We start from the raw sequence: 56,668 nt of genomic DNA on the forward strand, positions 1-56,668 counted from the left end.
GATGGACTCCCTGCTCTCCATCGTGCAGATGCCGGCCGGCGTCCCGGTGGCCACCGTGTCGATCGGCAACGCCCGCAACGCCGGGCTGCTCGCCGTCCGCATCCTGGCCGCGAGCGACCCGGCGCTGCTCAAGCGGATGGCCGCCTACCAGGCGAGCCTGGAGGACCTGGTCGCCGAGAAGGACGCCGCCCTCCGCACCTCCCTGGGCTGACGCCGCCCGTCCCGGTCGCCCGCAGGCCCCCAGGCGTGGCGTGCCAGGCTGCCGACACAGCGTCACGGCGCGCCATGGTCACTCTCCGCCAGATTCTCGTCGCCGCGCCTTCGGCTCATTGCATCCTTTGCTCTGCTGCCCAGGAGGCAACACCCAGCCGACCAGCAGAAACGGGACAGGGGTGGCAGCGATCGTGCCTGGCGGCCCTCACCCAGCGTGTCCGTTGCCGTGGGTTAAGCAGAGCAAAGGGTGCGAGGAGGTTGCCCGAGCCGGGCGGTGAGGCAACGTTCCGTGACGGTTCTGCCGCTTTCACCTCATGCCGCGCAGTGCGGTCTGGAGGCGTTCCTGGGCGCGGCGACGCCGCTCGTTGCTCGCCCCGAGCACCAGCAGCACCAGCCCGACCGGGATCAGCACCAGCCACGGCCCGAGGCTGAACAGGGCGTGCACCGCCGCGATCGCGGTCACCGTCGCGCCGACGATCACCGGCGCCTGCTGCCGGCTGGTCGATCCGAAGATCAGCACCGCCACCGCGCCGAGCAGCAGCAGCACCTGCCGCAGCATGCTCGAGTCGGTGGCCAGCACGATGGCCAGCGTCGGCACGAACGCGGTGACCAGTGCCGGCCCGTACGCCACCCAGCTCGTCAGGTCCGGCCGATGTCGCAGTTCGATCACCCCGACCAGCAGGGCAAGCGCCGCGAAGGGCAGGGTGTACGCCTCGGGCAGCGCCACGTCGGCGACCCGCATGAGGATCCACCAGGCGGTGATCTCGCAGGCCACCACCGCCCAGAAGAGGATCTGCCGTTCCATCGGCCGGCGCCCGGGCCGGCTCGCGGCGACCCCGAGCACGGCGCCCCAGGCGGCCAGCAGGGCGGCGATGTGCCGCGGTGAGTCGAAGGCGAGTGCCAGGGCGATGAGCGCGGCGGCGTACCCGCTCCACTCCACGGTGGCCGCCTCGCGTTGTGCCTCCGGTCGACGCAGGCGCGGCAGGGTGGCCGCGAAGACCTGCAACGCCGCCCCGACCGCCAGCACCCCGAACGCCGACCAGACCGCGGCGAGCCCGGCCACCAGGCCGGCGGTGAGCACGAAGAGCTGCGCCATCAGGGAGGCGAAGAGCCAGCCGAGGATGCGGGCCCGCTGGGTGGTGCCGTGGAGCGCGGCAACCGTACCGACGGCCACCGCCCCGCCCAGGGTGATCAGGGTCAGCCGCCGGTCGGCGAGGCCCCCGGCCAGGCCGGCGCTGCCGGCGGCAAGCCCGATGACGAAGACCAGCACCCGGGTGACCCGCAGCGACCGGGCCCGCTCGGCCAGCGGCGGCGGTGGGGTCAGCGCCAGGCCCAGCATCGAGATGGTGAAGACCGACAGGGCGGCCAGGGTGTTCTCCGGCCACGCCCGGCCCAACGCGATCGGGGTGATCAGCAGCGTCACGGCCAGCCCGGGCAGCACCACCGGCACCGCCCGGGACCGCCGTCGGCCGCTGAACCCGGTGGCCGCCAGCGCGGCCGTCGCGGTCAGCAGCAGCGCGGTCAACACGTGTGTCGGGTCCGTCACCTCGGGCGGCGGGGTCAGCAGCTCCGGCGGCGGCCCCTGCCAGACGTGGTTGAGCATCCGGTGCGGCTCGATCAGCGCGACGTAGAGCAGCGGCGCGAGCGAGGCCAGCGCCAGCAGGGTCGGCAGCGCCGCCGCGGCCAGCGCCCCCGCCGCCGGGTTGAGTCGCCAGCGGCGCTCGCCGCCGTCGTCCGGCAGCCGGCGCAGCGCCCCGTCCAGCAGCACCGCCCAGCGGCGTACCGGCTGCGCCGAGCCGACCGGCGGGACGGTGGCCGCCCGGACCAGTTCGGCGAGGACCCCGAGCAGGGCCGCCGCGGCGGCGAACACCCCGGAGGGCAACCGGGCCACGATGGCGCCGAACGCGCTGATCGTCGCGCCGCCGACGATCGCCGCGCTGGCGTACGGCAGGTACTGCGGGACCTGCCTGCGGACGGCGGCCACCCCGGCCAGCCCGAAGCTGGACGCCGCCAGGGCGGCGGTCAGCACCACCTGGGCCGGGTTGCCGAACTCGGCGGCCAGGGCGGCGACCGCGCCGGGCAGCGCCAGCAGTCCGGCGCCCGCCGCGGCGCCGCCGATCTGCACCAGGTGCGGCGGCATCCCCTCGGTTTCGACGTCCTCCACCAGGGACGGGGCGAGCGTCCGGGCGAGGGCCGCGACGGTGAGGCCGATCAGCGCGATGCCGCCCAGCGCCAGCGCGGTGGTCCACGGTCGGACCAGGCCCGCCCCGGCGGCGTGCAGGGCGACCACGCCCGCCGCCGTGGCCCGGGACAGCCCGGCCCGCGGGTCGGCCGAGGCCGCCGAGGCCATCCCCAGGACGGTGGCGACGGTCAGCCCCACCAGCACCGGCGACCACCACGGCAGGTCGAAGGCGGCCGGCGTGCCGATGGTGGCGAGCACCACGGCCGCCCCGGCGACGTCGTACTTCCAGGGCGGCGGCAGCAGAATCCCGGCGGCGACCGCGAGCAGCGCCAGGGCGACCGGGGCCTGCCAGGTCGAGCCTCCGGTCGGGGCGGCCGGCCAGCCGGTCAGGTCGCCGGCCCAGATCGGACCCGGGGTGGCCAGCGCGCCGACCCCGCCGCGCAGGGCCGACCAGCCGGCCAGCACACCGATCAGCGTGGCGCCCGCCGCGATGCCCAGCACCGGCCCGCGCCGCCACTCCTCCGGCATGGCGCGGACGGCGACGGCGACCACCAGCACCAGCCCGGCGGCCACCGCGAGCTGCCCACCGGGCGAGATCACCGCGGTGATTCGGGCGAGCGTGGCGATCAGCGCGGCGGTGACCGCAGCGGCGGCCAGGTCGGCGCCGTCCAGGGCGAGGTCGGAGCGGCGGCCCGCGTCGACCTGGCCGGCGAAGACCACCAGCAGGGTGGCGATCAGCAGCAGCCCGGCCACCCAGGCGTCGGCGGCGGTACGGCCGGGAGCGAAGAAGGCGGCGCCGACGACCGCGAGTGCGCCCAGCCCGGTTCCCACGGCGTGCGGCGGGCTGATGTGTCGCTGCGAGACCTGCACCATCGCGGCGTAGCCGAGGGTGACGCAGACGGCCAGGAAGCTGGCCGCCAGGATCGGCACGGTCAGCTCCCGTAGCACCGCCGGTGTGGGCGTCGGGCCGGCCGGCTCGGTGGCGGCCACGAAGGCAGCCACCGCCCCGGGCAGGGCGAACGCGGCGCCGCCGGCCGCCCAGCCGGAGAGCGTGTCGGCGGCGGCCAGGGCGAGCCGTACCCGGGGGGCCAGCGCCACCAGCACCCCGGCCAGCATGAGGATGGCCAGTGCGGCGGCGGTCAGCGCCGGTCGGCTCAGCGCGGCCGCGGCGCCGATGATCCCCACCACGGTGGCGGTGCCGGCGTGCACCCGCGCGGCCCGGGCGGTGGTCGCGGAGAGCCCCAGCACACCGACGCCGACGGCGGCCAGCACCATCGGCCAGGGCGCCACCGCCCAGCCGAGGCCGAGCGACGCCGGCACGGCGAGCGCGGTCAGCCCGGCGCCGACCACCGCGAACTCCCGGCGGATCTCGGGGGGTAGGGCCAGCACGGCGGCGATGGTGAGCAGCAGGGCGGCCCCCGCGAGCTGCCAGTCGGCCGGGCCGACGGCCGCCGCCAGCTCGGCGGGGAACCGGTCCAGGTCGGCCGACCAGGCGGGCAGCGCCGCCGTGGCGGGGGCCAGGCCGGCCCGCAGCGCGCCGCCGGCGACCACCAGGCCGCTGACCGTGAGCGCCGCGGCCGAGGCGAGCTGCGGCCCGCGCCGGACCGCCTCCGGTACGGCCCGGACGGCCAGCCCGGTGAGCGTGATGACCGCGGCGATGAGCAGCAGGGCCCGCCCGGGGAAGGCGACCGAGGCGATCCGGCCCAGCGCGCCGATCACGGCCAGGGTGAGGATGCCGGCGCCCAGGTCCGGCAGCGGCGGGCGGCGCAGCACCAGCGTCCCCGTCAGGGCCACCGCCGCGGCCAGCAGCAGTGCCGCCCCGGCCCCGGTGGCCGCCGGTACGGTGGTGGCGCGCAGCAGGGCGGTGACCGCGTACGCCAGGGCCAGCGCGACCGCCGCGCCGTGCAGCAGCCAGGTCAGCTGTGGCAGCCACGGCACCGGGCGGACGGCGGCGGCGGCCGGGGTGGCCGTCGTGCCGCCGAGCACCTCGCCGGCCTCCTCGGGCGCCCCCTCGGGCCGGCCGTCGGCGGCGGTGCGCGGTCGGGGCGCGGTCGGCTCCTCGGGCGGGAGGTCCCGGCGGACCGGTCGTTCCATGACCACGCCGGAGCGGGCCAGCCAGAGGTCGAGCACGGCGACCACGGTGAGCGCGAGCGCCCAGCCGCCGGGGCCGGTGACCCGGTCGTACGCGAACAGCGGCAGCACCGGCTGGGCGGCGAGGACCGCCGCGAAGCGGGGTGCGCGCAGGCCGGTGCCGGTGGCGTACCCGAGGGCGACCCCGGCGGTGACCGCGAAGATCACGCCGGAGAAGACCGCGCCGGAGGCGCCACCGCCGCCGATCCGGTCCACCGCCCAGAGCGCGTACCCGGCGAGCGGCACCAGCAGCAGGCCGACCGTGGCGACGGTCTCGGCGGTGGACGTGAGCCCGCGTCGGGCCAGCACCGGCGGCGCGAGCAGCAGCAGCACGGTGGCGACGAGCAGGATGCCGAGCCGGGCCAGCGCGTCCATCGAGCTGGTGGCGACGGCGGCGAAGACCACCGCGGCCACGGCCAGCAGCAGCGCGCCCAGCCCGAGCGGGATGTTCTGCACCTCCCGGGACGACGCCTCCGGCGGGTGCTCCGGGTCGTCGACGTCCAGCCAGGTGGCGGCGGCCCGGGGCCGGGACGGCGGGGGATCCTCCGGCCCGGGCGGGGCGGCGCCCTGCCGGGGCACCCGGGGTGGCGCGCCGGTGGTGGCGGTCGGCGGTCTGCGGTCGGCCTTGCGACGCAGCACCCGGCGCGGGCGGGTGGCCTGCCGGGTCCGCTCCTCACCGGCGTGGGCGAGGATGTCCCGCTGGAAGAGGGCGGCCTGCATCTTGGCGGCGATCTGCCGCTGCTCGGCGAGGATCGCCGCCTCCCGGGCCTTCATCTCCGCGATGGAGCGTTCGATCTCCGCCAGGTGCTCGCGCCACTGCGGCTGCTCGGCGCCGCAGTGCGGGCAGCGGGCCGCCGGCTGGATCTTTCGCCCGCACGAGGAGCACTGAAAGCTCTCCACGACACCCCTCCGCCCGGCCGGCCCGCACTGTGGACTCCCACTGTCGCAGCATGCCTTGAGCCGGCGCGGATTTCGACACCTGGCGCTCCGTCCGGGGCAACAAAAAGCGCGCCGGCCGGGGAGGTGTGCTCCCGGCCGGCGCGTCAGGTCCCGATGTCAGGGGCGGCCCATGCCCCGGTACTCCCAGCCGGCCTGGATCCACAGTGCGGAGTCCAGGCAGTTGCGCCCGTCGACCACCTTGCGGCCGGCGGCCAGCTCGCCGAGGGCGACCGGGTCGGCGTTGCGGAAGTCGGCCCACTCGGTGAGCACGCAGACCAGGTCGGCACCGGTCACCGCGTCGTTCATGCTGGCCTCGTAGGTCAGCTCCGGCGCGACCCGGCGGGCGTTCTCGGTGCCCTGCGGGTCGTAGACGTGCACGTCTGCGCCGGCCTTGGCGAGCAGCGCGGCGACGGCGAGCGCCGGGGCGTCGCGTACGTCGTCGGTGTTGGGCTTGAAGGTCGCGCCGAGCACGGCGATCCGGGTGCCGGAGAAGTCCGGGCCGGCCGGGCCGGACCGGCGGCCGAGCAGGTCGGCGGCGAGCTGGAGGACCCGGGTACGCCGGCGCAGGTTGATCAGGTCGACCTCGTGCAGGAAGCGCAGCGCCTCGCCGGCGCCGAGCTCCTGGGCGCGGGCCTGGAAGGCGCGGATGTCCTTGGGCAGGCAGGCGCCGCCGAAGCCGAGCCCGGCCTGGAGGAACCGGTTGCCGATCCGGGGGTCGTACCCGATCGCCCGGGCCAGCTGGGTGACGTCGCCGCCGGCGGCCTCGCAGACCTCGGCCATCGCGTTGATGAAGGAGATCTTGGTGGCGAGGAAGGCGTTCGCGGCTACCTTGACCAGCTCGGCGGTGGCGAAGTCGGTGACGACCAGGGGCACCTCGCGGTCCTCGGTGGCGGCCAGGTCGAAGACGCCCTTGTGCGCGGCGTAGAGCATGGCGTTGGCCCACTCGCTCTTCACGCCGACCACGATCCGGTTGGGACGCAGCACGTCGTCGACGGCGAAGCCCTCCTGGAGGAACTCGGGGCTCCACGCCACCTCGACGCCCAGGTCGGTGGGGGTGTGCTTGCCGACCAGCTGCTCCACCCACTCGGCGGTGCCCACCGGCACGGTGGACTTGCCGACGATCAGCGCCTTGCGGGTCAGGTGCTGGGCCAGCTTGGTCACCGACGCCTCGACGTACGACAGGTCGGCGCCCATCCCGTCGGCGCGCTGCGGGGTGCCCACGCAGATGAAGTGCACGTCGCCGAAGTCGGCGGTCTCCTGGATGTCCGTGCTGAACCGCAGCCGGCCGGCCGCCAGGTTGCGCCGGAGCAGCTCGTCCAGGCCGGGCTCGTGGATCGGCACCTCACCGGCGTTCAGCTTGGCGATCTTGTCGGCGTCGACGTCGAAGCCGAGGACCTCGTAGCCCAGCTCGGCGTAGCAGATGGCGTACGTGGCGCCGAGGTAGCCGGTGCCGAGGAAGGTGACCCGGGGCCGCGGCGCACCCGAGGGCGGCGTCACCGGGGCGATGGCCGGCACCGGCTGGATGTTCGGGTACGGGATCGTCACGCCTGTCTTCTCCGCTCGCGCTGGCGGCGCTTCGCTGCGTCGCATTCGGCTGCGGCGCCGTGGCCGGGCACCGATGGGAACCTGTCTCTCCTGAGGGTAGTTGTGCCCTGTCGGCGCCTCTCGGGCGCGAGCCTACCCGCCGGTAATGTGCGGCGAACCAGGGTGGCTATCCTTCAGTCTGCGGCGATCGGCTGTCTCCGGACGCCACGGACTGCCGCATGATAGCGGCGAAAGGGGAGGGCTGACATGGCCGCAGAGCAGACGTTCGACGTCTACCGGCTGCCCGAGGAGCACGACGCGATCCGTGAGGCGGTCCGCGAGGTCTGTGACGCGAAGGTGGCCCCCAACGCCGCCGAGGCGGACGAGACCGGCGAGTTCCCCAAGGCGTCGTACGACGCCCTGCGGGCCGCGGACTTCCACGCCCCGCACATTCCCGTCGAGTACGGCGGTGCGGGCGCGGACGCCCTGGCCACGGCGATCGTGATCGAGGAGGTGGCGCGGGCCTGCGCCTCGTCCTCCCTGATCCCGGCGGTCAACAAGCTCGGCACGATGCCGCTGATCCTGGCCGGCTCCGAGGAGCTGAAGCAGAAGTACCTGACCAGGGTCGCCTCGGGCGACGCGATGTTCTCGTACTGCCTCTCCGAGCCGGAGGCGGGCAGCGACGCGGCCTCGATGACCACCAAGGCGGTGCGCGACGGCGACCACTGGGTGCTCAACGGCGTGAAGCGGTGGATCACCAACGCGGGCGTCTCGGAGTACTACACCGTCTTCGCTGTGACCGATCCCACAGCCCGGTCCCGCGGCATCTCCGCGTTCGTGGTGGAGAAGGCCGACGCCGGGGTGAGCTTCGGCGCGCCGGAGAAGAAGCTGGGCATCAAGGGCTCGCCGACCCGCGAGGTCTACCTGGACAACGTGCGGATCCCGGCGGACCGGATGATCGGCGCGGAGGGCACCGGCTTCGCCACCGCGATGCAGACCCTGGACCACACCCGGGTCACCATCGCCGTGCAGGCCGTGGGCATCGCGCAGGGCGCGCTGGACTACGCCAAGGGGTACGTCCAGGAGCGCAAGCAGTTCGGTAAGCCGGTCGCCGACTTCCAGGGCATCCAGTTCATGCTCGCCGACATGGGCATGAAGCTGGAGGCGGCCCGGCAGTTGACGTACGCCGCCGCCGGCAAGTCCGAGCGCGGCGACGCCGACCTGACCTACTTCGGCGCGGCGGCCAAGTGCTTCGCCTCGGACGCCGCCATGGAGATCACCACCGACGCGGTGCAGCTGCTCGGCGGCTACGGCTACACCCGGGACTACCCGGTCGAGCGGATGATGCGGGACGCCAAGATCACCCAGATCTACGAGGGCACCAACCAGGTGCAGCGCATCGTGATGGCCCGGCAGCTGCTCAAGGGCTGAGGCGGGCGCGGACGCGAACTCGGGCGGGCGGGCCGGATCACCGGCCCGCCCGCGGTCGTTCAGCGGGGGTCGGTGGTGCCGCCGGACTGGGCGCCGTAACGCGGCGGCGCGGACCACGGCGACTCGCTCCCGCTGCGCCGGGGCAGCGGGTCGGTGGTGGGCTCCGGGTAGCCGAGGCTGAGCGGGTTGGTGTCCTGCTCGCTCCGGCCACCGGCCGGCGGCCAGTCGGCGAGGGTGAAGGTGTTCTCCGGCGGCGTGTCCGCGGCCGGGGTCAGCTCCGCCCCGGTCGTCGACTCCGGCCAGCGCCGCCAGCGCTGGACGCTGAACACCGCCATCAGTAGCAGCAGGCCGATGAGGAAGAGCGTGCCGTTCTGCACGGGCTGGCGCAGTGGCAGCGGGTCACCGAGCACCTTCCAACCGTCCGGGATCCGGTCGAGCACGGTGAACGGGGCGAGGAACATCCCGACGTAGGGGGTGATCAGCAGCAGCCCGGCGGCGAGGGGGCCGAGCGGCGAGACGCGCAGGGTGCCGAGCAGTCCGAGCAGGATGCCGGCCACGCTGAGGTACACGGCCGGCTCGATCAGGTTGGGCGTGCTGTACGTGCCGATCTCCACCCAGCGGTTCACGGTCCGGCCCGACCCGTCCTGCCCGAGGGTGATCAGCGCCCAGGTGATGGGCGCCACCACCAGCCCGGCGAGGAAGCTCCAGAGATGTCGCATCCGCGCACCGTACCGTTTCCGTCATGACCGAGCACCCCTCCACCCTGCCTGGCAAGCCGACCTCGTACTCGCGCGTCACGCTGAGTCGCATCATGACCGCGGTCGATGTCAATCTGTACGGAACCGTGCACGGTGGGGTACTGATGAAGTTCGTCGACGACGTGGCCGGCGCGGCCGCGGCCCGGCACAGCGGCGGCACGGCGGTCACCGCGTCGATCGACGAGATCGTCTTCTCCGAGCCGGTCCGGGTGGGCGATCTGGTGCACGCGCACGCCCAGGTGAACTGGACGGGCAAGACCTCGATGGAGGTCGGGGTGCGGGTGGTGGCGGAGCGCTGGGACTCGGCCGAGGACGAGCCGGTCCGGGTGGCCACCGCGTACCTGGTCTTCGTCGGGGTGGACGTGGGTGGCGCGCCCCGGGCGGTCCGGCCGGTGCTGCCGGAGACCGCGGAGGACGAGCGCCGGTTCAAGGAGGCGGAGATCCGCCGCGCGCACCGGCTGGCCAAGCGCCGGGCGATCCAGGCCCACCGGGCGGGCTGACCCACACAGCCGGCCGGCCGGGCGTGTGGGCCGGCCACGCCCCCTCACCGGCACCCGGTGCGGAGAATGACGCTTCGAGGTAGGGCAAGATGGCGCCACGGCCCATTCACAGTGTCGTGCGGGGCCTCAGGGAGGGTGGAGCAGTGGGTGACGTGCTGTGGACGCCGCCGGCGGACGTGCGTGAGCGGTCCCGGATCGGGGGCTACCTGCGCTGGTTGCGGGAGAACCGTGGGCTGGAGTTCGCCGACTACGACGCGCTGTGGCGCTGGTCGGTCACCGACCTGGACGCCTTCTGGCGCTCGATCTGGGACCACTTCGAGGTGGTCGCGCACACCCCGCCGACGGCGACCCTGACCGACGCGACGATGCCGGGCGCGCGCTGGTTCCCCGGCGCGACGCTCAACTACGCCGAGAACGTGCTGCGGATGCCCGGCCGGGCCGACGACGACCCGGTGGTGATCGCGCACGGCCAGACCCGCGCGCCGGTCACCCTGACCGCCGCCCAGCTGCGCGAGCAGGTCCGTCGGGTGGCGGCGGGGCTGCGCCGGCTCGGCGTGGTCGCCGGGGACCGGGTGGCGGCGTACGCGCCGAACATCCCGGAGACGTACGTGCTGCTGCTGGCCACCAGCAGCCTGGGCGCGATCTTCTCGTCCTGCGCGCCGGAGTTCGGCACCCGCAGCGTCACCGACCGCTGGCAGCAGATCGAGCCGAAGGTCCTGGTCGCCGTGGACGGCTACCGGTACGGCGACAAGCCGGTGGACCGGCGCGCCGAGGTGGCCGCGATCCGGGCCGCCCTGCCGTCGCTGGAGCACACCGTCGGCATCGCGTACCTCGACCCGGCGGCCGCCTTGCCGGAGGGTGCGCTGGGCTGGGACGAGCTGGCCGCGCCGACCGACGAGCCGCTGGTCTTCACCCCGGTCCCGTTCGACCACCCGCTCTACGTGCTCTACTCCTCCGGCACCACCGGGCTGCCGAAGCCGATCGTGCACGGTCACGGCGGCATCCTGCTGGAGCACCTGAAGATGCTGGCCCTGCACCACGACCTGGGCCCGTCCGACCGGTTCTTCTGGTTCACCACCACCGGCTGGATGATGTGGAACTTCCTGGTCTCCGGCCCGGCGGTGGGGGCGGCGATAGTGCTCTTCGACGGCAACCCGGCCCACCCGGACCTGGGCGCGCTGTGGCGGCTGGCCGAGGAGACCGGCACCACGTACCTCGGCACCTCCGCCCCGTTCCTGCTGGCCTGCCGCAAGGCCGGTCTGGTGCCGAAGGAGATCGCCGACCTCTCCGCGCTGCGCGGGGTCGGCTCGACCGGCGCCCCACTGCCCGCGGAGGGCTTCACCTGGGTGTACGAGACGGTCGGCGACCGCCTCCAGCTCCAGTCCCTCTCCGGCGGCACGGACGTCTGCACCGGTTTCGTCGGCGGGGTGCCGCTGCTGCCGGTGCACGCCGGGGAGATCACCTGCCGGGCGCTCGGCGCGAAGGTGGAGGCCCGCTCGGCCGACGGCACGCCGGTCATCGGCGAGCTGGGCGAGCTGGTGATCACGGCGCCGATGCCGAGCATGCCGGTGGGCTTCTGGAACGACCCGGACGGCCGCCGCTACTCCGAGGCGTACTTCGAGGTCTATCCCGGGGTGTGGCGGCACGGCGACTGGATCACCATCAACGAGCGGGGCGGCTGCGTGATCACCGGCCGTTCCGACGCCACCCTGAACCGGGGCGGCGTCCGCCTCGGCACCGCCGAGTTCTACTCCGTGGTGGAGGGGCTGGACGAGGTCGTCGACTCGGTGGTGGTGCACCTGGAGGACGACGAGGGCGGCGCCGGCGAACTGCTGCTCTTCGTGGTCCTCGCCGAGGGCCTGGAGCTCGACGACGCGTTGCGGAAGAAGATCTGCCGCGAGCTGCGTACCGCCCTGTCGCCGAGGCACGTCCCCGACGAGATCCACCAGGTCAGGGCCGTCCCGCGCACCCTCTCAGCCAAGAAGCTGGAGGTGCCGGTCAAGAAGATCCTCACCGGCACCCCGGTGGACAGCGCCGCGGCCAAGGGCGCCCTGGCCAACCCCGAGTCGCTGACGGCCTTCGCCGCCTTCGCCCAACGCCGCGCCGAGAGCGACACCCCCAGCCCCGCCTGAGCTCAGGTGAGGGTGCGGGTGACCTTCTCCGAGGTGGCCCGGGACCCGACCCGGGCCCGGTCGAGGTTGCCGCAGAGGACGACCGTCGCGCGGGCGGTCAGCGGGGCGAGCAGCCAGTCGACCGGGTCCGGGTGGGTGGCGGTGTCGATGAGTACGCGGTCGCCGGGGGCGACGCCCAGGTCCGCGGCCCGAGCTCGGGCGCGGGCCAGCAGGTCGGCGTCGGCCGGACCGGCCTGGGGGTACGGGGTGAAGTGGTCGCCGTGGGTGCGCACCTCGGACACGAAGTCGGCGAAGCCCTCCGGCACCTGCCGCATCGGCAGGGCGAACGGGTCGAGCGCCAGCACGTAGCGGTCGCCGGCCGACCAGTCGCCGGCCTCGGCGACCCGGCCGGCTGCGGCGAAGAGCACGTCCACGTCGCCCGGCGTGTCGGTCACCGTCAGCTTGGCCGACCAGCAGCCGAGCAGCACCGCGGCGGTCTGCCAGTGCGGCGGCAGCAGCACCCCGGCCGGGTCGCCGGGGGAGAGGGCCAGCTCGTCGACGAGCAGGTTGGCGGTCTTGGCCACCCAGTTGGCCAGGGTGGCGCCGGAGAGCTCGGTGCGCTCCCCGGTCGCGTCGTCGTACCAGGTCAGCAGCGGTCGGGTCGGATCGGACGCGATCGCGTCGGCGAACACCCGGGCAATGTTGTCGGCCATCGACGCGAACGATACGCCGCCAGCACCCGTACCCGACGATGACAAGTCGGCGTACCGTCGGGTCGCAGTCAGCGTCCCACCCGGGCTCCGGCGTAGGCTTGCCCCGCAGTGTCGTTGCCCACAGACCCGCCAGTTCAAGGAGTCGCCCCGTGACCGCCGGTCGCCCGCCCCGCGTGCTCATCGACGCCACGAGTGTCCCCGCCGACCGCGGTGGTGTCGGTCGATACGTCGACGGCCTGCTCGGCGCCCTGGGCGCCGTCTCCGGGCAGGGGGTGGACCTGGTCGTGGTCAGCCTCCGCACCGACCTGGAGCGCTACACCCGGATGCTGCCGGGGGCGGAGGTCATCCCGGCTCCGGCCGCGGTGGCGCACCGCCCGGCGCGGCTCGCCTGGGAGCAGACCGGCCTGCCGCTGCTGGCCCAGCAGGTCGGCGCCGAGGTGCTGCACTCGCCCTTCTACACCTGCCCGCTGCGGGCCGGCTGCCCGGTCACGGTGACCGTGCACGACGCGACCTTCTTCACCGAGCCGGAGCACTACGACAAGTCCCGCCGGACGTTCTTCCGCAGCGCCATCAAGACCTCGCTGCGTCGGGCCGACCGGGTGATCGTGCCGAGCAAGGCCACCCGGGACGAGCTGATCCGCCTGCTCGACGCCGACCCGACCCGGATCGACGTGGCCTACCACGGGGTGGACCAGTCGGCCTTCCACGCGCCCAGCGAGGAGGAGAAGGCCCGGGTCCGGGCCCGCCTCGGCCTGGGCGGCAGCAGCTACATCGCCTTCCTCGGGGCCAAGGAGCCCCGCAAGAACGTGCCCAACCTGATCCGTGGCTGGGCGCGGGCGGTCGGCGACCGGGAGGACCCGCCGGCCCTGGTGGTCGCGGGCGGCCAGGGGCACGACGACGACATCGACCGCGCGGTCGCCGAGGTCCCCTCGCACCTGCGCCTGCTCCGCCCGGGCTACCTGCGCTACGCCGACCTGCCCGGCTTCCTCGGTGGCGCGCTGGTGGCCGCCTACCCGTCGTACGGCGAGGGCTTCGGCCTGCCGATCCTGGAGGCGATGGCCTGCGCCGCCCCGGTGCTGACCACCCCGCGGCTCTCCCTGCCGGAGGTGGGCGGCGACGCGGTCGCCTACACCAGCGAGGACCCGGAGCAGATCGCCACCGACCTGGCCGCTCTCCTCGACGACGAGCAGCGCCGGTTGGCGCTGGCCAAGGCGGGTTTCGATCGGGCCAAGGAGTTCACCTGGGAGTCCAGCGCCGAGGTGCACATCGCGGCGTGGAGCCGGGCCCGTTCCTGAGCGTGCGCTGCCGGTACGGGCGACCCGACGGTTGGCCCGTGGCGGTTCGGGCATGATGTGCGGGTGATTTACGCCGTCATCCCGGCGGGTGGCAGCGGCACGAGGTTGTGGCCGCTGTCCCGCGCGGGGCACCCCAAGTTCCTCCACCCGCTCACCGGAAGCAGCGCCTCGCTGCTCCAGGCGACCGTGGACCGGCTGGCGCCACTGGCCACGCCGGGCTGCACGCTGGTCGTCACCGGGGCCGCGCACGCGGCGGCGGTGGCCCGGCAGCTGACCGTGCTGCCGGAGGAGAACATCCTGGTGGAGCCCTCGCCCCGGGATTCCTGCGCGGCGATCGCGCTGGCCGCCGCGGTGATCGCGGTGCGCGACCCCGAGGCGGTGATGGGATCCTTCGCGGCCGACCACCTGATCCGGGACACCGCGGCCTGGGTGGAGACGGTCCGCGCGGCGGTCCGCGGGGCCGAGCAGGGGCTGCTGATGACGGTCGGGATCACCCCGACCCACGCGGAGACCGGGTACGGCTACCTGGAGACCGGCGCGCCCACCGGCGACGGGCTGCTGCGGCCGGTGATCGAGTTCAAGGAGAAGCCGGCCGCGCCGGTGGCCGAGGCGTACCTGCGCTCCGGCCGGCACCTCTGGAACGCCAGCATGTTCGTCTGGCGGGTCGACGTCTTCCTCGCCGAACTGGCCCGGCAGCAGCCGGCCCTGCACGCCGGCGTCACCACGATCGCCGCCGCCTGGGGCACCCCCGAGCAGGACGAGGCGCTCGGCGCCGTCTGGCCGACTTTGCCGAAGATTTCCGTGGACTACGCGGTGATGGAGGGCGCGGCGACCGCCGGCCGGGTGGCCACCGTGCCCGGGGACTTCGGCTGGAACGACGTGGGTGACTTCCACACCCTCGGCGACGTGCTCCCCGCCGATGCGGCGGGCAACGTGGTGCTGGGCACCGACGCCAAGCCGGGCGTCCTGCTGCACGACTGCGCCGGCCTGGTGGTGGTGCCGCAGTCCGGGCGCCTGGTGGCCGCCCTCGGGCTGCGGGACGTGATCGTGGTGGACACCCCGGACGCGGTGCTGGTCTGCCCGCGCGACCGAGCCCAGGACGTCAAGCTGCTGGTGGACGACCTGAAGGCGCGCGGCGAGGAGGGCCTGGTCTGAGCCGCGGCGCGGCCGGGGTCAGCCCCGGCGGCGGGCCAGCGCGGCCAGTGCCGGGGCGACCAGTTGGGCGGTACCCCCGGCCAGCGGCTCCGGCAGCCGGTCGGGCCGGAACCAGCCCAGCGCCTCGGACTCGTCGCTGACCCGTTCCACCGCGCCGGACGGGGCGACGACCGCGAACCGGACGTCGTGGTGCAGCGAGCCGCCGTGGCAGGCCACCGGGTGGATGTCCACGTCGATCGGTACCGGGTCGATGACCAGGCCGGCGATGCCGGACTCCTCGGTCGCCTCGCGGAGCGCGGCGCCGGCGAGCGTCCGGTCGGTCGGCTCGCAGTGCCCGCCGAGCTGCGCCCAGCGGCGGAACTTCCCGTGCAGGCAGAGCAGCACCCGGGTGCCGTCGGCGTCGAGCACCAGGGCGCTGGCGGTGACGTGCCCGGCGCGATGGGCCCGGTCCATCGTCACCGGGCCCGCCGCCAGCAGCTCCACGGTACGGTCCCGGGCCGCCGCGGCGGCGGGGCTGGTCGGCTCCCAGCCGGTGAGCAGCGCGACCGCGTCCGCGTGCAGCAGGTCGGTCGGCGAGGCGGCGGCGGTCGGGCCGGTGGCAGGCAGGATGTCGGGCACCGGACACTCTACGAGCGCGGCCTCCGTACCCTGTCCCGGTGACCCTGCGACTCGTCGAGTTCGTCGTGTCCGGCAACGAGGCCAGCGACCTGTTGCCGGTCCGTTCCCCGGCGCTGCTGCGGGCGTACGGCGCCCGCCGGGGCTTCTGGACGGTGCTGGACGAGGGGCCGGTGGAGCGCTGCCTGGCCCTGCTGTTCGAGCGCGCGGACGGTGAGTGGGTCGCCCACCACGTACCGGCCGACGCGGGGGCGGAGAACGCCCGCACCGAGGACGGTGAGGCGCTGGCCCACCACGACGGCTGGGTGTACGTCTTCGGCTCCCACTTCGGATCCAAGGCCGGCCCGTTGCGCCCCCGCCGGGCCTTCGTGGCCCGGTTCCGGGAGGACGACGCGGCGGCCGGCACCCTGCAGGTGCAGGTGGTGCGGAACCGGTTCCGGCTGCACCGCGCGATCAACGACGCGCTGCTGAAGGCGGCGTTCACCCCGTTGCCGCCGGGTGACCGGGTGCGGGACCGGTTCATCGTGGAGACGCTGGCCCGGGGCACGTCCCGGTCGAAGAGCTGGGTGACCCGGCTGACCGCGGACGACCTGCCGCTGAACGTGGAGGCGGCCACCTTCACCCCGGACGGCACGGTGCTGCTCGGCCTCCGCTTCCCGGTGACCGCCGACGGCGAGCCGATCCTGGTCGAACTGGCCGGCGTGCCGGAGATGTTCACCAGCGGCGGGGGCTGGCCGCGGGCCGGCCGGGCGTACGCGGTGACCGGGGTGACCCCGCCGGGTGCGCTGGTCGGCTTCCGGGCCGTCACGCCCACCCCGGACGGCGGGTACGCGGCGGTGATCGGCTCGATCGACGCCCTGGGCAAGGGCTCGGTGCTGCTCGACGAGCATCCGGCCGGTGGTCCGGTGACCTCCCGGCACGTCCGGTTCAGCTGGCCGCCGGCCGACGACGGGCACCGGGTCGACGCGGAGCTGGTGGCGGAGCTGGCCCCGTTCCACCACGTGGAGGGGCTGGCCGAGTCGGACGGGCGGTGCTTCTACGTCACCGACGAGGACCACCGGGTCGCGCTCTGGATCGGCTGACCGGCCCGGCGCCGGACGGACGCCCGGGCGACACCTCTGCGGAGGTGAGGCCGCAGACCCTCGTGGTGCCGCCCGGACGTCGATCCTGATCCCCAGGTCACCCGGGCGTGGCAGTGGAGACCCCTTCGCACGCCGTACCGGGCAACAGCAGCATGTCAACCGCCGGCGCCGGGCGTCGAGGTCTTTCACTCCACGCTTAAAAGTGGAGATAAGTGCCGGCGGGTACAGTGCGAGAGGTTGGTGGGTTCCCCCTCCACCCGCCGCAGGAGAGCGCTTCCATGCTGACGATCCACTTCACCCGGGAGGACGTGCTCCGCACCCGGGTCGCGCCCGGCGCGGACCCGGTCTGGGAGCTCGTCCTCAGCCTGCACCTGCTCCAGGGGCGCAGCCGCGACCCGCTGACCACCCCCTGGCAGCAGGGCGTCGCCCGACAGTTGCGCCAGGACCCGGCCTCCGACCAGTTCCGGCTGCTCTTCGCGCTGAACCCGCCGCGCGGCTACTTCCCCGACTTCCTCACCCCGTACGCCAGCCTGGCCGGCTTCGAGGCGGGGCTGGAGGCGGTCCGCTCCACCCCGGCCGGGCTGCTGCGCCGGGATCTCACCCTGCTGGCCGGCGACAATTCGCTGCCCGCCTCCGCCGCCGGGCTGGCCCGGGGCGAGCCGGAGATGCTGCGCCACCTGACCGACTCGATGGAGCGGTACCGGTCGGTGGCGATCGGGCCGTTCTGGGCGCGGATCCAGGCGGCGGTGGAGGCCGATCGCGCCCGCCGGGCCCGGGCGATGCTGGACGGGGGAGCGGAGGGGCTGCTGGCCAGCCTACGGCCGACCATGCGCTGGGCGGCCGACGTGCTGGAGGTGCCGGACTATCCGCACAGCCGGGAGCTGCACCTCGACGGCCGGGGGCTGTTGCTGGTCCCGTCGTTCTTCTGCGCGCGTACCCCGGTGGCGCTGCTCGACGCCGCGCTGCCGCCGGTGCTGGTCTACCCGGTGGACCGATTGGGCGGGTTGGCGCCGGCACCCGGCGAGGGGGCCGGCCCGGGCGGCGACGGGTCGGGGCGGGAGGCGCTGGCCGCGCTGCTCGGCCGGACCCGGGCCGCGGTGCTGGAGGCCAGCGACGACGGCTGCACCACCGGCGAGGTGGCCCGCCGGCTGCACATCTCGCCGGCCGCCGCCAGCCAGCACACCGCGGTGCTGCGCAACGCCGGGCTGCTGGTCAGCCAGCGGGACCGCAACACGGTGCTGCACACGCTGACCCCGCTCGGCCGGGCCATGCTGGACGCCTGACCCGGCCGGTCGGGCCGGCGCGGGTCAGATCGCCAGGCAGGCGCTGGCCGTGCTGCCCGTCGGGGGCGGCAGCAGCGTCGAGCCGATCCCCTCGGCGGCCAGCGCGGTACGCAGCCGTTGCAGGTCGGCCCCGAACCGGACCAGGTCCGGCTGGTCGACCGGGGTCGGCGCCGCGCCCAGCACCAGGCCGGTGGCGTCGGCCGGCCAGCCGTCGACGCTCGACACCAGTCCGGCGCGTACCTCGTCGTCGGTGACGTGGGTGAAGGCCGTGCCGGGCACGATCACGTCGGCCACCGCGGCGATGGCCCGGGCCACCGCCGCCGGGTCCGGCGGCGTGCCACCGGGCCCCGGATCGGCGGTCGCGGCGGACCGCAGGCCGTCCGCCCGCGCCTCGGCGGTGCCCAGCGAGAAGAGGTCCAGCTCGCTCTCCCGGACCAGCGCGGACGCCCCGGCGCCGTCGTCGGGTCGGACGGCGGGCAGGTAGCCGCGGACCACCGCGACCGGCACCTGATCGCACTTGCCCTTGATCAGCTCACCGGCGCCCGCCAGCTCGTCCACCACGGCCATCTGGGTCAGTTGCAGCTCGTTGCCGTACGGGTCGACCTCGCCCCGGTGGTCCCGGATCGCGGCCATCCCGGCCACGCCGAGCGCCACGTCCGTCAGCCCGTTGCGCCAGGGGCGGCCCATGGTGTCGCTGATGATCACCGCGACGTCGACGTCGTAGCGGTCGCGCAGCGCGGCGCGCAGCGCCCGGGCCGAGGCGTCCGGGTCCTCCGGCAGCAGCACCAGCCGGGTCTTGTCGACGTTGGACGCGTCGATGCCGGCGGAGGCCATCACGAACCCGTGGTGGGTCTGCACGATCCGGGTCGGGCCGCGGCTGGCCACCACCCGGGCGGTCTCCGCGGCCAGCACCTCGTCCCGGGCGGCGAGCCGCTCCGGCCCGTCGGCCGGCACGTCCACCAACCGTCCCTCCGCCTTCGACACGATCTTGCTGGTCACCACCAGCACGTCGCCGTCGCGCAGCCACGGCGCGGCGGTCGCGATCATCGCCGCCAGGTCGTCGCCCTCGGTCACGTCGCCGATGCCCGGCACCGGCAGGATCTCCAGCCTCACACCAGCTCCAATGCGGCGCGGACCATCTGCGCGGTCGCCGCCTCGTCGGTCATCCGCAACGGCACGGCACGCACCGTCACCCCCGGCACCACCGCGCCCTCGTCCTCCGGCGCGACCAGCCAGCCGTCGAGCAGGCCGCCGTCGCCGCGCCCGCCGTAGAGCCGGCCCACGCCGCCGGCGCTGCACTCCACGCCGAGCACCGAGAGGCAGCGATCGGCCATGCCGCGCACCGGGGCGTCACCGATGATCGGGGAAACCCCGACCACCCGCGCCGGGCCCTGTGCGACCGCGTCCCGCAGGCCGGGCACGGCCAGCACCGGGGCGACGCTCACCACCGGGTTGCTCGGCGCGATCAGCACCACGTCGGCGCCGGCGACCGCCTCCAGCACCCCGGGAGCCGGTTTGGCCTGCTCCGCGCCGACGAAGACGAACCGGTGGGTGGGGATTTCCGCTCGGTACCGGACCCACCACTCCTGGAAGTGGATCACCCGCTGGCCGCCGTCGAGGTCGACCACCACGTGCGTCTCCAGCCGGTCGTCGGTCGCCGGTAGCAGGCGTACGCCGGGCTGCCAGCGGGTGCCCAACGCCTCGGTCACCGCCGAGAGCGGGTACCCGGCGTTGAGCATGGTGCTGCGGACCAGGTGGGTGGCGATGTCCTTGTCGCCCAGCCCGAACCAGGTTGGCTCGGCCCCGTACGCGGCCAGCTCCTCCTTGACCGTCCAGGTCTCGCCGACCCGGCCCCAGCCCCGTTCCGGGTCGGCGCCGCCGCCCAGGGTGTACATGACGCTGTCCAGGTCGGGGCAGACCTTCAGCCCGTGCAGGAGCAGGTCGTCGCCGACGTTGACCACGGCGGTCACCTCGGCGCCCACCTCCCGGGCGTACGCCCGGACGCCGAGCAGGAATCGGGCACCCCCGATGCCGCCGGTCAGAACCACGATGCGCATGCCGTCCATCCTCGCGCACGGGCCGCCTACCGTCCGTCGGTGGCCCGGGAGACTAGGCTCACGTCGGCACCTGTCCGTTTCGCCCCCGAGGGAGAGCTCGTGACCAGCCCCGCCGAGCCCGCGCCGACCGCCGCGTCGCAGGCCCGCCAGCTCACCGCCCCACTGCGCGAACTGGCCGCGCTCGTGCTGCTCGGCGCGAACGCCGTCCTGCTCTTCGTCGGCTTCGTCCGGCTGCTCGTCCCGACCTCGGGCTACAGCACCTTCTCGGGCCGGGCCGGCAGCGAGTTCTTCTCCTTCGTGGGCGTCGAGTCGACGGTGCTGCCGCTGCTGGCCGTGCTGCTCGCCACGCACGTGAACCCGGTGCTGCCCCGGGCGAAGCAGATCACCCAGATGGCGGTCGGCGAGTACGCCTTCGGTGCGCTGTTCGGGACGCTGACCTTCCTGATCTGGCTGGTCGACCGGCTGGCCAAGGGGGAGGTGCTGGACGCCCTGCTCGGCATGCTGACCCGGGCCGCCTGGTTCGGGGTCTTCGCGGTGGCCGCCTTCGTCGTCTACCGGGTCTGGCGGACGCTCTACTTCGTCCCCAGGCCCAAGCCGCAGCCCGGCGTCTACGGCCAGCCCCAGCCGGGTTGGCCGCAGCAGCCCGGCCCGGCCGGCTACGGCGTTCCCGGCCAGCCCGGCTACGGCGTTCCCGGCCAGCCCGGCTACGGCGTTCCCGGCCAGCCCGGCGGCTACCCGGCCGCCGGCCAGTACGGTCACCCGGCCCCTGCCTCGGCTCCGCCGTTCGCCGCCCCGCAGTCCGGCCCGCCGTCGACTCCCTCGTTCGGGGGCGGGCCGCAGGCCGGGTCGCCGTTCGGCGGGTCCAACACGGCTCCGCCGTTCGGGCAGCCACCGTCGGCCGACCCCACCCAGACCATCCCGCGGCAGCCGGCCGACGCCGGAACGCGGCCGCCCTCGCCGGCCGACGAGGCCGACCGGACCCAGCGCCTGCACCGGGACGACCCGAACTTCCCCCGCTGACCATCAGGCCCGTCGCCGTGCTGCCGGTGCCGGCGGCCTGTCCCGGTGCGATGACCGGCCGCCGTCCCCCGGTGCGGCCTGGCGTGGTGTGCGGTCGGTACCGCTTCTGATGAAGTCCGCTCCGGGGGCCCGACACGCCCACCGCACCGGCGCGGCCCCGCCCGCTCCGGCGCCGCGACCCCGCCCAGGCCCGGCCTCCCGCCCCGGCCCCCGGGGTTGATCTCACACTGCCTCGCATGCCCGACCGGCCGTCCCGCCCAGCGCATAGGCTGAGCGGATGGTTGAGCGCACCGATCCCGGTCCCACGACGGCGAGCATCGAGCGGGCGCTGCGCCGGGCGGCCACCGGACGCTCGCTGGACGTCGAGGAGGCGACCGCGCTGCTGGCGGCGCGGGGGCCCGCGCTGGACGAACTGCTCCGGATCGCCGGCGAGATCCGCGACGCCGGGTTGCGGGAGGCTGGCCGGCCCGGGGTGGTGACCTTCTCGAAGAAGGTCTTCATCCCGCTCACCCGGCTCTGCCGGGACCGCTGCCACTACTGCACCTTCGCCACGGTGCCGCACCGACTGCCCGCCGCCTTCCTCGACCGGGACGAGGTGCTGGAGATCGCCCGCGCCGGCGCCGCGATGGGCTGCAAGGAGGCCCTGTTCACTCTCGGCGACCGGCCGGAGGAGCGCTGGCCGGCGGCCCGCGAGTGGCTGGACGAGCGCGGCTACGACTCCACCCTGGACTACCTGCGCGCCTGCGCGGTCGCCGTGCTGGAGGAGACCGGCCTGCTGCCGCACCTCAACCCCGGGGTGCTCTCCTGGTCGGAGCTGCAACGGCTCAAGCCGGTCGCGCCGAGCATGGGAATGATGCTGGAGACCACCGCGACCCGGCTCTGGTCGGAGCCGGGCGGCCCGCACTTCGGCTCGCCGGACAAGGAGCCGGCGGTCCGGCTCCGGGTGCTCGACGACGCCGGCCGGGTGGGCGTTCCGTTCACCACCGGCATCCTGATCGGCATCGGCGAGACCCCGGCCGAGCGGGTCGACGCGATCTTCGCGATGCGGCGGGCGCAGCGGGAGTACGGCCACCTCCAGGAGGTGATCGTGCAGAATTTCCGCGCCAAGCCGGACACCGCGATGCGCGGCATGCCCGACGCCGAACTGCACGACCTGGCCGCCACGGTGGCGGTGACCCGGATCCTGCTCGGCCCGAAGGCCCGCGTCCAGGCCCCGCCGAACCTGATCGAGGGCGAGTACGACCTGCTGCTGCGCGCCGGCATCGACGACTGGGGCGGGGTCTCCCCGCTGACCCCCGACCACGTCAACCCCGAGCGCCCCTGGCCGCAGCTGGACGAACTGGCCCGGCACACCGAGAAGGCCGGCTTCGCCCTACGCGAGCGGCTCACCGTCTACCCGGAGTACGTCCGGGCCGGTGATCCGTGGCTCGATCCGCGGCTGCTGCCGCACGTGACCGCCCTCGCCGAGCCGGGGACCGGCCTCGCCGTGGAGTCCGCCCGGCCGCTCGGCCGCCCCTGGCAGGAGCCGGAGGAGGTCTTCGGCGGTGGCCGGACCGACCTGCACGCCACCATCGACACCACCGGCCGCACCGAGGACCGGCGGGGTGACTTCGACAGCGTCTACGGCGACTGGTCCGAGGTCGCTGGCAAGGTCAGCCCGGAGGCCTCCGGCGTACCCCGGTCGAGGGGGAGCGGCGCGGACGGTGACCTGCGGGCGGGGTTGCGGCTCGCGGCGGACGACCCGGCGGCGCTGCTGGAGCCCCGGCACGCCGACGCGGCGCGGGCGCTCTTCGACGCGGACGGCCCGGCGCTGGACGCGCTCTGCCGGCTCGCCGACGACGTGCGCCGGGACGTCGTCGGCGACGACGTCACCTACGTGGTCAACCGCAACATCAACTTCAGCAACGTCTGCTACGTGGGCTGCCGGTTCTGCGCGTTCGCCCAGCGTGAGCGGGACGCCGACGCGTTCCGGCTCTCGGTGGAGCAGGTCGCCGACCGGGCCGAGGAGGCCTGGGCGGCCGGCGCCAGCGAGGTCTGCCTCCAGGGCGGGATCGACCCGAAGCTCCCGGTGACCGGCTACGCCGACCTGGTCCGGGCGATCAAGACGCGGGTCCCCGGCATGCACGTGCACGCCTTCTCTCCGATGGAGATCGTCACGGCCGCCGCCAAGGCGGGGGTGCCGGTGAAGGAGTGGCTGCTCCAGCTCCGCGACGCCGGCCTGGACACCATCCCGGGCACCGCCGCGGAAATCCTCGACGACGACGTGCGCTGGGTGCTCACCAAGGGCAAACTGCCGGCCGCCGCCTGGGTCGACGTGGTCAGCACGGCCCACGAGCTGGGCATCCGGTCCAGCTCCACGATGATGTACGGCCACGTCGACCACCCCGGCCAGTGGCTCGCCCACTTCCGGGTGCTGGCCGGGGTGCAGGACCGCACCGGCGGGTTCACCGAGTTCGTGGCGCTGCCGTTCGTGCACACCAACGCGCCGATCTACCTCGCCGGCATCGCCCGCCCGGGGCCGACCTGGCGGGAGAACCGGGTGGTGCACGCGATGGCCCGGCTGCTGCTGCACGGCCGGATCGACAACATCCAGTGCTCCTGGGTGAAGCTGGGCGACGAGGGCACCGTGGCAATGCTCAACGGCGGCTGCAACGACCTGGGCGGCACGCTGATGGAGGAGACGATCTCCCGGATGGCCGGTTCGGGCAATGGCTCGGCGCGTACCGAGGAGCAGTTGCAGGCCATCGCGGCGGCTGCGGGACGACCCGCGCGCAAGCGGACGACCGCGTACGGTCACCCGTCGGCCTGACGTCGAACCTTTCTCCGGTGGGGGCCGTACCACTGGTCGTCGGCGGCGGTTGAGGCGAGGGCCGCCGCCGGCAGCCCCTCGCGAGCCACCGCGGGCGCCCCGGCGCCGCCGGAGGAAAGGTTCCCCATGACGAGTCAAGAGCGGAAGCGGCCCTGGCCGCGGTTGACCCGGCGGCAGACGCTGACGGCAGCGGCGAGCGCCACGCTGGGCGCCGCCGCCCTCACCGTGCCCGGCCTGTCGGCCGCCCAGAACGCCCCGTCGGCTGGGGCCAAGGACGGCCCGATCGTCGTCCACCTGCGGGACGCCGCCTCCGGGACGATGGACGTCTTCGTCGGCACCTCCCGCATCGAGGTACGCGACCGCGGCCTGGCGGACCGGCTGCGACGCGCCGCCGGGCGGCGCTGACCGCGCCCCTCCCCGTACCTCCTAAGACCCGGCGCAGGCTCTCGGCGCCCGGTCGACCCTGCCCTGACTCCGTCTGAGATCCCGCAAAGGTTGGTCCGCCATGTCCTCCCACCGCGAAGCACCGGAGATAAGCAAGGATCCGGTCGCCGACTCCTCCGACCTGTACGCCTTCGTCAGCTCCGACCGGCCCGACTCGGTGACGTTGATCGCCAACTACGTGCCGCTGCAACTCCCCTCCGGCGGCCCGAACTTCTTCGAGTTCGGCGACGACGTGCGGTACGAGATCCATATCGACAACGACGGAGACGGTCACCCCGACGTGACCTACCGTTTCGAATTCAGCACCGAGATCACCAATGCGAACAGTTTTCTTTACAACACCGGCCCGATCGAGTCGCTGGACAGCAAGAACTGGAATCGGCGCCAGTTCTACAAGCTGACCCGGGTGGCCGACGGCCGGGAGCACGTGCTCGCGCACAAGCTGCCCTGCCCGCCGTGCAACGTCGGCCCGCTCTCCACCCCGAAATACGCGGAGCTGGCCCGGCAGGCGACGTACTCGCTCTCCACGGGGGAGCGGGTCTTCGCCGGGCAGCGGGCCGACGGCTTCTTCGTCGACCTCGGCGCCATCTTCGACCTGGGGACGCTGCGCCCGTTCCAGCAGCTGCACGTCGCCGGTAAGAAGCTCTTCAAGACCGAGGGCGAGCCGGTCAACGCGCTGGACCGGATGAACGTGCACAGCATCGCCGTGCAGGTGCCGCTGAGCAAGGTGCGCCGCAGGGCCAACCGGTACGGCTACGCCGACCGTGCCTCGATCATCGGGGTGTGGACCACGGCCTCCCGCCAGCAGGTGCGGGTGCTCGGCGACAGGGTCGCGGCGGACACCGCGGCCGGCCCGTGGACCCAGGTGTCCAGGCTCGGCAACCCGCTGTTCAACGAGGTCATCGTGCCGATGTCCAAGAAGGACCTGTGGAACACGCTGCCCCCGTCGGAGGACAAGCGGTTCGCCCGGTTCGTCGAGCAGCCGGAGTTGGCCGCCCTGCTGCCGGCCCTCTACCCGGGTGTCTTCCCCAACCTGGACGCGCTGAACAAGTCGAAGAAGCCCCGGGCCGATCTGGCCGCGATCCTGCTCACCGGCATCCCGGCCGGCCTGATCGACGGCTTCACCAACAACACCGGCGCGGTGCAGGCCGACATGCTGCGGCTGAACACGGCGATCAGGCCGAACTCCAAGCCGGACCGGTTCGGGGTGCTCGGCGGCGACCTGGCGGGCTTCCCCAACGGTCGGCGGGTCGGCGACGACGTGGTGAGCATCGCGCTGCGGGCCATCGCCGGGGTCACTGTCCCGCTCGTGGACAAGGCATTCAAGCCGGATGCGGCGGCCGGCGCGGTCACCCCCGGGCTGAGCGCCGCCGACGTGACCGCGCCCTTCCTGGGCCACTTCCCTTTCCTCGGCACGCCGTACGACGGGTTCAACAACCCGCCGGCGGCGAAGTCCTGAGCGGACCGACGACAGATGCACGAGCACCCGCATGAGCACCGGTACGGGCCGACCGGCAGCGGCACGGTCATGCTGGACCTGGGCGGCGACACCGGTGCCCTGATCATCTACACCGGACGCGAGCAGCACGGTCGGGAGATCGAGATCAGCCCGGTCGACCGGGCCGCCGGGCCGCGGACCCACGCCGCCGTCCGGGAGCGGATCGTCCGGGACGGGGCGTTCCACAGCGCCGTCTACCCGGATCTGGCCGCGGGCGTCTATACCGTCTGGTGGGACGCGAGCACGCCGGCCGGAGCGATCTCCGTCACCGGTGGCGAGGTCGCCGAGTTCGTCTGGCCGAGCAGCGCTCCCCCGGGGTCGGGCTGATCCCGTACCGGCCCCGCGCCGTCGCGCCCCGTCCACATCGTGGACGGGGCGCTGGCGGCGTTTTCCGGCTCGACGGGCACGGTGGCGGGAACCGGGTTAACCTGTGCCCCACCGAGATGCTGATCTTGGCCAGTCGGTCCACCGGAGCCTCCGCCCGCGCACCCGGCGGTGTCCACGTCGGCGACGCCACGGCAGAAATCTCGGGCAACTCGCCGGAGAGGGCGTTACTCGTCCGGGGTCTGAATCGATAGGGCAGGTTGCGAGGCCGGGTGGTCCGAGTGGCGACCCGGAGGCGTGTCGGGAGGACGACTCCATTATCAAGTTCCGCTTGACGGCGCACGCATTACACGCGTGTAATTTGAATGGGGTTGTTCGCACGGAACGCAACAAAATTGGACCGGACGGACAAGCACGCCTTTCGCGTGGGGGGTTGCAGCGGCGGTGACGTCGGTGCGCGACAAGGAGGCATCTGATGGACGGCCAGCTCGAGGTGGCCGACCTGCTCGGGAACGCGCCGGAGTGGCAGGAGCGGGCGCTCTGCTCGCAGACCGACCCGGAAGCGTTCTTTCCCGAGAAGGGCGGATCGACCCGCGAGGCGAAGCGGATCTGCTCGCGGTGCGAGGTCAAGACGGAATGCCTGGAATACGCTCTCGGCCACGACGAGCGCTTCGGGATCTGGGGTGGGCTCTCCGAGCGGGAGCGGCGCAAGCTCAAGCGGCGAGTCGCCTGAGCGAGGTGCGACGGGCCGGGGCGGTGGGGGCCGCCCGGCTCGCGCCCGGATCGTCCGTCGCGGGGGCGACGGCGGTCGGGCAGCGGTCAGGCGAGTTCGTCGGGGTCGACCCCGAGCAGGTTCGCCACCTGCTCGATGATCACGTCGTGCACCAGGTCGGCGAGGTCCTCACGGTCCATCGCGCGGAACTCCAGCGGCCGGCGGTAGAGCACGATCCGGGGCGGCACCTCCTGCCGACCCGGGCGGCCCGGCAGCAGTCGGGCCAGCGGCACCTCGCCGTCCTCCAGTACGTCCGAGTCGTAGACGTTGAGGTCCGGCGGGACGTCCTCGACGGCGAACTCGACGCCGGCCAGCTCCTTGGCGAAGCGCCGTTCCAGCGTCTCGACCGTGTCCAGCACCAGGTCGTCGAAGATCTCGGCCTTGGTCCGGGCCAGCGGAACGGTCGCCGGCACCAGCCGCCCACGCAGGCCGCGGCCGTGCCGGTCGCGGTGGGTGCGCCGGCCGGAGCCGGGGCGGCGGTGTTCCGGGCTCGTCATGACGCTCAGGGTAGCTCCACCGCCGGCCCGGCCAGCGGCAGCGCCCGATCCGTGGGCGCGGCGGGACGGCAGCCGCGAATTGTGATCACCGCGACGGGCGTGTCGCAACGCGAACCGGTGCGCCGGACCCGGTAATGGGGATACCCTGCCGCCGTGAGGTCACCACGGCGCTGCTCCCGTAACGGCTGCCCCCGGCAAGCGGTCGCCACATTGACCTATGTCTACAACGAGTCGACAGCGGTGGTGGGGCCCCTCGCGGCGTTCGCCGAGCCGCACACGTACGACCTCTGTGAGCCGCACGCGCGCAGCCTGACCGCGCCGCGCGGCTGGGACGTGGTCCGGCACGAGGGTGAGTTCGAGCCCCCGCCGCCCACCACCGACGACCTGGTCGCCCTCGCGGAGGCGGTCCGTGAGGCCGCCCGCCCGGTGGCCCCCCGTCCCCCCGAGAACGACCAGCCCACCCAACAGCACCCCGGCACCGCCCGCCGAGGCCACCTCCGCGTAATCCCCCCCAACCACTAACCCCCCCCCGCACCCCCGCACCCGCGCACCCCCGCACCCCGTGTTGATCAAGATGTTTGCGCACGAATCCGGCGCCTCGGAGTGCCCAAACTCCTTGATCAACCAGCCGGAGGCTCGGGGCGGGTGGGGATGGGGGGGTGGGGTCAGTGGCCGAGGAGGCGGGAGAAGGCGGCGGCGCGGCGGGACGGTCGGCCGGTGTGCTGCTCCGCCCGGTCGGCCGAGAACATGATCCGTAGGCCGGCGTTGACGGCCAGCCAGCGCAGCGGTTCCGGCTCCCAGCGGGGGGAGCGGTGGTTGACCCAGGGCAGGGCGGTCAGGTCGCTCTCCACGCCCCGGATCAGGTCGGCGAGGGTACGGCCGGCGAGGTTGCTGGTGCCCACCCCGTCGCCGACGTAGCCGCCCGCCCAGCCGAGCCCGGTGGCGCGGTCCAGCCCCACCGAGGCGGACCAGTCCCGGGCCACCCCCAGCGGGCCGCCCCAGGTGTGGCTGATCGGCACCTCCGGGCCGAGCACCGGGAAGAGCTCGCCGAGCACCCGGCGCAGCGCGGCGAAGACCCGCGGCTCCCGGTCGTACGCGGGGGAGACCCGGGAACCGAAGTGGTACGGGGCGCCCCGCCCGCCGAAGGCGAGCCTGCCGTCGGCGGTGCGCTGGCCGTAGATGATGACGTGCCGGTGGTCGGAGAACGTCTCCCGGTCGGCCAGCCCGATCCGCGCCCAGGTCCGCTCGGGCAGCGGCTCGGTCGCCACCATCAGCGAGTAGACCGGGGCGACGGTGCGCCGCTGCCCGGGCAGCCCCGGCGTCCAGCCCTCGGTGGCCCGTACCACCACCGGCGCCCGGACCGTGCCGTGCGGGGTGACCGCCGCGCCGGCCCGGATCGCGGTGACCGGGGTGCGTTCGTGCAGGCGTACCCCTCGGCGCTCCACCGCCTCCGCCAGCCCGCGGACGAGCTTCGCCGGGTGCACCACCGCGCAGTGCGGGGTGTAGGTCCCGCCGACCACCCCGTCGGCGGCGCACCGGGCGGACGCCTCGGCGGCGTCCAGGAGCACCAGGTCCGCCGGGTCGAGGCCGTGCTCGCGGGCGGTGGCCACCTCGGCCCGGGCGCGGCCGAGCTGGACCGCCGAGCGGGCCAGCACCACGGTCCCGCCCTGGTGCCAGTCGCAGTCGATGCCCTCGGCGGCTACCACCCGGCCGACCTCGCGCACGGTCTCCTGCATGGCCCGTTGCATCGCCAGCGCCCGGTCCGGGCCGTGCCGGCGGGCCAGCGCGGGCAGCGAGGTGGGGAAGAGCGCCGAGCACCAGCCGCCGTTGCGGCCGGAGGCGCCGTAGCCGGCGACCTCGGCCTCCAGCACGGTGATCCGCAGCGACGGGTCGGCGGTCGCCAGGTGGTACGCGGTCCAGAGCCCGGTGTAGCCGGCGCCCACGATCACCACGTCGGCGTCGCTGTCGCCGGGCAGCGCCGGGCGCGGGGTCAGCGACCCGTCGACGGTGGACAACCAGTACGACAGGTCCTGGTAGCGCGTCACCACTGCGGTGGGGGCAGGTCGTGGCGCAGCCGTGGGTCGGGCTGCGGAGTGCCGAGCGACTCGACCACCGGCACCACCCCGGCCCAGACCGCTCGGTCGAGGTCGTCCTCGGGATCGTCGGGTGGGCCGGCGCTGACCTTGACCGAGCACTCGTCCAGTGGCAGGGCGAGCACCAGCGTGGCGGCGAGTTCCTTCGCCGACGGCGGGCGGATCGCCGCCCACCGGCCGGGCAGCAGGTGCTCGGAGAGCCGTTCCAGGGCGGCCAGCCCGGCCTCCCCGTCGAGCGCGGTCAGCTCGCCGAGCACCATGGCGCAGCGGTAGTTCATCGAGGACGCGAAGGCGCTGCGGGCCAGCACCAGCCCGTCGACCAGGGTCACGGTCAGGCAGGCGCGCGCACCGGCGGCGAGGTGCCGGAAGAGCCGGCTGCCGGTGGAGCCGTGCACCAGCACCCGCTCGCCGTCCCGGGCGTACGCCACCGGCAGGGCGTACGGCTGGTCGCCGCCGGCGATGGCGAGGTGGCCGACCCGGCCGGCGTCGAGGACGGCGTGCAGGGCGGCCCGGTCGTGAACGGCGAGCTCGGGCAGGCGGCGTACCCGGGTCCGGTCGGTGCCGCCGACGGCCGGGCGCGCGGAGTCGGCGGCGGCCGGCCCGACGGGACGGGGCCGGTTCCCGCCGTCGCGAGTCCCGGCCCCGTCCCGCCCTGGTCCGTCGGTCACAGGCGTGCCCATGCCTCGGTCAGCACCGCGCGCAGGATCTGCTCGATCTCGTCGAACTGGGCCTGCTCGGCGATCAGCGGCGGGGCGAGCTGGACCACCGGGTCGCCCCGGTCGTCGGCGCGGCAGTAGAGGCCGGCCTGGAACAGCGCGCTGGAGAGGAAGCCGCGCAACAGCCGCTCGGACTCGGCGTCGTCGAAGGTGGCCTTGGTGGTCTTGTCCTTGACCAGTTCGATGCCGTAGAAGTAGCCGTCGCCCCGGACGTCGCCGACGATCGGCAGGTCGTTGAGCTTCTCCAGGGTGGACCGGAAGGCGTCCTCGTTCGCCCGGACGTGCCCGACCAGGTCCTCGCGGGCGAAGACCTCCAGGTTGGCCAGGGCCACCGCGCAGGAGACCGGGTGGCCGCCGAAGGTCACCCCGTGGGCGAACATGCCGGTCTCGGTGAGGAACGGCTCCATCAGCCGCTCGCTGGCGATCATGGCGCCGAGCGGGGCGTACCCGGAGGTGATGCCCTTGGCGGTGGTGATGATGTCCGGCTGGTAGCCGTAGCGGACGGCGCCGAAGTACTCGCCGAGCCGGCCCCAGGAACAGATCACCTCGTCCGAGACGAGCAGCACGTCGTACGCGTCGCAGATCTCGCGGACCCGCTCGAAGTAGCCGGGCGGCGGCGGGAAGCAGCCGCCGGAGTTCTGCACCGGCTCCAGGAAGACCGCGGCGACGGTGTCCGGCCCCTCCCGCTCGATGGCCCGGCCGATCTCCTCGGCGGCCCAGCGGCCGAACGCCTCGGGGGAGTCGCCGTGCTCGGGCGCCCGGTAGAAGTTGGTGTTCGGCACCTTGATGGCGCCGGGCACCAGCGGTTCGAAGTCGCTCTTGATGCCGGGCAGGCCGGTGATCGACAGCGCCCCCATCGAGGTGCCGTGGTACGCGATGTAGCGGCTGATCACCTTGTACTTGTTGGGCTGGCCGGTGCGCTTGAAGTAGGCCCGGGCCAGCTTCCAGGCGGCCTCGACGGCCTCGGAGCCGCCGGTGGTGAAGAAGACCCGGTTCAGGTCGCCGGGGGTCAGCGAGGCGATCTTCTCGGCCAGCTCGACCGCCTTCGGGTGGGCGTACGACCACAGTGGGAAGTAGGCGAGCTCGGCGGCCTGCTTGGCGGCCGCCTCGGCCAGTTCGGTGCGGCCGTGGCCGGCGTTGACGACGAAGAGCCCGGCGAGTCCGTCCAGGTAGCGGCGGCCCTTGGAGTCCCAGACATACGCGCCCTCGCCGCGCACGATGGTCGGCACCTCTCCGTCGGCGTAGCTGGCCATTCGGGTGAAGTGCATCCAGAGGTGGTCGGTGGCGTTGGCCATGTCAGCCCCATCGGGTCTCGGGCCGGTCAGGGGTGACACCGGCCGCTCTGCCCACGGTTATCGCACAGCCGCACCGGGAAACGCAAGTGTTAACGACAGTCAACAGGGGTCACGGCAACGGAATCAGCGTAGTTGGGAGGTCCAAGCTACGGAATTCGTATCAGGCCGTACCCCAGGTGTAGGTCTGCTTGCGCAGCTTGAGGTAGACGAACGCCTCGGTGGCGAGCACGCCCTCGACGGCGCGCAGCTTCTGCAGGATCTCCAGCAGGTGGGCGTCGTTGCGGCAGACCACCTCGGCGAGCAGGTCGAAGGAGCCGGCGGTGATGACCACGTAGTCGACCTCCTCGAACCCGGCCAGCCGGTCGGCGACCGCCTCCAGGTCCCCGTCGGTGCGCAGGCCGATCATGGCCTGCCGGGGGAAGCCCAGTTGGAGCGGGTCGGTCACCGCCACGATCTGCATCACCCCGGCGTCGAGCAGCCGCTGCACCCGCTGCCGCACGGCGGCCTCGGAGAGCCCGACCGCCTTGCCGATGGTCGCGTACGGCCGGCGGCCGTCCTCCTGGAGCTGCTCGATGATCTGCTTCGCCACGTCGTCCAACAGTGCGTGACTGGCTCCATCACGCACGGTGACCCGCCGCGCACCGTTGCCGCTCTCTAGTTGCCGGTTCGTCATCGACCGCTCCCCATGTCCGATCACCCGCTGAGCCTAGTGCCACCGCGCAGTCTGGCGTAATTCGTCGTCCATTGCTATTCCCGCAACGGAATCCCTTGTAAGGGAGGTCACCTCATGTCAGGATCAGTCGTCCCTGACACCCGACCCCTCCCGCCGGCGCGTCACCCCCGTCCCCGCTGCCGACGGACGACCCCCTAGGAGTCGTCATATGCGTACTCCCCTCCGGCCCCTTTCCCGGCGTGGACTGCTCACCGGCACCCTCGGTTCGGCCGCCCTGCTCGCCGCGGGCGGCGCGCTCGCCGGCTGCGGCACCAAGGCCGCTACCCAGACCGAGGCGGGCTGCAAGAGCGAAGACCTCTCGGGCACCGAGAAGAAGCTCGCGTTCTCCAACTGGCCCCAGTACATCGACGTCGACGAGAAGGACGAGTCGAAGCGCCCCAGCCTCGACGCGTTCGTCAAGAAGTCCGGCATCCAGGTCACGTACACCGAGGACATCAACGACAACAACGAGTTCTTCGGCAAGGTCCAGAACCAGCTCGCGGCCTGTCAGAGCACGGACCGCGACGTCATCGTCCTCACCGACTGGATGGCCGCCCGGATGATCCGGCTCGGCTGGATCCAGAAGCTCGACCCGGCGAAGATCCCGAACGTGGCGGCGAACCTGCTGCCGTCGCTGCTCAACCGCTCCTTCGACCCGGACAACCAGCTCTCCATCCCGTGGCAGTCGGGCCTCGCCGGCCTGGCCTTCAACGGCAAGGTCACCAAGGAGATCCGGACGGTCGACGAGCTGCTCACCCGCCCCGACCTCAAGGGCCGGGTCACCGCGCTGACGGAGATGCGGGACACCATGGGCCTGCTGCTCCAGTCCAACGGGCACGACCCGGCGAACTTCACCACCGCGCAGTTCGACGACGCGCTCGCCAAGCTCAAGAAGGCCGTCGACTCCGGACAGATCCGCAAGTTCACCGGCAACGAGTACTCCACCGAGCTCAACAAGGGCGACATCGCGGCCTGCATCGCCTGGTCCGGTGACGTCCTCCAGCTGACCGCGGAGGATGAGAAGATCCAGTTCGTCGCACCGGACTCGGGCGTGATGCTCTTCAGCGACAACCTGATGGTGCCGAACAAGGCCACCCACAAGGGCAACGCCGAAGAGCTGATCAACTACTACTACGAGCCGGCGGTCGCCGCCCAGCTCGCGGCGTACGTCAACTACATCTGCCCAGTGAAGGGCGCGCAGGCCGAGATGGAGAAGATCGACCCGGAGCTGGCGGCCAACCCGCTGATCTTCCCGGACGACGTGCTGCTGAAGAAGTCCAAGGTCTTCATGGCCCTGGACGAGAAGCAGGAGAAGGAGTACGAGACGAAGTACCAGAAGGTCATCGGGGCGTGATGGCGATGGGACACGAGTCACCGGCCGGCGACCTGCGGCTGGCCAACCTCACCAAGCGGTTCGGCATCTTCACCGCGGTCGACGACCTGAGCCTGACCATCCCGCAGGGTTCCTTCTTCGCCCTGCTCGGCGCGTCCGGCTGCGGCAAGACGACCACCCTGCGGATGATCGCCGGACTGGAGGAACCGACCAGCGGGCAGGTGCTCCTGGGCGACCGGGACATCGCCCGGCTGCGGCCGTACAAGCGGCCGGTGAACACCGTGTTCCAGAGCTATGCGCTCTTCCCGCACCTGGACATCAACGAGAACGTGGCCTTCGGGCTGCGCCGGCGCGGCATTCGCAAGGTGGACGATCAGGTCCGCCGGATGCTGTCGCTGGTGCAGCTCGACGGCTACGGCCCCCGCCGCCCGGCCCAGCTCTCCGGCGGCCAGCAGCAGCGGGTCGCGCTGGCCCGCGCCCTGATCAACCACCCGCAGGTGCTGCTCCTCGACGAGCCGCTCGGCGCGCTCGACCTGAAGCTGCGCCGGCAGATGCAGATCGAGCTGAAGCGGATCCAGACCGAGGTCGGGATCACCTTCGTGCACGTCACCCACGACCAGGAGGAGGCCATGACCATGGCCGACACCGTCGCGGTGATGAACGCCGGGAAGATCGAGCAGCTCGGCGCCCCGGCCGACCTCTACGAGTTCCCGGCGACCGCGTTCGTGGCGAACTTCCTCGGCCAGTCCAACCTGCTGGCCGCCGAGGCCGCGGGCAGCGCCGGCGCCGCGGTGCCGGTCACCGCCCACGGCGCCCGCTTCTCGGTGCCAGCCGACCGCGCCCGGTCCGACCGGGGCCCGGTCTACCTGGGGGTACGCCCGGAGAAGCTGCACCTGGTCGACTCCGTCGCCCAGGTTCCCAGTGGTCACCAGCACGTCCAGGGGGTCGTCACCGACGCCTCCTACGTGGGGGTGAGCACGCAGTACCTGATCCGTACCGGCTGGGGCAGCGAGCTCTCCGCGTTCGCGGCGAACAGCGGCGCGGGCCGGCAGTTCCCGGTGGGTGCGTCGGTGGTGGCGTACTGGGACCCGCGGCACGCCTTCCTGCTCTCCCGCGAGCCCGGCCAGGACGACCGCACCACCCCGCTGCTGGACGAGCCGGTGGGTGCGTCCTCATGACCGCCCTGGCCCACGTACCCATCCAGGGGCAGGCGGATCCGGCACCGCCGCCGCCCCGGCGGGGGCGGCACCGGCTGCTGCCGTACCTGCTGCTGCTGCCCGGCGCGGCCTGGCTGTTCATCTTCTTCGTCCTGCCGCTGCTCCAGCTCGCCGCGGCCAGCCTCTACGACCCGTCCGGCTCGCTCTCCACCGGTTACGCGCTCACCTGGGCGTTCGGCAACTACCCGGAGGCCCTCCAGGCGTACTGGCCGCAGATGGCCCGGTCCTTCGTCTACTCGGCGATCGCACTGGTGCTGGCCCTGCTGATGGGCTACCCGCTGGCGTACGCGATCGCGCAGAAGGCGGGCCGGTGGAAGAACCTGCTGCTGGTCTGCGTGGTCGCGCCGATGTTCACCAGCTTCCTGGTCCGCACCCTGGCCTGGAAGACCATCCTGTCGGACAACGGCTGGTTCGTCGGGCTGCTGCGCGACGTCCATCTGCTCGCCCCCGACGGCCGGCTGCTCGCCACGCCGTTCGCGGTGGTGCTCGGCCTGACGTACAACTTCCTGCCCTTCCTGGTGCTGCCGCTGTACGCGAGCCTGGAGCGGCTGGACTACCGGCTGCTGGAAGCGGCCAGCGACCTCTACGCCAGCCCGGTGCAGGCGTTCCGGCGGGTCACCCTGCCGCTGTCGATGCCCGGCCTGATCGCCGGCACGCTGCTCTTCTTCATCCCGGCCACCGGTGACTACATCAACGCCGAGCTGCTCGGCACCCCCAACCAGTACATGATCGGCAACGTCATCGACTCGGCGTTCCTGGTTCGGCTGGACTACCCGCAGGGCGCCGCGCTGTCGTTCCTGCTGATGGCGGCGATCCTCGCGATCGTCTTCGTCTACCTGCGCCGGGCCGGCACGGAGGAAGTGCTGTGAAACTGTCCCGTTGGCTGGCCGACCGCTGGGTGATGGGTGTGGCCCTGCTGGTGCTCGGCTACCTCTCCCTGCCGATCCTGGTGGTGGCCGCGCTCTCCTTCAACCGCCCGTCGAGCCGGCTGTCGTACGACTTCCACGAGTTCACCCTGGACAACTGGACCCACCCGTGCGCCACCTCCGACATGTGCGACGCGGTGGTCCGCAGCGTGCAGATCGGCTTCATCGCCACGGTGGTGGCCACCGTGCTCGGCACGCTGATGGCGTTCGCGCTGGTCCGGCACCGGTTCCGCGGCCGGACCGGGCTCAACGTGCTGATCTTCCTGCCGATGGCCAGCCCGGAGCTGGTGATGGGCACCTCGCTGCTCGCCCTCTTCGTCTCCGCGGGCGTGCCGCAGGGCTTCTGGACCATCGTCATCGCGCACGTGATGTTCTGCGTGTCGTTCGTGGTGGTCACCGTGAAGGCGCGACTGGCCGGGATGGACCGGCGGCTGGAGGAGGCCGCGATGGACCTCTACGCCAGCGAGTGGCAGACCTTCCGGCGGATCACCCTGCCCCTGGTGCTGCCCGGCATCGTGGCCGCCGCCCTGCTCGCCTTCTCGCTCAGCTTCGACGACTTCATCATCACGAACTTCAACGCCGGCACCACCGTCACCTTCCCGATGTACGTCTGGGGCGCCGCCCAGCGCGGCATCCCGCCGCAGGTCAACGTCATCGGCACGGCGATGTTCGTGATCGCCCTGCTGCTCGTGGCCGCCAGCTCGCTGCGCGGCCGGCGGTCCCGGCGCGCCGAGGTCGCGGTCCCCGCCCCGGCGGGCGGACGGGCGAACGGCCCGTCATGACACTTCCGCATACCGGCCGGGCGCTCGCCGACGCGGCGCCCGTCCCCTACTGGCTGGACCGCCCGGAACGCCCCGACCCGCTGCCGCCGCTGACCGGTACGACCGACACCGACCTGCTGGTGATCGGCGGCGGCTACAGCGGCCTCTGGGCGGCGCTGCTCGCCAAGCGGGACGCCCCGGACCGGGACGTGCTGCTGGTCGAGGCCGGCACCTGCGGCTGGGCGGCGTCCGGGCGCAACGGCGGGTTCTGCGCCGCCTCGCTGACCCACGGGCTGGCCAACGGCGTGGACCGCTTCCCCGGCGAGATCGACGTGCTGGAGTGGCTGGGCCGGCAGATCCTGGACGCCATCGCCGCCACCGTCGACGCGTACGGCATCGACTGCGACTTCGAGCGCACCGGCGAGCTGGCGGTGGCCGTGGCGCCGTACCAGCTCGCCGGGCTGGCCGAGGACGAGGCGCTGGCCCGCCGGTACGGCCACGACGTCCGGCTGCTCGACGCCGACGAGGTGCGCGCCGAGGTGCACTCGCCGACGTACCTCGGTGGGCTCTGGGACTCCGATCGGGTGGCCATGCTCGACCCGGCGAAGCTGGCCTGGGGCCTGCGCCGGGCCTGCCTCGCCGAGGGGGTGCGGATCCACGAGCACACCCGGGTCACCGGCCTGCGCCGCGACGGCGCCGCGCTGGCCACGCGAACGGCCGGCGGCCCGGACGCCGCCCCGGGGACGGTCCGGGCCCGGCAGGTGGTGCTCGCCACGAACGCGTTCCCGCCGCTGCTGCGCCGGCTGCGCAACTGGGTCGTGCCGGTCTACGACTACGCGCTGATGACGGAGCCGCTGACTCCCGAGCAGCGGGACGCGATCGGCTGGCGGAACCGGCAGGGCCTCGCGGACACCGGCAACCAGTTCCACTACTACCGGATCACCGGGGACGGGCGGATCCTCTTCGGCGGCTACGACGCGGTCTACCACTACGGCAACCGGGTCGCGCCGGAGCTGGCACAGCGGCCGGCCACCTTCGCCGCCCTCGCCGACCACTTCTTCACCACGTTTCCGCAGCTCGACGGCCTCCGCTTCAGCCACAAGTGGGGCGGGGTCATCGACACCTGCACCCGGTTCTGCCCGTTCTTCGGCACCGCCTACGACGGCCGGCTGGCGTACGCCTCCGGCTACACCGGCCTCGGCGTCGGGGCGACCCGGTTCGGGGCCCGGGTGATGCTCGACCTGCTGGGCGGCCAGGAGACCCCGCTGACCCGGCTCGACCTGGTCCGCAGCACCCCGCTGCCGTTCCCGCCGGAGCCCGTCCGGGCCGCCGGCATCAACCTCACCCGCTGGTCGCTGGCCCGCGCCGACGCGCGCGAGGGCCGGCGTGACCTCTGGCTCCGTACTCTCGATCGTCTTGGTTTGGGGTTTGATTCCTGATGCGCATCCTGCTCGTCGGCGCCGGTGGCGTCGGCTCCGCCGCCGTAGCCATCGCCGCCCGCCGCTCCTTCTTCGAGACCATGGTCGTCGCCGACTACGACCTGGGCCGCGCCGAGCGCGCGGTCGACGGTCAGGGTGACCGGTTCGTCGCCGCGAAGGTCGACGCCTCCTCGGCCGACGCGGTCGCCGCGCTCTGCCGGGAGCACCGGATCACCCACGTGCTCAACGCCGTCGACCCGCGCTTCGTCATGCCGATCTTCGACGGCGCGTTCGCCGCGGGGGCCGACTACCTCGACATGGCGATGTCGCTGTCCCACCCGCACCCCGCGCGGCCCTACGCGGAGACCGGCGTGAAGCTCGGCGACGAGCAGTTCGCCGTGGCCGACCGGTGGGAGGCCGCCGGGCGACTCGCGCTCTGCGGCATCGGCATCGAGCCCGGCCTGTCGGACGTCTTCGCCCGCTACGCCGCCGACGAACTGTTCAGCGAGATCGACGAGATCGGGGTCCGCGACGGCGCGAACCTGACCGTCGACGGGTACGACTTCGCGCCGTCGTTCTCCATCTGGACCACCATCGAGGAGTGCCTGAACCCGCCGGTGATCTGGGAGAAGGGTCGGGGCTGGTACACCACGGAGCCGTTCAGCGAGCCGGAGGTCTTCGACTTCCCCGAGGGCATCGGCCCGGTCGAGTGCGTCAACGTGGAGCACGAGGAGGTGCTGCTCATCCCGCGCTGGGTGGAGGCGAAGCGGGTCACCTTCAAGTACGGCCTCGGCGACGAGTTCATCGAGGTGCTGAAGTCGCTGCACAAGGTCGGCCTGGACTCGACGAAGCCGGTGACGGTCAGGGGCGTCCAGGTGTCGCCGCGCGACGTGGTCGCGGCCAGCCTGCCCGACCCCGCCACCCTCGGCGACCGGATGCGCGGCAAGACCTGCGCCGGCACGTACGTCACCGGCACCGGCGTCGACGGCAAGCCCCGTCGCGTGTACCTCTACCACGTGGTCGACAACGAGTGGTCCATGCGGGAGTACGGCCACCAGGCCGTCGTCTGGCAGACCGCGGTCAACCCGGTGGTGGCGCTGGAACTGCTCGCCACCGGCGCCTGGTCCGGCGCGGGTGTGCTCGGCCCGGAGGCGCTGCCCCCGCGCCCCTTCCTCGACCTGCTCACCGGCTACGGCTCGCCCTGGGGCATGGAGGAGCGGTGACCCGCTACGGCCCGATGTACGGCCCCGACGTCACCTTCCTCGGCGTCGACCGCTGCACCCTCGACGAACCCGACACGTACGCCGACGCCGACGTGGTGATCGTCGGCGCGCCCTTCGACGGCGGCACCTCACACCGACCCGGTACCCGGTTCGGCCCGTCCGCCATCCGGCAGGCCTGCTACCTGCCGCACGACGGCTCCCGACCATCGCTGGCCCTGCGCGTCGACGCCCTGCGCGACCTGCGCGTCTACGACGCCGGCGACGTGGAGATGTTCTCCGGCGACATCGAGCGCTCGCTGGCCGCCCTGGAGACCGCTGTGTTCGCCGTCGCGTCCGCGGGTGCGATCCCGGTCGTGCTCGGCGGTGACCACTCCATCGCGCTGCCCGACGCCACCGGGGTGGCCCGCCAGCACGGCCTCGGCCGGGTGTCGCTGGTGCACTTCGACGCGCACGCCGACACCGGCCACGTCGAGTTCGGCTCGCTGCACGGGCACGGCCAGCCGATGCGCCGGCTGATCGAGTCCGGCGCGGTCCGCGGCGACCGGTTCCTCCAGATCGGCCTGCGCGGCTACTGGCCCGACCCGCCGACCCTGGCCTGGATGGCCGAGCAGCGGATGCGCTCGTACGAGATGACCGAGCTGGTCGCCCGGGGACTCGATCCGTGCCTCTCGGAGGCCTTCGCCATCGCGACCGACGAGTGCGAGGGCGTCTTCCTCTCCGTCGACGTGGACGTGGTCGACCCCGGCATGGCGCCCGGCACCGGCACCCCCGAGCCGGGCGGCCTGACCTCCCGGCAGCTGCTCGACGCGGTCCGCCGGGTCTGCTACGAACTCCCCGTCGTCGGGGTGGACGTGGTCGAGGTCGCGCCGCCGTACGACCACGCCGACATCACCGCGTACCTCGGCAACCGGGTGGTGCTGGAGGCGCTGTCGGCGATCGCCCGGCGACGGCGGGACGCGGCCGGCGGGTCGCCGTGGGACCCGAGGCAGCCGCTGCTCGACGCCCGTTGACACAGGCTCCCTGGTCGGGGCTGGCGGGCAGCAGGGGCCCGCCTCAGGGTGAGGCGGGCCGGATCGGCGGGTCACCGGTAGATGACCGTGATGGCGCCCGTCATGGTGTTGTAGATGATCGAGCCGTGCTGGAAGTCGCTGCGCTGGCCGCCCGAGACGGCGTACACGTCAGTGGTCGGCAACCCGAGCCGGCCTCCGGTGCCACCGAGGCTGAGGTAGCGGGTGAGGATCGCGCCGTGCACCTCGTGCGCTCCGGTGGTGGAGGACCAGTAGATGTTGCCGCCCTGGAACTGGGAGGCACGCCCGTTCGTCACGGCGACCTCGTCACTGCGCGGGTAGCCGAGGAACCCGCGCTCCCAGCCCAGCGACGCCCACTTGGTCCGGATGCCGCCGTGCACGTCGTGTGCCCCGGTGGCCGAGGTCCAGTAGATGGACCCGCCCTGGAAGTGGTTGTACCTGCCGCCGTTCGCCCCCGCCAGCTCGTCGGTGGTCGGGAAGCGCAGGAACCCGTTCACGGTGCCCAGCGAGCGGTACTTGTTGAGGATGCCGCCGAACACGTAGTAGGCGCCACTGGCGTCGCTGCGCCAGTAGATCCGGCCCTGCTGGAACCACTGCACCGCGGTGTCACTCGTGGTGGCGGTCATCGTCCCGGTGATGGGAGCCCCGAAGGCCGAGCTCGGGCCGCCCAGCGCGAAGTACCTGGTCCGGATGGCACCCCACGTCGTCGCCTGGTACGGGCTGGCGAAGGTGTACCCCTTGGCGCGCAGCTTGTCGATGGTGTTCTGCAGGTACATCGGGTCCGTCGACGGCGCGCTGATGTGCATGACCAGGATCGCGCCCGGCACGGTGTACGCGTCGATCCGCGAGCTGATCACCGACCACGACGCCGCCCGGTAGCCGGTGGTGTCGTAGGTCCAGTCGAGGTTGATGTAGTACCCGCGCAGGGCCAGGTCCCGGTTCACGCCCGAGTCCAGGTAGCCGGCGCGGTACGGCGTACGGAACCAGCCGGCCGACGTGAGACCGGCAGCCTTGAGGGCAGCCTCGGCGCGGTCCAGCTGCGACCACCGCTGAACCTGCGTGAGGTTCAGGAAGTTGGGGTGGTCGTAGCTGTGGTTGATGACCTTGTGGCCGGCGGCGGCGATGGTGCGCGCGTCGGCAGGGTTCTGCTCCACGTACCGCCCGGTCAGCCCGAACCCGGCGGTGATGCCGTTCGCGCTCAGCGTCTGCAGGACCTTCGCCAGGTTGGCCTTGCTCACGGCGTTGTCCTGGGTCGGCCAGTCCGTGTCGAACGTGAGCGTGACGCGCTTCGACGTGTCGTACCCCTTGGTGAAGACCGTCGCCCGGTAGGGGGCGCTGTCCGCGGCCTGGGCCGGGGACGCCACCACCGCACCCAGGGCGGTCAGTGCCATGACCGCGAGGGCGACCAGCCCCGTACGGATCCTCCTCGTTCCGCTGCGCGATCTCTGATCTGTTGACCATGACCCGTTCATCTGGGCCACCTCCCAATGGGGCGCCGAGTGCGGGCAGGGTCGCCCGGTTCGCGCCCTGGCAGCTCCATCGTCCGCTGTCCGGATCAGTCAACGAAGAGTCGGAAGTCCCTTTTTGTGTTGGTCGGTCGGCTTCTGCGCGCATCGCTGGTTGCCGCACTCGGCCACGACCCGCACCGGGTCGCCGGGTCGGGAGTGGCAGAGTGGAGGTGGAGGAATCATTGGCCCGGGCTCCGCCGCGAGGACCCCGGGGCGTCAGGGTGCCAGGCGGGAGCGGATGAGGAAGCGGACGCCGTCCGGCGCCTCCAGCGAGAAGCCGCTGCCCCGGCCGGGCACCACGTCGACCGTGAGCCTGGTGTGTTTCCACAGCTCCCACTGCGACGTCGACATCCAGAACTCGACCGGCTCGGGCACACCGTCCACGTCGAGTGCCGCCAGCAGGACGTCCGAGCCGCCGGTGCGGAACTCGCCGGCGGGGTAGCACATCGGGGCGCTGCCGTCGCAGCAGCCGCCGGACTGGTGGAACATCAGCGGCCCGTGCCGGTCCCGCAGCGACCGGATCAGCTCGGCCGCCGCGGGAGTCACCGAGACGGGCGGCGGTGCCGCGGCCCCCGGAACGCCGGGAGCCGCGGCACCGTCCGAAGCGGCAGCCATCAGAAGAAGCCGAGCTTCTTGGTGGAGTAGCTGACCAGCAGGTTCTTGGTCTGCTGGTAGTGCTCCAGCATCATCTTGTGGTTCTCCCGGCCGATGCCGGACTGCTTGTACCCGCCGAATGCGGCGTGCGCCGGGTAGGCGTGGTAGCAGTTCGTCCAGACCCGGCCGGCCTGGATCGCCCGCCCGGCCCGGTACGCGGTGTTCATGTCCCGGCTCCACACGCCCGCGCCGAGCCCGTAGAGCGTGTCGTTGGCGATCTTCACGGCGTCGTCGAGGTCGGCGAAGGAGGTCACCGAGACCACCGGCCCGAAGATCTCCTCCTGGAAGATCCGCATCGAGTTGTCGCCCTCGAAGATCGTCGGCTCGACGTAGTAGCCGCCCGACAGCTCGCCGCCGAGGTCCGCCCGGGAACCGCCGGTGAGCACCTTCGCGCCCTCCTGCCGCCCGATGTCCAGGTAGGAGAGGATCTTCTCCAGTTGGTCGTTGGAGGCCTGCGCGCCGATCATCGTGTCGGTGTCCAGCGGGTGGCCCTGCTTCACCGCCTTGGTGCGCTCGACGGCCGCGGCGAGGAAGTCCGAGTAGTGGCCCTGCTGGATGAGCGCCCGGGACGGGCAGGTGCAGACCTCGCCCTGGTTGAGGGCGAACATGGTGAAGCCTTCCAGCGCCTTGTCCAGGAAGTCGTCGGAGGCGGCGCTGACGTCGTCGAAGAAGATGTTCGGGCTCTTGCCGCCCAGTTCCAGGGTGACGGGTCTGATGTTCTCGCTGGCGTACTGCATGATCAGCCGCCCGGTGGTGGTCTCGCCGGTGAACGCCACCTTCGCCACCCGGGGCGAGGACGCCAGTGGCTTGCCCGCCTCGACGCCGAAGCCGTTGACGATGTTGAGCACGCCCGGCGGGAGCAGGTCCGCGACGAGCGACAGCCAGTAGTGGATCGACGCCGGGGTCTGCTCGGCCGGCTTGAGCACCACCGTGTTGCCGGCGGCCAGCGCGGGCGCGAGCTTCCAGGTGGCCATCAGGATCGGGAAGTTCCACGGGATGATCTGCGCGACCACGCCGAGCGGCTCGTGGAAGTGGTACGCCACGGTGTCGTCGTCGATCTCGCCCAGCGAGCCTTCCTGGGCCCGGATCGCCCCGGCGAAGTAGCGGAAGTGGTCGATGGCCAGCGGAATGTCGGCGGCCAGGGTTTCCCGTACCGGCTTGCCGTTCTCCCAGGTCTCGGCGACGGCGAGGGATTCCAGGTTCTCCTGCATCCGGTCGGCGATCTTGTTGAGGATGAGCGCCCGGTCGGCGACCGAGGTGCGGCCCCAGGCGTCGGCGGCGCCGTGCGCGGCGTCGAGCGCCTTCTCGACGTCCTCCGCCGTGCCGCGGGCCACCTCGCAGAAGGTCTGGCCGGTGACCGGGCTGGGGTTCTCGAAGTACTGGCCGCGGTGCGGCTTCACGTATTCGCCGCCGATGTAGTGGTCGTACCGGGACTGCCAGTGGGTGGGGGCGTCGTAGCGCGTCATGGGTACCTCCGCCGTCCGTGTGGGGTGGTTGGCGGGACCCTAGTTTCACCGACGTTGCAGGAACGTTGCGCCTGGCAGGTCGTACTCCTGGGCGAGCTGGCGGATGCGCGCCACGGCGAGCGGCCGGCGCGGCGCGCCCGGCGGCAGGGCCCGCGCCAGGGCCTGCCAGGCGGTGAGGTCGTCGGCGCCGGCGGGCGTCGCGGTCCAGGCCGCGAGCAGCGCCGGATCCGCCGCGGCCAGCACGGCCGCGCGTAGCTGCCCGTCGATCCGCCGGCGCAGTCGCGCCACTCCCGGCGCATCGGAGGCGGGCAGCAGACTCCCCGGGTACGCGTCGAGCGCCCCCGCCGCATCGCCGCGTTCCAGCAGGTCGCCGACGGTACGGAAGTCCGCGCGCACTCTCCCGCGCAGCCGGTACGGGCGGGAGTCGAGCAGTTCCGGGCCGAGCGCACGGCGCAGCCGGGACAGCTCGGCGCGCAGGGTGACCGGGTGCAGCCGGTCGTCGCCGTAGAGGTCGAGGCCGAGCTGTTCCCCGGTGCGCCCCTCGGGGTGGTCGAGGAGCAGCACCAGCAGCTCGCTGTGCCGGCGGCCGAGCCGGACCCGACGCCCGTCGATCCGCAGCTCGGCCTCGTCCCGGCCGAGCGTCGCCAGCTGGATCACGTCCGGCTCGACCGGTTCGGCGCCGGCCAGGAACGCCTCGGCGGCCCGGGCGGTGGCCCGGACCAGGGCGAGGCTCTGTGGGGTGGCCAGGTGGTCGCCGCCGGTGATGTCGACCGCGCCGAGCAGCCGGCCGGTGGCCGGGTGGTGGATCGGCGCGGCGGCGCAGGTCCAGCGCTGCACCGGGCGAACGAAGTGCTCGGTGGCGAAGATCTGCACGCAGTGGTCGACGGCGAGGGCGGTGCCGGGGGCGTTGGTCCCGGCGTGCGCCTCGTCCCAGCGGGCGCCGGGAACGAAGTTCATCCGCTCGGCGTGCCGGAGCACCCCGGGGTGCCCCTCCACCCAGAGCAGCCGCCCGTACGCGTCGCAGACGGCCATCAGGTGCGCCCCGTCCTGGGCGATGCCACCGAGCAGGTCGCGGAAGAGCGGCAGCACCTGGGCGAGCGGGTGGGCGGCGCGGTAGTGCTCCAGTGCGTCGTCGGTGAGGTCGACGGGGGCGGTGGCCTCCGGGTCGAGGAGCGCCGAGCGTTCCCAGGACCGGCGGACCACCTCGCGGACCCGGTCCGGGCTGGTGCCGGCGGTGAGGAACGCTTCGTGGGCGGCGCCGACCTGCGCGATCCGCTCGGCCGGATCGGCGCCGAATTCCAGGGCGAGCCACGGGTCAGCCATCGGCGACCTCCTCGCGCCCATCGTGGCGCAGCTCACCCCGGATCGCCAATACCGATTGCCCGGTCGATTGTCGTCGGCTCATGCTGGGTGCCGCTCCGCACGGCGCGGTGGCGGGACGGCACGGAAAGGGCGGTCGTGATGGTCGGGGCGCGGGAACGGATGATGGTGCAACTTCAACTGGTCAGCGACGACCGTCATCTGGTCGCCTGGGTGGCCGACGACCGCCGGGTACGGGTGGGCGTCGAGGTCTCGCTGCGCGACCACGCCGAGCCGGACCGCTTCTGGCGGGTGGTCGGCAGGGGCGAGCCCAGGCCGGCGGGCGAGATCAGGCGCGGCTGGCACAACGACATCTGAGCCACCGGTGGGCCCGGGACGTCTCCCGGGCCCACCTCTTCGCCCGCATCTTGTCATTGACAAGTACCGCTCCTCGCCCCTAACTTGACAACGACAAGATAGCTCGGGGAGGTCGAGATGGAAATCGCCATGGTGCGACGGTTGTGGCAGCTCATCGAGCCGGTGCACGCACTGGTCTACTACGCGCCGGAGCTCACCGAGGAGGCCGCGGCCCTCGGGCTGGCCACCGACGAGCGCTGGCCCGGCTACTTCGCCCTGCGCTCCGCCCCGCTCGGCGCGGCCGGGCCGGAGCTGGTCACCGCCACCTACTACAGCTTCAACCCGCGCATGGTCGCCGAGTACGTCCCGGCGATCTGGTCGGTCGCCGACCCGGTCAAGGTCCTCGACGCCCGGCTGTCCGGGGTGGACCGGGCGCTGCGTGCCCTGCTCGGCGACCGGGTCGACTCGCCCGAGCTGGCCGAGGCCGCCACGCTGGCCCGCCGCGCGGCCGAGGCCGCCGACCTGGCCGGTCGCCCGCTGGCCGCCGCCAACGCCGACCTGCCCTGGCCGGACGCCCCGCACCTGGCGCTCTGGCAGGCCGCCACAGTCCTGCGCGAGCACCGCGGCGACGGGCACGTGGCGGCGCTGCTCACCGCCGGCCTCGACCCGACCGAGGCGCTGGTCTCCTTCGCCGCCGTCGGGGCCGCGCCGGTCGAGGTCTTCGCCAGCCGGCGCTGGACGGCGGACGAGTGGGCCGCGGCTCGGGAACGGCTCGCCGCCCGGGCCCTGGTCGACGCGTCCGGGCTGGCGACGGCGTCCGGTCGCGCGCTGCGCGACGAGGTGGAACGGCGTACCGACGAGCTGGCCGCCGGGCCGTGGCGGGCCCTCGGGCCGGCCGTCGGTCGGCTCGCCCAGTTGGTCGCGCCGGTGACCCAGGCGGTGGTCGCCTCCGGGATGTTGCCCACGCAGAGCACCCTGGGCATCGGCAGACGGTGATCTTCCCACTTACTTTTCGGTAAGGGTGAACCGGGCAACGCTCCCAGCCCGTACCCGTCGTCGTAGGTGATCAAGCAACGACGGGAGATGCGGTGAAGGTGCAGCGGAAGCACGTGCTGGCGGGTGGGGTGGCGGCGGTCGCCGCAGCGGCGGTCGCGGTCGGGACCGGGCTCGGGTTCGCCGCCACCACGCCCGAACGGCAGAGCGCCTGCCAGGGAGCCGTCACGTTCTCGGCCGAGGCGGGCGCCCCGGCCGCGACCAGTGACCGGTTCCCGCTGGGCACCCGGCTGCGGGTGACCAACCTGGACAACGGCAAGGTCGCCACGGTGACGGTGGCCGGGCCGTCGGGCAGTTGCGTGCTGCTCAACGCCGCCGCGATGGACCTGATCCGCGAGCCCGGCAAGAACGTCATCCGGCGCAACCTGGTGGAACGCCTCGACGGCGGGGTGACGCCCGGCAGTTCGGCCCGCCCCGGCCGGGGCGACCAGCCGGGGGAGGCCCGGCCGGGCAGCGCCAGCCCCGCGGCCGGGTCCGCGCCGGCCGCCGGCACTCCCGCGGGACGCAGCGCCTGCGCCGGGTCGATCACCTTCTCCGCCGAGGGCGGTGCGCCCGCCGCGACCAGCGGTCGGTTCCCCGTCGGCACCCGCCTGCGGGTGACCAACCTGGACAACGGCCGGGTGGCCACGGTGACGGTGACCGGGCCGTCGGGCAGTTGCGTGCTGCTCAACGCCGCCGCGATGGAGCTGGTCCGCGAGCCGGGGAAGAACGTCGTCCGCCGCAACACCGTCGAGGTGCTGCGCTGACGGCCGGCAAGGGTCCGGCGGCGGGTGGCACACCATGGCTGTCTCCGAGGCGCGGTGACAGCCATGGTGTGCCACCCGCTCAGGCGATGCGGCGGAGGCGGCGGACGGCCAGCCAGAGCAGCAGCGCGGCGAGGGCGACGAAGATGCCCGTCTCGATGCCCTGGAACAGCCAGAACCGGTCCGCCGGCTGGTAGAGCTGCCAGTTGTACGCGCCCGGCTTGAGGCCCAGCTCGGCACCGCAGGCCCGCCCGTCCGGTCCCCTGCCGCCGGCCGGGCACATGATCCGGCTGCCCTCCGCCACCATCTCCCCGTCGGGGTTCCGGACGCCCTCGGCGAGGACCCAACCGCCACGGCCCATGGCCGCCTCGGTGGCCCCCTCGATCGGGGCGGTGACGGTGCTGGCGGGCTGGTAGTGCGGTCGGGCCAGGATCGCCACCGCCGCCCGTACGCCGATGAACCCGGCCAGGGTGATGCCCATGGCGGGCAGCATCCGCTTCCAGACGGTGCCGGCGAAGACGCCCAGCGCCACGGCGAAGAGGGTGTAGCCGATCGGGACGACACCCTGCAGGTCGAAGACGATCAGGCCGAACCGGCCCTCGCGCACGGTCTGGGTGAGCGGCTCCACCCACCACGACATGCCCAGCCCGTAGCAGACCGCGAGGGCCACCGCAGCCGCGCCGACCAGTCCGAACTTCACCAGCGCCCAGCGGCTGCGGGCGATGCCCTGGGTCCAGGCGAACCGGTGCGTGCCCTGCTCCACCTCGCGGGCGACCAGCGGGGCGCCCCAGAAGAGGCCGACCAGCACCGGCAGGGTGAGCAGCAGCACGGCCACCAGGTTGAGGCTGCCGTACCGGTTGGTGAAGCGGTTCTGGCTCGCGTCGCAGGCGTCGCGGGTCGCCGCCGCGACGTCGGTGGCGGCGAGCTGGCGTGCGCAGTCCGCCAGCCCGAGGTCGGCGTAGGTGTGCCGCATCGACAGGCCGATCGGCACCATCAGGGCGGCGAGCGCCGCGAACCCCAGCAGCGTGAAGAACGCCTGCCTGCGGTGCTGTCGCCAGGTCAGCCAGATCATGCCGGCACCCCCCACTCGTGGTGACTGGTCTGCGTGGCGCCGTCGGCCAGGTAGGCCAGGACGACGTCCTCCAGGCCGACGTCGCGCACCGTCCAGGCCGGATCGGTGACCGGGCCGTCGGTGTGGACCAGCAGCGTGGACTGCCGGTCGGTGTGGCTGCTCCGGATCACCCGGGCGACGCCGCCGATCGGGCCGCCGTCGTGCCGCGGGCCGACCAGTTGCCGGTGCGTGGCGACCAGGTCGTCGACCGCTCCGGTCAGCTGCACCCGGGCGGCGTTGAGCACGATCAGGTGGTCGCAGACGCGTTCCAGGTCGGCCAGCAGGTGCGAGGAGAGCAGCACGGTCGTCTCGGACTCGGCGACGCTGCCCATCAGCGACTGGAGGAACTCGCGCCGGGCCAACGGGTCCAGGCTGGCGACCGGTTCGTCGAGCAGCAGCAGCCGGGGCCGTTTCGCCAGGGCCAGCGCGAGCGCGACCTGCGCGCGTTGCCCGCCGGACAGCTTGCCGACCGGCAGCTTCGGCGGGATGCCGAGTTGGGCGAGCCGGTCGCGCGCCAGCGCGGCGTCCCAGCGCTTGTTCATCCGGCCGCCGAGGTGGACCAGCTCGGCCGCGGTGAAGTCGCGGTAGAGCGGGGTATCCTGGGCGACGAAGCCGATCTCCGGCAGCACCGCCGGGTTGTCGTACGGCGACTCACCGAAGACCCGGACCGCGCCGGCGTCCGGTCTCAGCAGGCCGACCGCCAGGTGCAGCAGCGTGCTCTTGCCCGCACCGTTGGGCCCGACGAGGGCGGCGATCCGCCCGGCGGGCAGGCGCAGCGAACAGTCCCGCAGCGCCCAGTTCTTCCCGTAGCGCTTGCCGAGTTGCTCGGCCTCCAGCGCGATCTCCATCCGCTGTCCTCTCATTGCGCTCGTGCGGTCTCGCCGCGCGACGCCTCGGCGGCGAGTGCGGCCCGCATGGTGGTCTCGACCAGGGCGGTGACGTCCTCCGGGGCGAGCCCGGCGGCCCGGGCCCGGTGCACCCAGGCGACGAGTTCCTGGCGCAGCTCGGCCTGGTTGGCCAGAGACTCGCCGGCGAGGGTGCGCCGGATGAACGTGCCGACCCCGGGTCGGCCCTCCACCAGGCCCTCGATCTCCAGCTCGCGATACGCCTTCAGCACCGTGTTCGGGTTGATCGCCAGCGACTGCGCGACGTCGCGAACCTTCGGCAGCTGGTCGCCCGGCGTCAGCAGCCCCACCCGCAGGGCCTGTTTGACCTGCTGAATGAGCTGCACGTACGTGTTCACCTTGGACCGGCCGTCCAGCACGAACTCGATCACTGAGCTCCACCCTCTATTGTCCTACGACAGTAGGACTATAGGACAGCGTGGTGGCGTCGGGGCGTCCTGTCAACGATCTTTCGTGTCGGAGGCGCGCGGTAGCTTCCTCGCCGTGGGCACCCCGCCGCGCACCGGGCTGTACGCCGGAGGGGACCGGGTGGACCGCCATGACGACGAGGGGCCGTACCTGATCCGGCTCGAGCCGGACTTCGTCGCGGAACTGGCCGCGCTGCCGGACGACCGGATCGGGCCGGTCGCCGCGGCGTGGGCCACGGCCGAGGAGTGGATGGGGCGGTCACCGCTCCGGGTGGAACACCATGGGCGAATCCTGGGGGGAGAGCCCATGGTGTTCCACGATCGGTGGGCCGCCGGTCAGCCGAAGGCGGCGTCCAGGATGTCCAGCCCGCGGGCCAGCTCGTCGTCGGAGATGACCAGCGGGGGCAGGAAGCGCAGCACGTTGCCGTACGTGCCGCAGGTCAGGGTGAGCAGTCCGGCGGCGTGGCAGGCCGCCGACACCGCCGCCGTGGCGGCCGGGTCGGGGGTGCGGGTGCCGGGCTGGACGATCTCCACGGCGAGCATCGCGCCGCGCCCGCGCACCTCGGCGATGCGCGGGTCGCGGGCGGCGATGGCGCGCAGCCGCTCGCCCATCACCTGTTCGATCCGCCGGGCGGCGGCGGCCAGGTCCAGCTCGTGCATGGTCTCGATGGCGGCGAGCGCGGCGGCGCAGGCGATCGGGTTGCCGCCGTACGTGCCGCCGAGGCCGCCGACGTGCACCGCGTCCATCAGCTCCGCCCGCCCGGTCACCGCGGCCAGCGGCAGGCCGCCGGCGATGCCCTTGGCCAGGGTGATCAGGTCCGGCTCGACGCCCTCGTGCTGGCAGGCGAACCAGTCCCCGGTCCGGCAGAACCCGGTCTGGATCTCGTCGGCGACGAAGACCACCCCGGCCGCCGTCGCCCACTCACGCAGCGCCGGCAGGAACCCCTGAGCGGGTACGACGAAACCGCCCTCGCCCTGGATCGGTTCGATCAGCAGCGCGGCGACGTTCTCCGCGCCGACCTGCTTCTCGATCATCTCGATCGCCCGGGCGGCGGCCTCGGCCCCCGACAGCCCCCCGTCGCGCAGCGGGTACGACATCGGCACCCGGTAGACCTCCCCGGCGAACGGCCCGAACCGGTGCTTGTACGGCATGTTCTTCGCGGTCAGTGCCATGGTCAGGTTCGTCCGGCCGTGGTACGCGTGGTCGAAGACCACCAGCGCCGGCCGCCCGGTGGCGTGCCGGGCGATCTTCACCGCGTTCTCCACCGCCTCGGCTCCGGAGTTGAACAGCGCCGACCGCTTCTCGAAGTCGCCCGGGGTGAGCGCGTTGAGCTGCTCGCAGACCGCCACGTACGACTCGTATGGGGCGACCATGAAGCAGGTGTGGGTGAAGCGTTCGACCTGCGCCCGCACCGCCTCGACCACCCTCGGGGCGGAGTTGCCCACGTTGGCGACCGCGATGCCGGCGGCGAAGTCGATCCACTGCCGACCCTCGACGTCGGTGATGGTGCCGCCGCCCGCGTGGTCGACGTACGACGAGATGGTGCTGCCGACCCCTCGGGCGACCGCCGCCCCGCGCCGCTTGTGCAGTTCCTCGCTCGATGCCATGGGTCAGCCCTCGATGTTGTGCATGACGTGCTTGATCCGGGTGTAGTCCTCCAGGCTGTAGACCGAGAGGTCCTTGCCGTGCCCGGAGTGCTTGAAGCCGCCGTGCGGCATCTCGGAGACGAACGGGATGTGGGTGTTCACCCAGACGCAGCCGAAGTCGAGCCGGCGGGTCATCCGCATCGCCCGGCCGTGGTCCTTGGTCCAGACCGAGGCCGACAGGCCGTAGTCGACGCCGTTGGCCCAGCGCACCGCCTCGTCCTCGTCGGAGAAGCGCTGCACGGTGATGACCGGCCCGAACACCTCGTCCCGGATGATCTCGTCCTGCTGGCGCACTCCGCTGACCACGGTGGGGGCGTAGAAGTAACCGCGCTCGCCGAGCGGCGATCCACCGGTCTCGACGGTGGCGTGGTCGGGGAGCCGGTCCACGAAGCCACGGACCCGGGCGAGCTGGTTGGCGTTGTTCAGCGGGCCGTAGAGCACGTCGGAGTCGTCCGGCGCGCCGGTCTTCGTGTTGCGGGCCTGCTCGGCGAGGGCGGCGACGAAGTCGTCGTAGATGCCGGGGCCGGCGAGCACCCGGGTCGCGGCGGTGCAGTCCTGGCCGGCGTTGAAGTAGCCGCCGACGGCGATGGCTTCGGCCGCCGCGGCCACGTCCGCGTCGTCGAAGAGCACCACGGGGGCCTTGCCGCCGAGCTCCAGGTGGGTCCGCTTCAGGTCGGGGGCCGCCGCACTGGCGACCTCCATGCCCGCGCGGGTCGAGCCGGTGATCGAGACCAGCTGCGGGGTGGGGTGGGAGACGAGGGTACGACCGGTGTCCCGGTCGCCGCAGACCACGTTGAACACCCCCGGCGGGAAGAACTCGGAGGCGATCTCCGCGAGCAGCAGCGTCGACACCGGCGTGGTGTCGGACGGCTTGAGCACCACCGTGTTGCCGGCCGCGAGCGCCGGGGCGATCTTCCAGACCGCCATCATCAGCGGGTAGTTCCAGGGGGTGACCTGAGCGCAGACGCCGATCGGCTCGCGCCGCACGTAGGAGGTGTGCCCGGCCATGTACTCCCCGGCGGAGCGGCCCTCGAGCAGCCGGGCGGCGCCGGCGAAGAAGCGGAACTGGTCGACCGCGGGCGGCAGCTCCTCGTCGGCGGTGAGCTGGCGGGGCTTGCCGGTGTTGCGTACCTCGGCGTCGACCAGCTCGGCGGCCCGCGCCTCCACGGCGTCGGCGAGCTTGAGCAGCGCCCTCTGCCGCTCGCCGGGGGTGGTGTCCCGCCAGCTTTCGAAGGCGGTGGCGGCAGCCTGCATGGCCTTGTCGACATCGGCCGTCCCCGAGACGGGCGCCTGGGCGAAGACCTCGCCGGTACAGGGGTCGATCAGGTCGGCGTAGCCGCCGTCCCCCGGGTCGACGTACTCGCCGTTGACGAAGTTGCGCAGCTGCTGCTGGTCGCTCATGGGGATGTCTCCGAGGGGTGGCCGGGCGTTGGTCAGCGGAGGTATTCGCAATCTAGCTGCCATCTTGGCTACTGAATTCGCGGCCCACAAGGCCTGAGGCGACTGTTTCCGTGTGGGCGGGCGTCGTCTACGCTGCGGAACGTGGAGCCGAGAGCCTGCTATGTCGCCGGTCGCCCCGTTCACGGTGAGGGCGAGCTGACCGTCACCCATCCGTACGACGGTCGGGTGGTGGGGCGTACCTCCTTTGCCACGGCCGACCAGGTCGAGGCCGCGGTCGCGGCGGCGGCCGGGGTGGCGGCGGAGGCCGCGGCCCTGCCGGCGCACGTGCGGGCGGCGGCCCTGGACCACGTGTCGCGGCGGCTGGCGGAGCGGGCCGACGAGGTCGCCGCGCTGATCACCGCGGAGAACGGCAAGCCGGTGAAGTGGGCGCGGGCCGAGGTGGGGCGCGCGGTGTCGACGTTCCGCTGGGCGGCGGAGGAGGCCCGGCGCTTCTCGGGCGAGTTGCAGCGGCTGGACACGGACCCGACGGCGACCGGGCGGATCGCCCTGGTGCGCCGGGCGCCGCGCGGCCCGGTGCTGGGGATCGCCCCGTTCAACTTCCCGCTGAACCTGGTGGCGCACAAGGTCGCCCCGGCGATCGCGGTGGGCGCGCCGATCATCGTGAAGCCGGCCCCGGCGACGCCGCTGTCGGCGCTGCTGCTGGGGGAGATCCTGGCCGAGACGGCGCTGCCGGCGGGGATGTTCTCGGTGCTGCCGCTGCCGAACGAGCGGGCCGCCGACCTGGTGGCCGACCCGCGCCTGCCGGTGGTGTCGTTCACCGGTTCGGGGCCGGTGGGCGCGGCGATCCGCCGGCAGGTGCCGGAGAAGCACGTGACGCTGGAGCTGGGCGGCAACGCGGCGGCGGTGATCTGCTCCGACTGGACGGCGGACGAGGACCTGACCTTCGCGGCGCACCGGATCGCCATGTTCTCCAACTACCAGGCCGGGCAGTCCTGCATCGCCGTGCAGCGGGTCTTCGTGCACGAGTGGCTCTACGACGGGTTCCTGCCCCGGCTGGTCGCATCGGTCGAGGAGCTGCGGACCGGGGACCCGTCCTCGGAGCTGACGGACGTCGGGCCGCTGGTGTCCGAGGACGCGGCCCGTCGCGTGGAGGAGTGGGTCGACGAGGCGGTCGCGGCGGGCGCCACCATCGAGGTGGGCGGCCGGCGCGAGGGCGCCACCTACCCGCCGACGGTGCTCTCCGGGGTCCCCGCGGACGCGAAGGTCTGCACCGAGGAGGTCTTCGGGCCGGTGCTGGTGGTCGCCCGGGTCCAGGACGACGCCGAGGCGTTCGCCGCCGTCAACGACTCGGCGTACGGGTTGCAGGCGGGGGTGTTCACGCACAACCTCCAGACGGCGTTTCTTGCTGGCCGCGTCCTGGAGGTCGGTGGGGTGATCGTCGGGGACGTGCCGTCGTACCGGGCCGACCAGATGCCGTACGGCGGGGTGAAGGGGAGCGGCGTCGGACGCGAGGGGCTGCGCTCGGCGATGGAGGACTACACCGAGCCGCGGGTGCTGGTGCTGACCGGGGTGCAGCTGTAGCCGTCGCGGTCCACGCCTGGCCCGGGCGTCCGGGGGTGCAGGGGCGTCCGGGCGTGTCGCGGGCTGGAGATGGATTTGCTGGTGAGCGATATGACTCCGCGTCATGAATATGACGGAGAGGCATAACGCTCACCAGGTGCCGTCGTCCCGGACCCGGGCGGGCGCCCGGCCGAGCAGCAGTGTGGTCAGCGCGGCGTCGATGTCGTCGCCGAGGAACCACTCGCCGGCCTGGTCGAGAGCGAAGATCCTGCCGTGCTCGTCGACGGCGAGGATGCTGTCCTGCCGCTCCGAGCCGATTGGAAAGAGCCGTACGCCAAGGACCGCGCCGAAGTCCGCCAGCGTGTCGGCGGTGTGCGCGGCACGGAGCGGGTTGGTATCGAATACGCGGATCCAGACCTCTGTCCCTGGCCGCCGGCGGAACGTGCCGAGAGCTGGGAAGTCGAGAAACACCTGTTCCGCTGCGGGAAAAGGTTCATGCCGATGATTTCGGCCCGTAATCTCGCAAGTCTCTGCGATGGCACCCTCGGCGAGCGCCCAATTGAGAGAGTTCTGATCCCAGCCCGCATCGGCTAAAGCCTGCCCGACAACGGGGGGAAACCTGTCAACGACGGGTATCGGCCGAGTGATGGCCGGCGGCTCAGTGATCGACCCCAGCTCGGGCCACGGCAGGGCGCCAAGGTGCACCAGGGCGCTTGTGCACGACTCGCACAAGCTCTCAACCCGCCCGCCGGCGGGATCGCCTGGCTCTCGCACCCTGAAGACATCGAGCCGGCCTGTTGCCAGCAGAGCCTCCGCTTCCCGCATCGTCATCGCCGGTTGGCCGGCGGCGGCGCGGCGGTGGTCGTACTCGTGGAGGACGTCGGAGACGACGATCAGCTCGGCGTGGCGGTCCCCGCCGCGGACCAAGTGGCCCGCCGGAAGTTCGTCGAGGTAGGCCCGGACCAACGGGTGATGGTTCAGCTCGACGTCGCCCTTGGCACCCTGGCCGACGTACGTCCGGCCTTCGACGGTCAGGTGCGCGACGGTGGCCGGGGTGGGCAGCCGGCGGATCTCCCGGAGCAACTGGCTCGCCGGGTCGACGGTGCGGGGGGCCGGCGTCCCGGCGGGGCGGCTGCGCCGGTACATCTGCTGCACGACCGTCGCCGGCACGCGTGGCCAGGTGCTGACCTCGCCGGTCTCCTTGTCGACGATGGTGGTCGGCAGGTCGCCCGGATTGGTGTCGACCTCAACCGCCACTGTGGACCGGATGACGTACCCCAGGTCGAACTCGTCGAGAAGGGGGCGGCACTCGTACCCGAGGCGTTGTGAATCGCGGCGGGCCCACACCGTCGCGAGCTGCTCGGCCTGTTGTCGGTCGATCACGGCCTGAAACTACCGGACCCCACGGATCCATGGCAGCCGGTATGGTTCCCCTGACTGACGGTGACCGGGGAGGGCGACGTTGGCCGAGAGTGTGGACCGGGACGCCAATCGCGCGCTCCGGGATCGCTTCGCGGAGGTGCACGGCGAGTACCAGCGGCTCCGATCCGGTCTGGACGAACTCCAGGGCCGGCTCGCCGAGCTGCGGGTGACCGAGCGCTCCGACGACGGCAAGGTGACCGCGACGGTGGGCGCGCGCGGTGAGCTGATCTCGGTACAGCTCGACCCGGGCGTCTACCACGACCGGGACCACCACGCGCTGGGCCGGAAGATCACCACGACGGTGCACCGGGCCACGGCCGCGGCCGCGGCCGCCACCCAGGAGCTGGTCGCCGGTTACCTACCGGCCGGATCGGGGTCGGTGGAATTCCTGCGTACCGGTGATTTCGGCGCCTTGCTCGGCCGGGCCGACGCGGTGTTCCGGGGCGAGGGTGAGCGCCGTGACTGAGGGGCAGCTCTGGCTCGACCCGGACCGGGCCCGCCGAGGTGGCGCCGACCTGCACCTGGCAGGCGAGGCGATCGGCGACCGGCGGGCCGGCGTCGGCGGGCCGATCGCGGCGGCGAGCGCGGCGCGACCGTGGGGCCGGGACGACATCGGCGCCGCCTTCGAGAAGCAGTACCGCCGCTACGCGGAGACGCTCCTGCGCGCCTGGGAGGGCGTCGGGCACACAGTGGAGAACCTCGGCGCCCACGCCGTTGCCTCCGTGGACGCGAACGTCGAAGCGGACACCGTCAGCGGCCGCCGATTCGACGGCATCCCCGGCCGGCGCTGACGCCCGGAGGACCTGTGAGCCTGCTGCCGAGCCCGATCCCGCATCCGCTCGACTACTGCCCCTGGGACCTGCCGGGCTGGGTGTACGAGGCGCTTGACTGGGTCGTCGGCGTGGAATGGCCCGACGGCGACGAGCGGGCGGTCTGGGACCTCGCCGACCAGTGGTACGCAGTGGCCGACGCGCTGGCCGGGCCGCGCGACGACGCCTTCGCTGCGGCGGCCGAGGTGCGCAGCGGATACGGCGGCATCGGCGCGGTCGCCGAGGCGTTCG

The 56,668-nt window shown here is 73.1% G+C and carries 51 protein-coding genes (2 of these 51 only partly in view); 29 read left to right on the forward strand and 22 right to left on the reverse strand.

All coding sequences use genetic code 11. The annotated features are described in order from the left end of the window. Positions 1-211, forward strand: the 3' end of a protein-coding gene (gene purE, locus AC5RWQ_RS21535) for a 5-(carboxyamino)imidazole ribonucleotide mutase (RefSeq protein WP_494284486.1). 281 nt of this gene lie to the left of the window's left edge; 211 of the gene's 492 nt are visible here — the last part of the coding sequence; its start codon lies off the left edge, out of view; it ends in the stop codon at positions 209-211. A gap of 309 nt (positions 212-520) precedes the next feature. On the opposite strand, the gene AC5RWQ_RS21540 is transcribed toward purE, so the two are convergent. Next, on the reverse strand, positions 521-5,425 hold the full coding sequence (locus AC5RWQ_RS21540) for an SCO7613 C-terminal domain-containing membrane protein (protein ID WP_494284487.1): 4,905 nt from the start codon (positions 5,423-5,425) through the stop codon (positions 521-523). A 156-nt stretch (positions 5,426-5,581) separates the two neighbouring features. Further along, on the reverse strand, positions 5,582-7,009 hold the full coding sequence (locus AC5RWQ_RS21545; RefSeq protein WP_494284488.1) for a UDP-glucose dehydrogenase family protein: 1,428 nt from the start codon (positions 7,007-7,009) through the stop codon (positions 5,582-5,584). A 246-nt stretch (positions 7,010-7,255) separates the two neighbouring features. On the opposite strand from AC5RWQ_RS21545, the gene AC5RWQ_RS21550 reads away from it, so the two are divergent. Beyond that, on the forward strand, positions 7,256-8,419 hold the full coding sequence (locus AC5RWQ_RS21550) for an acyl-CoA dehydrogenase family protein (RefSeq protein ID WP_494284489.1): 1,164 nt from the start codon (positions 7,256-7,258) through the stop codon (positions 8,417-8,419). 59 nt (positions 8,420-8,478) lie between these two features. On the opposite strand, the gene AC5RWQ_RS21555 is transcribed toward AC5RWQ_RS21550, so the two are convergent. Then, the gene (locus AC5RWQ_RS21555; RefSeq protein ID WP_494284490.1) at positions 8,479-9,138 is read right to left on the reverse strand and encodes a hypothetical protein; all 660 of its coding nucleotides are present in this window, start codon (positions 9,136-9,138) and stop codon (positions 8,479-8,481) included. A gap of 23 nt (positions 9,139-9,161) precedes the next feature. Between AC5RWQ_RS21555 and AC5RWQ_RS21560 the strand changes: the two genes are divergently transcribed. Then, positions 9,162-9,677, forward strand: a complete 516-nt coding sequence (locus AC5RWQ_RS21560; RefSeq protein WP_494284491.1) for an acyl-CoA thioesterase — start codon at positions 9,162-9,164, stop codon at positions 9,675-9,677. Between the two features lie 143 nt (positions 9,678-9,820). Then, positions 9,821-11,809: an acetoacetate--CoA ligase gene (locus AC5RWQ_RS21565; protein WP_494284492.1), complete on the forward strand. Its 1,989-nt coding sequence runs from the start codon at positions 9,821-9,823 to the stop codon at positions 11,807-11,809. A gap of 2 nt (positions 11,810-11,811) precedes the next feature. Here AC5RWQ_RS21565 and AC5RWQ_RS21570 read toward each other — a convergent pair whose 3' ends face one another. Continuing rightward, a complete protein-coding gene (locus tag AC5RWQ_RS21570) occupies positions 11,812-12,501 on the reverse strand; it encodes a TIGR03089 family protein (protein ID WP_494284493.1) in 690 nt (229 codons plus the stop codon). 149 nt (positions 12,502-12,650) lie between these two features. Here AC5RWQ_RS21570 and AC5RWQ_RS21575 point away from each other — a divergent pair, with 149 nt between their 5' ends. Next, complete coding sequence (locus AC5RWQ_RS21575) at positions 12,651-13,796, forward strand: glycosyltransferase family 4 protein (RefSeq protein ID WP_494284494.1); 1,146 nt, start codon at positions 12,651-12,653, stop codon at positions 13,794-13,796. Between the two features lie 63 nt (positions 13,797-13,859). Next, on the forward strand, positions 13,860-14,951 hold the full coding sequence (locus AC5RWQ_RS21580) for a mannose-1-phosphate guanylyltransferase (protein WP_494284495.1): 1,092 nt from the start codon (positions 13,860-13,862) through the stop codon (positions 14,949-14,951). An 18-nt stretch (positions 14,952-14,969) separates the two neighbouring features. Here the strand turns inward: AC5RWQ_RS21580 and AC5RWQ_RS21585 are convergent, their stop codons facing one another. Next, complete coding sequence (locus AC5RWQ_RS21585) at positions 14,970-15,557, reverse strand: NUDIX hydrolase (protein ID WP_494284565.1); 588 nt, start codon at positions 15,555-15,557, stop codon at positions 14,970-14,972. A gap of 50 nt (positions 15,558-15,607) precedes the next feature. Between AC5RWQ_RS21585 and AC5RWQ_RS21590 the strand changes: the two genes are divergently transcribed. Together AC5RWQ_RS21590 and AC5RWQ_RS21595 are read left to right on the forward strand one after the other, a co-directional pair. Continuing rightward, entirely contained in the window at positions 15,608-16,648 is a 1,041-nt protein-coding gene (locus AC5RWQ_RS21590) for a hypothetical protein (protein WP_494284496.1), read from the forward strand. 278 nt (positions 16,649-16,926) lie between these two features. Beyond that, positions 16,927-17,931, forward strand: a complete 1,005-nt coding sequence (locus AC5RWQ_RS21595) for an ArsR/SmtB family transcription factor (protein WP_494284497.1) — start codon at positions 16,927-16,929, stop codon at positions 17,929-17,931. Between the two features lie 24 nt (positions 17,932-17,955). On the opposite strand, the gene AC5RWQ_RS21600 is transcribed toward AC5RWQ_RS21595, so the two are convergent. Both AC5RWQ_RS21600 and cofD read right to left on the reverse strand, forming a co-directional pair. After that, entirely contained in the window at positions 17,956-19,044 is a 1,089-nt protein-coding gene (locus tag AC5RWQ_RS21600; RefSeq protein WP_494284498.1) for a coenzyme F420-0:L-glutamate ligase, read from the reverse strand. Next, positions 19,041-19,988 carry a 2-phospho-L-lactate transferase gene (gene cofD / locus AC5RWQ_RS21605; RefSeq protein ID WP_334488890.1) on the reverse strand — a complete coding sequence of 316 codons (948 nt, stop codon included), beginning with the start codon at positions 19,986-19,988 and terminating at the stop codon, positions 19,041-19,043. The genes AC5RWQ_RS21600 and cofD overlap by 4 nt, the downstream gene beginning before the upstream one ends. 99 nt (positions 19,989-20,087) lie before the next feature. Between cofD and AC5RWQ_RS21610 the strand changes: the two genes are divergently transcribed. The 6 genes from AC5RWQ_RS21610 to AC5RWQ_RS21635 all read left to right on the forward strand — a co-directional run bounded on the left by AC5RWQ_RS21610 (position 20,088) and on the right by AC5RWQ_RS21635 (position 26,816). Beyond that, entirely contained in the window at positions 20,088-21,008 is a 921-nt protein-coding gene (locus AC5RWQ_RS21610; RefSeq protein WP_494284499.1) for a hypothetical protein, read from the forward strand. Positions 21,009-21,285: 277 nt separating this feature from the next. Next, a complete protein-coding gene (locus AC5RWQ_RS21615; RefSeq protein WP_494284500.1) occupies positions 21,286-23,817 on the forward strand; it encodes a bifunctional FO biosynthesis protein CofGH in 2,532 nt (843 codons plus the stop codon). Positions 23,818-23,943: 126 nt separating this feature from the next. Then, positions 23,944-24,222, forward strand: a complete 279-nt coding sequence (locus AC5RWQ_RS21620; RefSeq protein WP_494284501.1) for a hypothetical protein — start codon at positions 23,944-23,946, stop codon at positions 24,220-24,222. A gap of 100 nt (positions 24,223-24,322) precedes the next feature. Continuing rightward, entirely contained in the window at positions 24,323-25,720 is a 1,398-nt protein-coding gene (locus AC5RWQ_RS21625; RefSeq protein ID WP_494284502.1) for a DUF4331 domain-containing protein, read from the forward strand. Between the two features lie 15 nt (positions 25,721-25,735). Further along, the gene (locus AC5RWQ_RS21630) at positions 25,736-26,086 is read left to right on the forward strand and encodes a phospholipase (protein WP_494284503.1); all 351 of its coding nucleotides are present in this window, start codon (positions 25,736-25,738) and stop codon (positions 26,084-26,086) included. A 472-nt stretch (positions 26,087-26,558) separates the two neighbouring features. Continuing rightward, positions 26,559-26,816, forward strand: coding sequence for a WhiB family transcriptional regulator (locus AC5RWQ_RS21635; RefSeq protein WP_088980572.1), 258 nt, complete (start codon positions 26,559-26,561; stop codon positions 26,814-26,816). Positions 26,817-26,902: 86 nt separating this feature from the next. Here AC5RWQ_RS21635 and AC5RWQ_RS21640 read toward each other — a convergent pair whose 3' ends face one another. Then, the gene (locus tag AC5RWQ_RS21640; protein ID WP_424093324.1) at positions 26,903-27,352 is read right to left on the reverse strand and encodes a metallopeptidase family protein; all 450 of its coding nucleotides are present in this window, start codon (positions 27,350-27,352) and stop codon (positions 26,903-26,905) included. A gap of 153 nt (positions 27,353-27,505) precedes the next feature. On the opposite strand from AC5RWQ_RS21640, the gene AC5RWQ_RS21645 reads away from it, so the two are divergent. Continuing rightward, positions 27,506-27,874 (forward strand): DUF3499 domain-containing protein, encoded by a 369-nt coding sequence (locus AC5RWQ_RS21645; protein ID WP_334488853.1) that lies wholly within the window; start codon positions 27,506-27,508, stop codon positions 27,872-27,874. Between the two features lie 143 nt (positions 27,875-28,017). On the opposite strand, the gene AC5RWQ_RS21650 is transcribed toward AC5RWQ_RS21645, so the two are convergent. The 4 genes from AC5RWQ_RS21650 to AC5RWQ_RS21665 form a co-directional block, all read right to left on the reverse strand. Continuing rightward, the gene (locus AC5RWQ_RS21650) at positions 28,018-29,397 is read right to left on the reverse strand and encodes an NAD(P)/FAD-dependent oxidoreductase (protein ID WP_494284504.1); all 1,380 of its coding nucleotides are present in this window, start codon (positions 29,395-29,397) and stop codon (positions 28,018-28,020) included. Continuing rightward, positions 29,394-30,113 carry a pyridoxamine 5'-phosphate oxidase family protein gene (locus AC5RWQ_RS21655; protein WP_494284505.1) on the reverse strand — a complete coding sequence of 240 codons (720 nt, stop codon included), beginning with the start codon at positions 30,111-30,113 and terminating at the stop codon, positions 29,394-29,396. Before AC5RWQ_RS21655 ends, AC5RWQ_RS21650 begins: the two co-directional genes overlap by 4 nt. Beyond that, positions 30,110-31,456 (reverse strand): aspartate aminotransferase family protein, encoded by a 1,347-nt coding sequence (locus tag AC5RWQ_RS21660; RefSeq protein ID WP_494284506.1) that lies wholly within the window; start codon positions 31,454-31,456, stop codon positions 30,110-30,112. The genes AC5RWQ_RS21655 and AC5RWQ_RS21660 overlap by 4 nt, the downstream gene beginning before the upstream one ends. Positions 31,457-31,616: 160 nt before the next feature. Further along, positions 31,617-32,129 (reverse strand): Lrp/AsnC family transcriptional regulator, encoded by a 513-nt coding sequence (locus AC5RWQ_RS21665; RefSeq protein WP_494284507.1) that lies wholly within the window; start codon positions 32,127-32,129, stop codon positions 31,617-31,619. 208 nt (positions 32,130-32,337) lie between these two features. Here AC5RWQ_RS21665 and AC5RWQ_RS21670 point away from each other — a divergent pair, with 208 nt between their 5' ends. Genes AC5RWQ_RS21670 through speB form a run of 7 tightly spaced genes read left to right on the forward strand, consistent with a single transcriptional unit; the run spans position 32,338 to position 40,056 of the window. Beyond that, on the forward strand, positions 32,338-33,522 hold the full coding sequence (locus AC5RWQ_RS21670; RefSeq protein ID WP_494284508.1) for a polyamine ABC transporter substrate-binding protein: 1,185 nt from the start codon (positions 32,338-32,340) through the stop codon (positions 33,520-33,522). After that, a complete protein-coding gene (locus tag AC5RWQ_RS21675; protein ID WP_494284509.1) occupies positions 33,522-34,679 on the forward strand; it encodes an ABC transporter ATP-binding protein in 1,158 nt (385 codons plus the stop codon). Before AC5RWQ_RS21670 ends, AC5RWQ_RS21675 begins: the two co-directional genes overlap by 1 nt. Further along, positions 34,676-35,587, forward strand: coding sequence for an ABC transporter permease (locus tag AC5RWQ_RS21680; protein ID WP_494284510.1), 912 nt, complete (start codon positions 34,676-34,678; stop codon positions 35,585-35,587). Before AC5RWQ_RS21675 ends, AC5RWQ_RS21680 begins: the two co-directional genes overlap by 4 nt. Next, positions 35,584-36,426 (forward strand): ABC transporter permease, encoded by an 843-nt coding sequence (locus AC5RWQ_RS21685; protein ID WP_494284511.1) that lies wholly within the window; start codon positions 35,584-35,586, stop codon positions 36,424-36,426. The genes AC5RWQ_RS21680 and AC5RWQ_RS21685 overlap by 4 nt, the downstream gene beginning before the upstream one ends. Then, a complete protein-coding gene (locus AC5RWQ_RS21690) occupies positions 36,423-37,844 on the forward strand; it encodes an NAD(P)/FAD-dependent oxidoreductase (RefSeq protein ID WP_494284512.1) in 1,422 nt (473 codons plus the stop codon). The genes AC5RWQ_RS21685 and AC5RWQ_RS21690 overlap by 4 nt, the downstream gene beginning before the upstream one ends. Beyond that, positions 37,844-39,046: a saccharopine dehydrogenase family protein gene (locus tag AC5RWQ_RS21695; protein ID WP_494284513.1), complete on the forward strand. Its 1,203-nt coding sequence runs from the start codon at positions 37,844-37,846 to the stop codon at positions 39,044-39,046. Before AC5RWQ_RS21690 ends, AC5RWQ_RS21695 begins: the two co-directional genes overlap by 1 nt. Next, complete coding sequence (gene speB, locus AC5RWQ_RS21700; protein WP_494284514.1) at positions 39,043-40,056, forward strand: agmatinase; 1,014 nt, start codon at positions 39,043-39,045, stop codon at positions 40,054-40,056. The genes AC5RWQ_RS21695 and speB overlap by 4 nt, the downstream gene beginning before the upstream one ends. Before the next feature lie 71 nt (positions 40,057-40,127). Here the strand turns inward: speB and AC5RWQ_RS21705 are convergent, their stop codons facing one another. From AC5RWQ_RS21705 to AC5RWQ_RS21720, 4 genes are all read right to left on the reverse strand, one after another. Beyond that, positions 40,128-41,465, reverse strand: a complete 1,338-nt coding sequence (locus AC5RWQ_RS21705; protein ID WP_494284515.1) for a polysaccharide deacetylase family protein — start codon at positions 41,463-41,465, stop codon at positions 40,128-40,130. 333 nt (positions 41,466-41,798) lie between these two features. Further along, the gene (locus AC5RWQ_RS21710; RefSeq protein ID WP_494284516.1) at positions 41,799-42,197 is read right to left on the reverse strand and encodes a DUF779 domain-containing protein; all 399 of its coding nucleotides are present in this window, start codon (positions 42,195-42,197) and stop codon (positions 41,799-41,801) included. Continuing rightward, positions 42,197-43,702 (reverse strand): aldehyde dehydrogenase, encoded by a 1,506-nt coding sequence (adh, locus tag AC5RWQ_RS21715; protein WP_494284517.1) that lies wholly within the window; start codon positions 43,700-43,702, stop codon positions 42,197-42,199. The genes AC5RWQ_RS21710 and adh overlap by 1 nt, the downstream gene beginning before the upstream one ends. A 45-nt stretch (positions 43,703-43,747) precedes the next feature. After that, positions 43,748-45,025, reverse strand: a complete 1,278-nt coding sequence (locus AC5RWQ_RS21720; RefSeq protein WP_494284518.1) for a GAF domain-containing protein — start codon at positions 45,023-45,025, stop codon at positions 43,748-43,750. Positions 45,026-45,112: 87 nt separating this feature from the next. On the opposite strand from AC5RWQ_RS21720, the gene AC5RWQ_RS21725 reads away from it, so the two are divergent. The 3 genes from AC5RWQ_RS21725 (at position 45,113) to AC5RWQ_RS21735 (ending at position 47,157) form a co-directional block, all read left to right on the forward strand. Then, positions 45,113-45,379 carry a hypothetical protein gene (locus AC5RWQ_RS21725; protein ID WP_494284519.1) on the forward strand — a complete coding sequence of 89 codons (267 nt, stop codon included), beginning with the start codon at positions 45,113-45,115 and terminating at the stop codon, positions 45,377-45,379. Between the two features lie 117 nt (positions 45,380-45,496). Continuing rightward, a complete protein-coding gene (locus AC5RWQ_RS21730) occupies positions 45,497-46,354 on the forward strand; it encodes an SCO6745 family protein (RefSeq protein WP_494284520.1) in 858 nt (285 codons plus the stop codon). Positions 46,355-46,446: 92 nt separating this feature from the next. Beyond that, on the forward strand, positions 46,447-47,157 hold the full coding sequence (locus AC5RWQ_RS21735; RefSeq protein WP_494284521.1) for an RlpA-like double-psi beta-barrel domain-containing protein: 711 nt from the start codon (positions 46,447-46,449) through the stop codon (positions 47,155-47,157). Between the two features lie 79 nt (positions 47,158-47,236). Here the strand turns inward: AC5RWQ_RS21735 and AC5RWQ_RS21740 are convergent, their stop codons facing one another. The 5 genes from AC5RWQ_RS21740 to AC5RWQ_RS21760 form a co-directional block, all read right to left on the reverse strand. After that, positions 47,237-48,226 carry an ABC-2 membrane transporter-related protein gene (locus AC5RWQ_RS21740; protein ID WP_494284522.1) on the reverse strand — a complete coding sequence of 330 codons (990 nt, stop codon included), beginning with the start codon at positions 48,224-48,226 and terminating at the stop codon, positions 47,237-47,239. After that, entirely contained in the window at positions 48,223-49,113 is an 891-nt protein-coding gene (locus AC5RWQ_RS21745) for an ABC transporter ATP-binding protein (protein ID WP_494284523.1), read from the reverse strand. The genes AC5RWQ_RS21740 and AC5RWQ_RS21745 overlap by 4 nt, the downstream gene beginning before the upstream one ends. Positions 49,114-49,124: 11 nt before the next feature. Then, positions 49,125-49,541: a GntR family transcriptional regulator gene (locus tag AC5RWQ_RS21750; RefSeq protein WP_494284524.1), complete on the reverse strand. Its 417-nt coding sequence runs from the start codon at positions 49,539-49,541 to the stop codon at positions 49,125-49,127. Between the two features lie 372 nt (positions 49,542-49,913). Next, on the reverse strand, positions 49,914-51,185 hold the full coding sequence (gene gabT / locus AC5RWQ_RS21755) for a 4-aminobutyrate--2-oxoglutarate transaminase (protein ID WP_494284525.1): 1,272 nt from the start codon (positions 51,183-51,185) through the stop codon (positions 49,914-49,916). 3 nt (positions 51,186-51,188) lie between these two features. Continuing rightward, the gene (locus AC5RWQ_RS21760) at positions 51,189-52,625 is read right to left on the reverse strand and encodes a gamma-aminobutyraldehyde dehydrogenase (RefSeq protein WP_494284526.1); all 1,437 of its coding nucleotides are present in this window, start codon (positions 52,623-52,625) and stop codon (positions 51,189-51,191) included. Positions 52,626-52,766: 141 nt separating this feature from the next. On the opposite strand from AC5RWQ_RS21760, the gene AC5RWQ_RS21765 reads away from it, so the two are divergent. Continuing rightward, positions 52,767-54,206 carry an aldehyde dehydrogenase family protein gene (locus tag AC5RWQ_RS21765; protein WP_494284527.1) on the forward strand — a complete coding sequence of 480 codons (1,440 nt, stop codon included), beginning with the start codon at positions 52,767-52,769 and terminating at the stop codon, positions 54,204-54,206. A gap of 129 nt (positions 54,207-54,335) precedes the next feature. Here AC5RWQ_RS21765 and AC5RWQ_RS21770 read toward each other — a convergent pair whose 3' ends face one another. After that, the gene (locus AC5RWQ_RS21770) at positions 54,336-55,568 is read right to left on the reverse strand and encodes an SUKH-3 domain-containing protein (RefSeq protein ID WP_494284528.1); all 1,233 of its coding nucleotides are present in this window, start codon (positions 55,566-55,568) and stop codon (positions 54,336-54,338) included. Positions 55,569-55,647: 79 nt separating this feature from the next. Between AC5RWQ_RS21770 and AC5RWQ_RS21775 the strand changes: the two genes are divergently transcribed. The 3 genes in view from AC5RWQ_RS21775 to AC5RWQ_RS21785 are tightly spaced (at most 14 nt apart) and all read left to right on the forward strand, a layout consistent with a single transcriptional unit that may run on beyond the window. Then, complete coding sequence (locus AC5RWQ_RS21775; protein ID WP_494284529.1) at positions 55,648-56,073, forward strand: YbaB/EbfC family nucleoid-associated protein; 426 nt, start codon at positions 55,648-55,650, stop codon at positions 56,071-56,073. Further along, on the forward strand, positions 56,066-56,398 hold the full coding sequence (locus AC5RWQ_RS21780; RefSeq protein ID WP_494284530.1) for a hypothetical protein: 333 nt from the start codon (positions 56,066-56,068) through the stop codon (positions 56,396-56,398). The genes AC5RWQ_RS21775 and AC5RWQ_RS21780 overlap by 8 nt, the downstream gene beginning before the upstream one ends. A 14-nt stretch (positions 56,399-56,412) precedes the next feature. Beyond that, positions 56,413-56,668, forward strand: partial view of a toxin glutamine deamidase domain-containing protein gene (locus AC5RWQ_RS21785; protein WP_494284531.1) — the beginning only. It continues 4,160 nt past the right edge of the window; only the first 256 of its 4,416 coding nucleotides appear in the window; it begins with the start codon at positions 56,413-56,415; its stop codon lies off the right edge, out of view.

The organism is Micromonospora sp. BS32, assembly GCF_059089345.1.

What these genes read in the sequence shown, in the direction of transcription:
- AC5RWQ_RS21570 (WP_494284493.1), bottom strand. Translation starts at nt 12,501, where the DNA reads ATGGCCGACAACATTGCCCGGGTGTTCGCCGACGCGATCGCGTCCGAT.
- AC5RWQ_RS21560 (WP_494284491.1), top strand. Translation starts at nt 9,162, where the DNA reads ATGACCGAGCACCCCTCCACCCTGCCTGGCAAGCCGACCTCGTACTCG.
- AC5RWQ_RS21640 (WP_424093324.1), bottom strand. Translation starts at nt 27,352, where the DNA reads ATGACGAGCCCGGAACACCGCCGCCCCGGCTCCGGCCGGCGCACCCAC.
- AC5RWQ_RS21615 (WP_494284500.1), top strand. Translation starts at nt 21,286, where the DNA reads ATGGTTGAGCGCACCGATCCCGGTCCCACGACGGCGAGCATCGAGCGG.
- AC5RWQ_RS21720 (WP_494284518.1), bottom strand. Translation starts at nt 45,025, where the DNA reads ATGGCTGACCCGTGGCTCGCCCTGGAATTCGGCGCCGATCCGGCCGAG.
- cofD (WP_334488890.1), bottom strand. Translation starts at nt 19,988, where the DNA reads ATGCGCATCGTGGTTCTGACCGGCGGCATCGGGGGTGCCCGATTCCTG.
- AC5RWQ_RS21745 (WP_494284523.1), bottom strand. Translation starts at nt 49,113, where the DNA reads ATGGAGATCGCGCTGGAGGCCGAGCAACTCGGCAAGCGCTACGGGAAG.
- AC5RWQ_RS21665 (WP_494284507.1), bottom strand. Translation starts at nt 32,129, where the DNA reads ATGACGAACCGGCAACTAGAGAGCGGCAACGGTGCGCGGCGGGTCACC.
- AC5RWQ_RS21680 (WP_494284510.1), top strand. Translation starts at nt 34,676, where the DNA reads ATGACCGCCCTGGCCCACGTACCCATCCAGGGGCAGGCGGATCCGGCA.
- AC5RWQ_RS21675 (WP_494284509.1), top strand. Translation starts at nt 33,522, where the DNA reads ATGGCGATGGGACACGAGTCACCGGCCGGCGACCTGCGGCTGGCCAAC.
- AC5RWQ_RS21740 (WP_494284522.1), bottom strand. Translation starts at nt 48,226, where the DNA reads ATGATCTGGCTGACCTGGCGACAGCACCGCAGGCAGGCGTTCTTCACG.
- AC5RWQ_RS21670 (WP_494284508.1), top strand. Translation starts at nt 32,338, where the DNA reads ATGCGTACTCCCCTCCGGCCCCTTTCCCGGCGTGGACTGCTCACCGGC.
- AC5RWQ_RS21710 (WP_494284516.1), bottom strand. Translation starts at nt 42,197, where the DNA reads ATGGCTGCCGCTTCGGACGGTGCCGCGGCTCCCGGCGTTCCGGGGGCC.
- AC5RWQ_RS21635 (WP_088980572.1), top strand. Translation starts at nt 26,559, where the DNA reads ATGGACGGCCAGCTCGAGGTGGCCGACCTGCTCGGGAACGCGCCGGAG.
- AC5RWQ_RS21595 (WP_494284497.1), top strand. Translation starts at nt 16,927, where the DNA reads ATGCTGACGATCCACTTCACCCGGGAGGACGTGCTCCGCACCCGGGTC.
- AC5RWQ_RS21690 (WP_494284512.1), top strand. Translation starts at nt 36,423, where the DNA reads ATGACACTTCCGCATACCGGCCGGGCGCTCGCCGACGCGGCGCCCGTC.
- AC5RWQ_RS21625 (WP_494284502.1), top strand. Translation starts at nt 24,323, where the DNA reads ATGTCCTCCCACCGCGAAGCACCGGAGATAAGCAAGGATCCGGTCGCC.
- AC5RWQ_RS21550 (WP_494284489.1), top strand. Translation starts at nt 7,256, where the DNA reads ATGGCCGCAGAGCAGACGTTCGACGTCTACCGGCTGCCCGAGGAGCAC.
- AC5RWQ_RS21660 (WP_494284506.1), bottom strand. Translation starts at nt 31,456, where the DNA reads ATGGCCAACGCCACCGACCACCTCTGGATGCACTTCACCCGAATGGCC.
- AC5RWQ_RS21620 (WP_494284501.1), top strand. Translation starts at nt 23,944, where the DNA reads ATGACGAGTCAAGAGCGGAAGCGGCCCTGGCCGCGGTTGACCCGGCGG.
- gabT (WP_494284525.1), bottom strand. Translation starts at nt 51,185, where the DNA reads ATGGCATCGAGCGAGGAACTGCACAAGCGGCGCGGGGCGGCGGTCGCC.
- AC5RWQ_RS21705 (WP_494284515.1), bottom strand. Translation starts at nt 41,465, where the DNA reads ATGGCACTGACCGCCCTGGGTGCGGTGGTGGCGTCCCCGGCCCAGGCC.
- AC5RWQ_RS21630 (WP_494284503.1), top strand. Translation starts at nt 25,736, where the DNA reads ATGCACGAGCACCCGCATGAGCACCGGTACGGGCCGACCGGCAGCGGC.
- AC5RWQ_RS21555 (WP_494284490.1), bottom strand. Translation starts at nt 9,138, where the DNA reads ATGCGACATCTCTGGAGCTTCCTCGCCGGGCTGGTGGTGGCGCCCATC.
- adh (WP_494284517.1), bottom strand. Translation starts at nt 43,702, where the DNA reads ATGACGCGCTACGACGCCCCCACCCACTGGCAGTCCCGGTACGACCAC.
- AC5RWQ_RS21760 (WP_494284526.1), bottom strand. Translation starts at nt 52,625, where the DNA reads ATGAGCGACCAGCAGCAGCTGCGCAACTTCGTCAACGGCGAGTACGTC.
- AC5RWQ_RS21730 (WP_494284520.1), top strand. Translation starts at nt 45,497, where the DNA reads ATGGAAATCGCCATGGTGCGACGGTTGTGGCAGCTCATCGAGCCGGTG.
- AC5RWQ_RS21695 (WP_494284513.1), top strand. Translation starts at nt 37,844, where the DNA reads ATGCGCATCCTGCTCGTCGGCGCCGGTGGCGTCGGCTCCGCCGCCGTA.